Below are 56,004 nucleotides of genomic sequence, written 5' to 3'. Positions count from 1 at the left end.
GCCTCGTGGAGGACGACGACCTTCTCTCCGCGCCGGATGCGGCGGCCGGACAGCTCGGTGTCCGTGGCCGCGGTGCGGCGGGTGGCGAGCAGCGGTGGGTGCCTGCGCAGCAACTCCTCCACGGCCAGGTCGATTTCCGTCGCTCCGTCGCGCAGCCTCCGGTACGCCTCGGGGTGCTCGGCCAGGACCAGCAGGCCGCCCGCCGCCGCGTCCCGCATGGGGGCGAGTCCGGTGGTCAGGAGCAGCTCGACGAGCATCTCCAGCTCTGTGGACGTGAGTTGAGCGTTGTGGGCGAGTGCCGTCGTGAGGTCGTCGTCCGGGTAGCGGCGGCGGTGGACGATGAGCCCGCGGGCGTAACCCGTCATGTCCGCCGGGGTGTGCGGCCGGGTCCACCGGGGCAGGCGGCGCCGGTCCGCGTGCGGGACGCCCAGCAGGTCGGCCAGGTTGAGCGAGGTGTACGGGTCGGACACGGCGGTGGCGAGATCGAGGACGCCGTCGGCCGAGCGGGCCGATTCCAACGCCTGTGCCAGCAGGGTGCGGGCCCGGTCGCGTGCGGTCGCCGTGAACCGCTCGACGCGCTCGGATGCGAGGGCGCGCGCCGCGTGACTTCTGAGACGGGTGTGCTGCGGGGGGTCCTGTCGGTCCAGCATCCGCTTCAGCGGCGGGAGTTCGCCCGCCCGGTGGGACGAGTACGTCGCCGGGTCCTGGAGCACCTCGAGCGCGTCGGCGTGGCGGGTCACCGCCCAGAATCCGGGACCGGCCGGCCGGTCCGCCGTGCCGGGCTCGTCCTGCCAGGACACGGGGCCGGGGACGTGCGGTAATCGGTGCCGGGGAGGCGGGGAGGGGATCATGGCCATACCGTGGCCCCGGTCCGGGGGCCGGGCAAGGGGAGTGACGGCCTCCGGCGGCGGGCTGTCCGGATGTCGTCGGCACAGCCGGAAAACGGCCCCCGGACAGGGGTGTGGCTGGGACGGTCAACGCCACACACCGCGGCGCGAGTTCCCGGTTTCGGCACCGGTTCACGCGATGGTGTGATCATCCCAGTCGTTGCGGATGACCCATTTGCCCGACGGGTAGTGCCCCCGCCATGACGCAGCCGTTCGAACTCCCGCACTTCTACATGCCGTATCCCGCGCGGCTCAACCCGCATCTCGAAGAGGCCCGCACCCACTCCACCGCGTGGGCGCGCGAGATGGGCATGCTGGAGGGTTCCGGGATCTGGGACCAGGCCGACCTGGAGGCGCACGACTACGGCCTGCTGTGCGCCTACACCCACCCCGACTGCGACGGGCCGGCGCTCTCGCTGATCACCGACTGGTACGTGTGGGTGTTCTTCTTCGACGACCACTTCCTGGACATGTTCAAGCGCACGCCGGACCGGGCTGCCGGGAAGGCGCACCTGGACCGCTTGCCGCTTTTCATGCCGCTCGACCCCGCCACCCCCGTCCCGGAGCCGGAGAACCCGGTCGAGGCGGGCCTCGCCGACCTGTGGGCGCGTACCGTCCCGGCGATGTCCGAGGACTGGCGGCGCCGCTTCGCCGTGGCGACCGAGCACCTGCTCAACGAGTCGATGTGGGAGCTGTCCAACATCAACGAGGGGCGCATCGCCAACCCGGTCGAGTACATCGAGATGCGCCGCAAGGTGGGCGGCGCGCCCTGGTCGGCGGGGCTCGTGGAGTACGCGACCGCCGAGGTGCCCGCCTCGGTCGCGCGGACGCGGCCGCTCCGGGTGCTGATGGAGACCTTCTCCGACGGCGTCCACCTGCGCAACGACCTGTTCTCCTACCAGCGGGAGGTGGAGGACGAGGGCGAGAACAGCAACGGCGTGCTCGTGCTGGAGAGGTTCTTCGGCTGCACCACCCAGGAGGCAGCCGAGACCGTCAACGACATCCTCACCTCGCGGCTGCACCAGTTCGAGCACACCGCGCTCACCGAAGTGCCCGCCGTCGCGCTGGAGAACGGGCTGCGTCCCGACGAGGTCGCGGCGGTGGCCGCCTACACCAAGGGACTTCAGGACTGGCAGTCCGGCGGCCACGAGTGGCACCTGCGCTCCAGCCGCTACATGAACCAGGGCGCGCGCAGTGATTCGCCCTGGCGGGTGCCGAGCGGCCCCGGCACCTCGGCGGCCGACATCCGCACCCTGCTGGCCTCGGCGGGCGTCGAACGCATGCGCGCGTACACGCATGTGCCGTACCAGAAGGTCGGGCCGTCGCTGCTGCCCGACTTCCACATGCCGTTCCCGCTGGAGCTGAGCCCGCATCTCGACGCCGCCCGGCAGAACCTCGTCACGTGGTGCCACGGCACGGGCATCCTGAGCGAAGGGGTCTGGGACGAGGACAAACTCGCCGCGTACGACCTCGCGCTGTGCTCCGCCGGACTCGATCCCGACGCCACCCCGGAGGCCCTCGACCTGAGCGCGCGATGGCTCGCCTGGGGGACGTACGGCGACGACTACTACCCGCTCGTCTACGGCCACCGCCGCGATCTGGCCGCCGCCCGGCTGACCACGGCCCGGCTCTCCGAGTGCATGGCCGTGGAGGGCGAACCGGCGGTGGTCCCCGCCAACGCCATGGAACGCGGGCTCATCGACCTCTGGGCGCTGACCACGGCGGCGATGACCGTCGAGCAGCGGCGCACCCTCAAGGCCGCCGTCGACGTGATGACCGAGAGCTGGGTGTGGGAGCTGTCCAACCAGATGCAGAACCGGGTCCCCGACCCGGTCGACTATCTGGAGATGCGCCGCGCCACCTTCGGTTCCGACCTCACCCTGAGCCTGTGCCGGATGGGCCAGGGCCCGGCCGTCCCGCCCGAGGTGTACCGCAGCGGGCCGGTGCGCTCCCTGGAGAACGCGGCCATCGACTACGCGTGCCTGATCAACGACGTGTTCTCGTACCAGAAGGAGATCCAGTACGAGGGCGAGATCCACAACGCGATCCTCGTCGTGCAGAACTTCTTCGGCGTCGACTACCCGGCCGCGCTCGCCGTCGTCCACGACCTGATGACCCAGCGCATGCAGCAGTTCGAGCACGTGGTCGCGCACGAACTGCCCGTCCTCTACGACGACTTCCAGCTCTCCGGCGAGGCACGCGCGGCGATGGGGCACTACGTGCTCGACCTGCAGAACTGGCTCGCCGGCATCCTCAACTGGCACCGCGAGGTGGACCGTTACAAGGCCGAGTGGCTGGCCGGCCGCGCCCACCACTTCGTCCCCGGCCAGGCCCCGGCCCGGCTCGAGCTGACCGGCTGAGCCCCGAGATCAGGCGGGCCGCGCCGCGGTCGCCGCACGCTCGACCGCGGCCCGGCCCAGCGCCCGGATCACCGGGTGGGGGCGGGAGCCGTCGCCGTACAGCTCCGGCTGGAACAGAGAGGCCAGGAAGAAGGGGTGGTCCGGGAGTTCGGCGACCCGGACCTGCCCGTCGGTGTCGTGTCCCGAGAACCGCATGCCGTGGGCGCGCAGCGTGTCCAGGTGACGGGAGGGGCCGTAGGAGCAGAAGTACCGCTCGACCGTGCGCGTCGAGCCGAACACCGACTCGGCCAGGGAGCCCGGCTCCAGGACCACCGCCGCCTCGTGCCCCACCAGGGAGCATGCCAACGGCTCGATCAGGAGGTCCTCGGCGTCGGGGTCGTTCTCGGCGTGCGCGACACCGGTCAGCCCGCACACGTCGCGCGCGAACTCCAGCAGGGTGTGCTGGAAACCGCCGCACGTGCCGAGGAACGGGATGCGCTCCTCCCGCGCGGTGCGGACGGCCGCGAGCACACCCGCCTCACTGCGGTACGGGCTGCCCGGCAGCACCCACACGGCGTCGAAGCCCCGCACGGCCCCCTCGGCCTCGGCGTCCTCTGAGGGGATCCAGTAGGCGTCCAGCACCAGCCGGTCCCGCTCGGCGAGGGCGTCGAGGAGGCGCGGGATCCGGGTGTGCGAGACGACGTTGGGGGAGCGGTCGCCGACCAGGGCGACGGTGGCGGTGCGAAGTGCGGTATCGGTCATGACGGCCATCCTGGGCGCCCGTCGGTGTTCACGTCCAACGATGATTCACGCATGGTCGATAAGCAATTCTGATGGACCGTGGGATGCTGTGCGCCATGGACCCGCATCTCCTGCGCACGTATGTCACCGTGGCGCGACTGGCCTCCTTCTCCGCCGCGGCAAGGGAGTTGGGGTACACGCAGTCGGCGGTCTCCCAGCACATCGCGGCCCTCGAACAGGATCTCGGTGCCCCGCTGCTCACCCGCCGCCCGGTCGCGCCCACCTTGGCGGGCGACCGGTTGCTGGAGCACGCGGGCCCGCTGCTGCTGCGCCTGGACGCGGCCCGCGCCGACGTGGCACGCCTGGCCGCCGCCCCGACGCCGGGCCTGACCCTCGCCACCACACCGACCGCGCTCGGCCCGCGCACCCTCGGCGCCCTCCCCGCCACCGGGACGGCCGTGTCCGTCGTGGGCCGGGACGAAGTGCTCACCGCCGTCGCCACCGGAACCGCCGGCCTCGGTCTGGTCGACGGTCTGGCCGCGCCCAGCGATCCGCTGAGCCTGCCGGACGTGGCCCCGCTGACGGCGCACGGGATCTTCGAGGAACCCGTCGCCGTCCTGCTGCCCACCGGGCACCCGCTCGCGCGCCGCACCGGCCTGCGCCTGGGCGACCTCGCCGACGCGCGCTGGATCGACGCCCCCGACGCCGCCCTGCCGCTGGCCCAGTTGCGCACCGCCAACGGCGGCGGCGCCTTCCGGCCCGCCCTCGACTACGCCGGCACCGACCTGCGCACCCTCACCGCGCTCACCGCCGCCGGACACGGCCTCGCCCTGCTGCCCCTGTCCACCGCCACCGGCATCCCCGGCACTGTCGCCGTGCCGCTCACCACTCCCCGCCTCGTGCACCGCACGGAACTTCTGCACACCGGCACGCCCACCGGAGCGGCCGCGGAGATGGTGCAGTGCCTTCTGGCTGCCTCCCGTCAGCCGACCTCCGCCGCGCGGTAGACGGTTCACTCGTCCGGGGCATGGCGGAGGGCGCTCGGTCGACCCGGGCCCAGAAGTCACCGTCGGCTCCGGAAACCCGGTGGTCGCGGCATGGCCCGCGCGCCATGATGGGCCCATGCCGATCTCCCGCCACCCGTGCCCGCGGGCGGTCCCGCGCGGATCGCAGCCGGTCGGTTCCACGCCCCGCCACCCCATGCACCCCCGGAGGACCGGATGACCGGCAGCGCGCCCGCGATCTTCACCGCCGACGACTACCGCGCCCGTATGGCGCGCGCGGCCGGGGCCGCCGCCGACGCGGGGCTCGCCGGGCTGCTCGTGGCGCCGGGGCCGGATCTGGTGTGGCTGACCGGGTACACACCCCCGGCCGTGACCGAGCGGCTCACCCTGCTCGTCCTCGTCCCCGGCCGCGAGCCCGTGCTCGTCGTACCCGCGCTGGAGGCCCCCGACGCCGGGCGGGCGGTGGGCGCGCCCGCGCTCACCCTGCGGGAGTGGACGGACGGCACGGACCCCTACGCCCTCACCGCCGGCCTCCTCGACCCCAAGGGCGGCCTCGGCGTCAGCGACAACGCGTGGGCGCTGCACCTGCTCGCCCTCCAGCGCGCCCTGCCGGACCTCTCCTACGCCGCGCTCACCGACGCCCTGCCCATGCTGCGCGCAGTCAAGGACCCGGCCGAGCTGGAACTGCTGGCCGCCGCCGGAGCAGCGGCCGACGCCGCCTTCGAGGAGATCCGCGGGCTGCTCTTCACCGGCCGACGCGAGCACGAGGTGGGCCGCGACCTCGCCGAGCTGCTGCGCCGCTTCGGGCACTCCCAGGTCGACTTCACCATCGTCGGTTCCGGACCCAACGGGGCCGACCCGCACCATGAGGTGGGGGACCGGGTCATCCAGCGGGGCGACATGGTCGTCCTCGACTTCGGCGGGCTCAAGGACGGCTACGGCTCCGACACCACGCGCACGGTCCACGTGGGGGAGCCGACCGAGGAGGAGCGCCGGGTCCACGACGTGGTGCGGGCCGCGCAGGAGGCCGGGTTCCGGGCCGTGCGGCCGGGCGCCACCTGCCAGGACGTCGACCGCGCCGCCCGCGCGGTGATCGAGGACGCCGGGTACGGGCCGTACTTCATCCACCGCACCGGGCACGGCATCGGCGTCACCACGCACGAGCCGCCGTACATGATCGAGGGCGAGGAGCAGCCGCTCGTGCCCGGCATGTGCTTCTCCATCGAGCCCGGCATCTACCTGCCCGGCCGGTTCGGGGTGCGGATCGAGGACATCGTGACGGTGACGGAGGACGGCGGACGCCGTCTGAACAACACCACCCGTGAGATGGTCGTGGTGGACTGACGAGACCCGCGCAGAGACCTCCACGACGACCCTCCGGAACGGCGAGACACGACCATGACCCGGCCACCGACCCCCACCCCGGACACCGTGCGCGCGCTGGTCCGCTCGCTGCTCAGGAGCGGTACGGCGGAAGGGGTCCAGGTGCGGCCCGTCGTGGAGGGGCGGCCGTACACCTGGTGGGTCGGGGCCCGGCACGTGCTGCGGCTCGCCCCCGACCGCGAGGCGTCCGTGCGGCTGCGCCGGGAGGCGCGCGTACGTGACCTGGTGCGGCAGCACCTGCCCGTCGCCGTCCCGGCCGGTGTCGCGTACGGCGACTGGTCGCCCGGCCTCGCCTGCACGCTCGACGCGCGGCTGACCGGCGACCTCGGCGGCGGGCACGAGGTGTCCGCGGTGGGCGAGGCCGACCTCGCCGGGCTGCTCACCGGGCTCCGCGCGGTCCCGGTCCGCCAGGCCGAGACGCTCGGCGTGCCGCGCGTGCCGCCGCGGTCCCTGGGGGCGCTGCGCCGTATCGCCGCACACGCGGCCGAACGGCTGGCCGCCGCCGACGAGTTCGATGCCACCGGGCTACGGCAGCTCACCCCGTCCGGGGCCGCGCAGCTCGCCGCGCAGTCCGGTACCGCCGTGCTCACCCACCACCGGCTGACCGAGGACCACGTGCTGATCAGCACCGACGGCAGGGTCCGCGCCGTCCTGGACTGGACCGGCGCGTCCCTGGGCGACCCGGCCGAGGACATCGCCGCGCTCGCCACCTCGGTCGGCGCCCCCGCGGCCGTCCGTGCCGCCACCCTCGCCGGCTACGGCCCCCGGCCCTGCCTGCGCGGCCTCTGGCTCGCCCGCTGCGACACGGTCATCGCCCTGACCGAGCACCTCGACGACCCCACCCCGGCTCTGCGGGCGGCACTGCTCAGGGCGTGGGAGCCGATCATGCTGGAGCGGGTGACGGAGCTGAAGGACGACGAGTAGCGGGCCCCCTCACGGAGGCCCCAGGTCCTCACGGAGGCCCCGGCCCGACGCCTCTCACGGCTGCGACAGCACCACGCAGGACTCGCCCGGCACCTGGAGCAGGCCGTCCGGGCCCGGCGCCTCCACCGGGTCCCACGCGGCCAGGATCTCCAGATGGCCGGTGCCCAGGGGGATCGCGGCCGGCTCCTTGCCGAAGTTGACCGCGACCCGGACGTCACCGCGGCGGAAGGCCAGCCAGCGCGCGGATTCGTCGAAGGCGACCTTGGTGTCGGCGAGGTCGGGGACGGTGAGGTCGGGCCGCTCGTGGCGCAGGGCGATCAGGCGGCGGTACCAGGCGAGGACACGGGCGTGGGGATCGCGTTCCGGTTCCGACCAGTCCAGGCAGGAGCGGTCGCGGGTGGCCGGGTCCTGGGGGTCGGGGACGTCCTCCTCGGCCCAGCCGTGCGCCGCGAACTCCCGGCGCCTGCCCCGCCGTACGGCCTCGGCAAGCTCGGGGTCGGTGTGGTCGGTGAAGTACTGCCAGGGCGTGCCCGCCGCCCACTCCTCGCCCATGAACAGCATCGGGGTGAGCGGGGAGGTCAGGGTCAGCGTGGCCGCGCAGGCCAGCAGGCCGGGGGAGAGGTCGGCGGCGAGCCGGTCGCCCTGGGCCCGGTTGCCGACCTGGTCGTGGGTCTGGCTGTAACCCAGCAGCCGGTGCCCGCTCAGCCGGGCCCGGTCCAGCGGGCGGCCGTGGGCCCGGCCCCGGAAGCTGGAGTACGTGCCGTCGTGGAAGTAGCCGCCGGTCAGGGTCTTGGCGAGCGCGGCCAGCGGGGCGCGGGCGAAGTCGGCGTAGTAGCCCTGGGACTCGCCGGTCAGGGCGGTGTGCAGCGCGTGGTGGAAGTCGTCGTTCCACTGGGCGTGCAGGCCGAGGCCGTGCTCCGCGCGCGGGGTGATCATCCGGGGGTCGTTGAGGTCGGACTCCGCGATCAGGAACAGCGGGCGGCCCACCTCCTCGCCCAGGGCGTCCACGGCCTGCGACAGCTCTTCGAGGAAGTGCCGCGCGCGGGTGTCGACCAGGGCGTGCACCGCGTCCAGGCGGAGTCCGTCCAGCCGGTAGTCCCGCAGCCAGGCCAGCGCGCTGTCCCGGAAGTAGGCGCGCACCTCGTCCGAGCCCGGCGCGTCCAGGTTCACCGCGGCGCCCCACGGGGTCTGGTGCGTGTCCGTGAAGTACGGCCCGAAAGAGGGGAGTCGGTTGCCCGAGGGGCCCAGGTGGTTGTGCACCACGTCCAGGACGACACCGAGCCCCAGTTCATGCGCCCGGTCCACGAACCGCTTCAGCGCCTCCGGCCCGCCGTACGGCTCGTGCACCGCCCACGGCGCGACTCCGTCGTAACCCCAGCCGTGTCGGCCCGGGAACGAGCACAGCGGCATCAACTCGACGTGGGTGATGCCCAGTTCCTTGAGATGGCCGAGCCGGTCGGCCGCCGCGTCCAGCGTGCCCTCGGGGGTGTAGGTGCCGATGTGCAGCTCGTACAGCACCGCGCCCGGCAGCCCGCGCCCCGGCCAGTCGGCACGCCACTCGTAGCTGTCCTGGTCCACGACCGCGCTCAGCCCGTCCGGGCCGTCCGGCAGCCTGCGCGAGCGCGGGTCGGGCAGGACGGGCCCGCCGTCCAGCGCGAAGCCGTAGCGCGCGCCGTCCTCCGCGTCCGCCTCCGCGCTCCACCAGCCCGCTCGCAGCGGATCACGTTCCATCGGGTGCGTGGCGCCCTCGCACTCGAGCGCTACCCGGTCTGCCTGTGGTGCCCACACCTCGAACTTCACGGACGGTACCCCTTCGTCTGCTCACCGTGATGCAGTGGCTCCATCGTGCCGCGAATTCGATCAATCCGCTTTCGAATCCGGGCTTTCCGGCCGGGTGTCGCGCAAGTGGACGCACAGGGGCGCTGGTTGCCGCTTCTGGACACCTCGGGGTGCGCTGCCCGACAATCACGAACGTGACGTCGTCCTTCGAATTCCCCGTGTATCCCGTACGGGTCTCCGACGCGGAACGCGACAAGGCGCTGCGGGTACTGCGGGACGGCGCCGCCATGGGCAGGCTGTCGCACGACACGTTCGTGCACCGTATGGAGCTGGCGCTCGCGGCACGCAGCCCCCGCGAGCTCGCCGTGCTCACCGCCGACCTGCGGGACGGCAACCGGGTCAGCCGCGCGCTGTTCGGCACCGTGGAGGCCGTGTCGGGGTTCACCGTCCGGCTGCGCCGGGCCTGGCACGCCGAGCGGCTGCCCAAGCTGCTGCTGCCCCATCCCACGCACGGCCACCCGCTGCGCATCGGCCGGGACCCGGCCAACGGGCTGCGGCTCAACCACGACACCGTCTCCCGCGTGCACGCGGAACTGCGCCACCAGGGCGGCATGTGGGTGCTCCGGGACCTCGGCTCCACCAACGGCACCACCGTCAACGGCCGCCGTGTGCTGGGCGCCGTGGCGGTGCGGGAGGGCGATCTCGTCGGCTTCGGCAAGGTCGCCTACCGGCTCGCGGCCGACTGAGCACGCACTCTCCCTCGGGACTCGAACTGACGTGCGCGGCGGCGGCCGGCTGCCGTTCGGGTGAGGCGGACTGGCGCGGCCCCGCCGCCGTGCCGATGCAACGGGCATGACCTACCTGACCCGTACGGCCGCGGTCGCCGCCGCCCTGATGACCACCTGCCTCCTCGCCCCCGGCCCGTCCGCCCACGCCGTGTCCCGCGACGCCTTCCCCGGCGACTGGCTCCGCCTCACCGTCACCCACGGCGACTCCGCGTCGGGCGACACCCGAAGCGCCCTGCTCCTGTGCGACCCGCCCCAGGGCCACGCCCACGCCGAGGAGGCATGCGGCGAACTCGCCGCCGTGGACGGTGACATCAGCCGTCTGACGCCCTCCGACACCCTCTGCACGCTGATCTACGCCCCCGTCACCGCGCGGGCCGAGGGCCGCTGGAACGGCCGCCGGGTGGAGCACCGCGAGACCTACGCCAACGACTGCGTGCTCCGCGCGGAGACGGGCGCGGTGTTCGCCCTGGACGACTGACCCCGGCCGTCGGGTGCGGGTGGCCCGGCCGCCACCCGCACCCCGCGCACGGCCCCGCTCACCCCTCCTCGTCGACCCGCTCCAGCAGCGCCACCGGCAGCGAGGCGAAGAGATCCTCCGCGCGCACCTCGTCGGTGAACTCGCGCTCCGGCGTCAGCAGGTCGCGCCAGCGGCCCGGCGGCAGGGGGAGGTGGGTGTCGTGCCAGCCGCCCGCCTCGGCGAGGTGGACGGAGAGCCGGGTCACCGCCGTGATCACCTCACCGGAGCGGGAGAACGCCAGCACATGCTCGGCGGAGGGACCCTCGGCGAGGAGCGGGGCGTACGTCGCCGTCGTGCCGAACGACTCCGGCCGGCGGGCCCGGAGCTGGAGCGCCGCGGTGGTCAGCGCCTCCTTCTCGCCCGGTGCGGGCGGCGGGAAGGGGACCGGACGCCGGTTGTCGGGGTCCACCAGCGCCCGGTACTCGCTCTCGGTGCCCTGGTACACGTCCGGCACGCCCGGCATCGTCAGATGGACCAGTGCCGCGCCCAGCACATTGGCCCGGATGTGCGGCTCCAGCGCCTTGCGGAAGGCGGCCACCCGCTCACCGGGCGGCCCGCACGGCCCGGCGGCGACGAACGAGGCCACCGCGTCCTCGTACGGCGCCTCCTGCTCGGTCCAACTGGTGTACATGCCCGCCTCGCGGACGTGCTTGAGCAGCGCCTCGCGGACCCGCTCCTCCTCGGCCGGGCCGAGCCCGAACACCGTCTGCCAGGCGGCCCAGGCCAGTTGTCCGTCGGGGACCAGGTCCCCGGCCCGGCTCAGCTCGGTGAGCAGCTTCGCCCAGCGGCCGGGGCACTCGGTGAGCACGTTCAGCGCCGCCCGTACGTCCGCGCTGCGCTTGGTGTCGTGCGTGGTGACCACCGTGCCGGTGTCCGGCCAGTCGCGGGCGAGCCGGGCGCAGTAGGCGTGGAACTCCGCCGGGGACACCCCCACCCTGCCCGGATCGCCGCCCACCTCGGTCGCCGACAGCAGCGGCACATAGCGGTAGAACGCCGTGTCCTCCACCGACTTGGCCCGCAGGGCGGACGCGGTCTGGGCGAACCTCGCCCGGAACTCCGTGAGTTCGGGCAGTGTTCCGTCGTCCGGGCCGATCAAGAGCCCGCGCACCAGATCGACCGCCTCGGCCTCCTCGGGCACCGCGAACACGGTGCGTGCCTCGGCGACGGCCGCCTCGGTGACGACCGTGGCGGCGTCCTGCGAGGTGTACGGCCGGTACACGGGCATCCGGACCAGCAGCTCCTCCAGGGCGGTGCGCAGCGCCCAGGGTGCCCGGTCGCGCAGCGCCAGGTCCGGGGAGGCGGCGCACAGCCGGATCGCGGACCGGGTGAGCCGGTCGGCCTCGGCGGCCAGCTCATGGGTGAGCACCTTGTACGCGGCCCGGCGCACGGTGGCGTCCCAGTCGCCGCCGCGGTCGGTCTGCGGGGCCGCGAACGCCCGGTAGTGCGCGTCGAGTTCGGCGGCGCCGGCCGGACCGGTGAACACACCGTCGATGCGGCGCAGGGCGTCGTAGCCGGTGGTGCCCGCGACGGGCCAGGAGTCGGGCAGCCGCTCGTCGTCGGCGAGGATCTTCTCCACCACCGTCCAGCGTCCCCCCGTCGCCTCGTCCAGCCTGGCCAGGTAGGCGTCCGGGTCGGCCAGGCCGTCCGGGTGGTCGATGCGCAGGCCGTCGATCACGTCCTCCGCCAGCAACTGGAGGATCTTGCCGTGGGTGGCGTCGAAGACCTCGGGGTCCTCCACGCGCACCCCGATCAGCTCCGAGATGCTGAAGAAGCGCCGGTAGTTCAGTTCGGTGCGGGCCAGCCGCCACCACACCGGGCGGTACCACTGGGCGTCCAGCAGCTCGGGCAGCGGCAGGCCCTCGGTGCCGGAGCGCAGCGGGAAGAGATGGTCGTGGTAGCGCAGCATCTCGCCCTCGGCGACCAGGTGCTCCCGCTCGGCGCCGACGGGCCCGCCCAGCACCGGCAGCAGCAGTTGGCCGCCGCGCGAGGCCCAGTCGATGTCGAACCAGCGCGCGTACGGTGACTCGGGGCCCTCGCGCAGCACCTCCCACAGGGCGCGGTTGTACCGGGGTGCCATGGCCATGTGGTTCGGCACGATGTCCACCACCAGGCCGAGCCCGTGCTCCCGCGCGGTGCGCGACAGCGCCCTGAGACCGTCCTCACCGCCCAGTTCCGCGCGCACGCGCGCGTGGTCCACGACGTCGTAGCCGTGGGTGGAGCCGGGGACGGCCTCCAGTACGGGGGACAGGTGCAGGTGCGAGACGCCCAGCGACGCCAGATAGGGCACGGCCGCCTCGGCGGCGGCGAAGGGGAAGGAGGGCTGGAGCTGCAGGCGGTAGGTGGCCGTGGGCACCCCTGGTCCGGGTCGCACTGAAGTCATGCAGAGCTACGTACCCCGCCTGCCGGTCTTCGTGTCATCCGCCGGGGCATCCGGCCCACGCGAACCGGACACCGCGGGAGGCCCGGCCGGGGACACGGTGGCTCCCGTGTCCCCGGCCCGGGGCCTACGCCGGGCGCTGGAGCACGGTCAGGCTGCGGTCCGGCAGGGTGAGGCGCTCGCCCGCCGCCACCTTCGGACCGGTGCCGGGCGGCACGCCGTCGGGCCGGGCGGTGTCCACGACCACCTGCCACTGCCTGCCGTGGTCCACCGGCACCAGGAAGTCCAGCGTCTCGTGCGAGGCGTTGAACATCAGCAGGAACGAGTCGTCCGCGATCCGCTCCCCGCGCGGGCCGGGCTCCGAGATGGCGTTGCCGTTCAGGAAGACGGCCAGCGCCGACGCGGGCGCCGAGTCCCAGTCCCCCGGGGTCATCTGCTCGCCCTCCGGCGTGAACCAGGCGATGTCGGACAGCTCGTCCTGGGTGCCCTCCACCGGGCGCCCGTGCAGGAAGCGGCGGCGGCGGAACACCGGGTGCTCGCTGCGCAGCCCCACCATCGCGCGGGTGAACTCCAGCAGTTCACCGCCGTCCTGCTCCGCCTCCGGCCAGTTCACCCAGGACAGCTCGTTGTCCTGGCAGTAGGCGTTGTTGTTGCCCCGCTGGGTGCGGGCCAGCTCGTCGCCGTGGCTGATCATCGGCACGCCCTGGGACAGCATCAGCGTGGCGATGAAGTTCCGCATCTGCCGGGCGCGCAGCTCGCGCACGTCCGGATCGTCGGTGTCGCCCTCCACCCCGCAGTTCCAGGACCGGTTGTGGCTCTCGCCGTCCCGGTTGTCCTCGCCGTTGGCCTGGTTGCGCTTGTCGTTGTACGAGACGAGGTCGCGCAGGGTGAAACCGTCGTGGCAGGTGACGAAGTTGATCGAGGCCAGCGGGCGACGGCCGTCGTCCTGGTAGAGGTCGGAGGACCCGGTGAGCCGGGACGCGAACTCCGCCAGTGCGCGCGGCTCCCCGCGCCACAGGTCCCGCACGGTGTCGCGGTACTTGCCGTTCCACTCGGTCCACAGCGGCGGGAAGTTGCCCACCTGGTACCCGCCCTCGCCCACGTCCCACGGCTCGGCGATCAGCTTCACCTGCGACACCACCGGGTCCTGCTGGACCAGGTCGAAGAACGACGACAGCCGGTCCACCTCGTGGAACTGCCGGGCCAGCGTGGCCGCGAGGTCGAAGCGGAAGCCGTCGACATGCATCTCGGTCACCCAGTACCGCAGCGAGTCCATGATGAGCTGCAGCACGTGCGGCGAGCGCATCAGCAGGCTGTTGCCGGTGCCCGTGGTGTCCATGTAGTAGCGCGGATCGTCGGTCAGCCGGTAGTACGACGGGTTGTCGATGCCCTTGAACGACAGGGTCGGGCCCATGTGGTTGCCCTCGGCGGTGTGGTTGTAGACCACGTCGAGGATGACCTCGATCCCGGCCTCGTGCAGCGCCCGCACGGCCGACTTGAACTCCAGCACCTGCTGGCCCCGGTCGCCCCAGGAGGCGTACGCGTTGTGCGGGGCGAAGAAGCCGATGGTGTTGTAGCCCCAGTAGTTGTTCAGGTCCATGTCGACCAGGCGGTGGTCGTTGACGAACTGGTGGACCGGCATCAGCTCCAGCGCCGTCACCCCGAGCCGGGTCAGGTGCTCGATGACGGCGGGGTGGGCGAGCCCCGCGTAGGTGCCGCGCAGTTCCTCCGGCAGCCCCGGATGGCTCATGGTCAGGCCCTTCACATGGGCCTCGTAGATCACCGTGCGGTGGTAGTCGGTGCGCGGTGGGCGGTCGTCGCCCCAGTCGAAGTAGGGGTTGATCACCACCGAGCTCATGGTGTGCGGCGCGGAGTCCAGGTCGTTGCGCCGCTCGGGGGCGCCGAAGTGGTAGCCGTAGACCTCCTCGCCCCACTGGACCGACCCGCTGACCGCCTTCGCGTACGGGTCGAGCAGCAGCTTCGCCGAGTTGCAGCGCAGCCCCCGCTCGGGTGCGTACGGGCCGTGCACCCGGAACCCGTACCGCTGTCCCGGCATCACGCCGGGCAGGTACGCGTGCCGGACGAACGCGTCGCTCTCGCGTAGTTCCACCGCCGTCTCGGAGCCGTCGTCGTGCAGCAGACACAGCTCCACTCGGTCCGCGGCCTCGGTGAAGACCGCGAAGTTGGTACCGGCACCGTCATAGGTGGCGCCGAGGGGATACGCCTCTCCAGGCCATACCTGCATGCGCTCGACTCTTCCAGGTGCGGGGCCCCGGTGGGGGCGCGTTGGCGGCGAGTCTCCCCGAAAGTGAGGGCACTGACGCCTTCCGCCCTGCGCTGCCGGCCGACCCGTGGTCTCGGATCACCTCTACCCGCACCCGAAGGAGGGAAGCCGCGCGGGCCCCGGCGAGCCGGACCCGGCGCCGCCCCGCCGGGGTGCGTGGGGCGGCGGGCTCAGGTGCGCGGGCCGCTCACCAGCGGCGTGGCGTCCCGGGCGCGGTCCGCGCCGCTATGACTCCGCTCACTCACCGCGCTCCCGGTGGCCCGGAACGGCCACTGAAGGCAGGCAAGTTGGGAAACCGACCTGTCCATCCGGCTGCACCGCCGACCGCTCCCGGAGTACCCTTCCTTGATCGTTGGGACGGGGAAGGTCCGGGGGACGGAAGGCGGTGCAGGGTGGGCTCGGGAGGGCTGGAGTTGCCCCCTGGTGGCGAGGGTCACGAGGGGAGCGGTTCCACGGAGGTCCCGCCCGGCGCGGTGTCCCTGGCACGTCCGATGGGCGCGGGGTCGATCGGACCGGAACTGGACTGGGACGCGGGCGCCTGGCAGGAGGTGCGCACCCGGGCCCAGCGGGCGGGCCGTGCCTACATCTGGCTCAACCTCGTCGAGCAGCGGCTGCGCGCGGTCGTGGCCGCCGTGCTGCGTCCCGTCTACGAACCCGTCCACGGTGACGACTGGGTGGTGGCGGCCGCCGGACCGGCCGGGCAGGAGTGGGTGCAGCGGGCCGTCGCGGTGCGCGAAGTCAGCCGCCGCAAGGGTTACTTGCTCGACCTGGCCGACGACAACGTGCTCAGTTTCCTCACGTTGCCCCAGCTCCGCGAGCTGATGGTGCAGCACTGGCCGTGCTTCGAGCCGTACTTCGACGAGCGCCGGGACCTCGAACTCGCCCTGGACGAGCTGGAGGTGACCCGTAACGTCGTCTCCCGCAACCGGGCCCTGTCCGGGGCGGTGCTGAACCAGGCCGAGCGCGCCTCCGCCCGGCTGCTGGAGCTGCTGGGCGCGGCCGGTGACGTGCCCTCGGCGGGCCGGCTCCCGGTCGACGCGGTCGAGGACCTGGTCGGCGACCGGTACGCGGACGTGGTCGCCGTGCACTCCGACCGGGTGCGGCTCATGGGCCAGTTCCCGGCCGAGGACATGTTCGGCGGGGCCCGCCGGCTGGACGCCATCGGCATCGGTCTCAACCTGCTGGTGCAGAACTTCTCCGGCCGCCGCCTGGTCCGCCTCGCGGAGTCCGGCTGCCGGGTCCGGCTGCTCTTCCTCAACCCCGCCTCCAGCGCGGTCAAGCGCAGGGAGCGGGAACTCGGCATGAAGCGTGGCGAGTTGAGCCGGTCCGTCGAGATGAACATCCTGCACATGCGCCGGGTCCGCTCCCGGCTGCGTGACCCCGGCGCCTTCGAGATCCAGGTGTACGACGAGACGCCGCGCTTCACCGCCTACCTGGTGGACGGCGACGGCGCCGACGGAATCGGCGTGGTGCAGTCCTATCTGCGCGGGGCGCGCGGCATGGAGTCGCCGGTGCTGGTGCTGCGGGGCGGCAGCCGGGTGGTCAAGACGGACCATGCGGGCGAATCGGGACTCTTCCCCACTTACCGGGAGGAGTTCGAGCTGGCGTGGCTCGACTCGCGACCGGTGTCCTGAGGTCGCGGCGGCGGGCGGTCCGGGGCGTTGTCAGTGCCCCGTGTCATGGTGGAGGCCACTGGGGGAACGCACCACCAAGAAGGGGGGCCACCCATGGGCTGGCACCGGGAGCCGCTGATCGGCTTCGACCTGGAGACGACCGGGACCGATCCGCGTCAGTCGCGCATCGTCACGGGCGCCGTGATAGAGGTCAGGGCCGGCGAGCCCATGGGACGCCGGGAGTGGCTGGCCGATCCGGGCGTGGAGATACCCGCCGAGGCGGTCGCCGTGCACGGCATCAGCAATGAGCGCGCCACGGCCGAGGGCCGCCCGGCCGACCAGGTGGCCGACGCCATCGCCGACGTACTGGTCTCCGCCTGGGACTCGGGCATGCCGGTCGTCGCCTACAACGCCGCCTTCGACCTCACCCTGCTCTCCGCCGAGCTGCGCAGGTACGGCCTGCCCTCGCTGGCGGAGCGGCTGGGCGGGAGCGCCCCGGCGCCGGTCATCGACCCGTACACCATCGACCGCAGGGTCGACCGATACCGCCGTGGCAAGCGGAACCTGGAGGCGGTCTGCGCCGAGTACGGGGTGGTGCTCGGCGCGGCCCACGACGCCTCGGCCGACGCCCTGGCCGCCGCCCGGCTCGCCACCGCGATAGCCGAGCGGTACCCGAAGATAGCCGGGCTCGGTACGGCGGAGCTGCACCGCTGCCAGATCGAGTGGTACGCCGAATGGGCCGCCGACTTCGAGGCGTTCCTGCGCCGCAAGGGTGAGGCGGAAGCGGTGATCGACCGGGTCTGGCCGGTGCGCGAGCTGACGGACGTCCCCGTGCCGTAGCCGGTACCGGGCAGGGTCAGAACGGGTACCAGCGCACCGACTCGTCCCCGTCCCGCAGGGACGCCACCCGTCGCTCGAACTCGGCGCGTGCCTTCGGGTTGGCCGGCGCGTGCTGGGCGACCCAGGCGCAACTGGCCGTCTCACGGGCGCCGCGCAGCACCGAGCAGCCCTCCCACTCGCGCACGTCCCAGCCGTAGGCGGAGGTGAAGGCGTCGTACGCCTCGGCGGGCAGTCCGTAGCGGTCGCGGGAGAGGACCATCACCACGAGGTCGTGCTCGCGCAGGTCGGCGGAGAAGGTCTCCAGGTCCACCAGGACCGGGCCGTCCGGGCCGATGTGCACGTTGCGGGGCAGCGCGTCCCCGTGGATCGGGCCCGGCGTCAGACGGGGCGTCAGCGCGGCGGCCGCCGAGGCGAAGCCGTCGCGGCGGGCGCGCAGATAGGCCGCGTCCTCGGGGTCGATCGCCTCGCCCGCGAGCCGCAGCCAGCGCTCCACACCGCCCAGCAGCTCGCGGGGCGGCAGCGGCACCGGGGGAGCGGGCAGGGCGTGCACCAGCCGCAGCAGCTCGGCCAGGTCGCGGGGTTCGGCGGGGCGTACGGCCTCGGGCAGCCGGTGCCACACGGTCACCGGGTGGCCGTCCACCAGCAGCGGTTCGGGCTCGGCCGCGCGTACGGCGGGCACCCCGGACTCGGCCAGCCAGCCGGCCACGGCCAGCTCGCGGCGGGCCCGGTCGAGCAGCTCGGCGTCCCGGCCGACCTTGACCACCAGGTCCCCGGCGGCGAACACGGCGTTCTCGCCGAGGGCGAGGAGGCGGGCGTCCGCCGCCGGCGGCAGCACCTTCGCCCCGGCCAGTACCGCCCTCGCCCGTGCCTCGTCCATCGTGCGCCTCCGTGGCATGTGTCGGTGATCCCTGCCGTGTCGAGGGGCCAGTCTCGCATTCGCACAGGTTGGACAGTGTGTGCGGTGTGTGCGGTCCCTTGACGGGGCGCGCTGGGTTCACGACCATGAACACGCCAACCGAGCCAGGCAAAGGGGCTGATTCCATGACAACACCGGTGAGATCGCCGGTGACCTCACCGGTCGAGGCGCGGCGTCCGCCCAGGCGCACCGGCGGCCGCGACCACGCCGTCTGGTTCCTGGTGCTGCCCGCCCTGATCCCCATCCTCGTGCTCAGCGTGGGCCCGCTGCTCTACGGCATCCTGCTGTCGTTCACCGACGCCCAGTCCGGCCGCACGTCGCCGACCCGCTGGATCGGCGCGCTGAACTTCCAGGACCTGCTGCACGACACCCTGTTCTGGGAGTCGTTCCGGATCGGCCTGGTGTGGGCGGTCGGCGTGACCGTGCCCCAGTTCCTGCTGGCGCTCGGGCTGGCCCTGCTGCTCGATCAGGACCTCAGGCTGCGCTGGCTCGCCCGCGCCCTCGCCATCGTCCCCTGGGCCATGCCCGAGGTCGTCGTCGGCATCATGTGGCGCCTGGTCTACAACCCGGACGCGGGCATCCTCAACGAGACGCTGCGCGACCTCGGCCTCGGCGACGGGCGGGACTGGCTGAGCGGGCTGGCCACCGCGCTGCCCGCCGTCATCGTCGTCGGCGTCTGGGCGGGGATGCCGCAGACCACGGTCGCCCTGCTCGCCGGGCTCCAGAACACCCCGCGCGAACTCCACGAGGCGGCCGCCGTGGACGGCGCCGGCGCCTGGCGGCGGTTCCGCACGGTCACCTGGCCGGCGCTCAGACCCGTGGCCCTCTCCATCACCGCGCTCAACCTGATCTGGAACTTCAACTCCTTCGCCCTGGTGTACGTGCTCACCAGCGGCGGACCCGGCGGAAAGACCCGGCTGCCCATGCTGTTCGCCTACGAAGAGGCTTTCCGCTACGGCCAGTTCGGCTACGCGGCCGCGATGGGCTGCGTGATGGTCGCGGTGATCTCGATCGTGCTCGCGGTGTTCCTCGCGGGACGGCTGAAGGGAGGCGAGGACGCGTGAGGACCCGGCCCGCGGCCCGCGCGGGGCAGTACGCCGCCCTGCTGGCCTACCTGATCTTCCTGGCGTTCCCGTTCCTGTGGCTGCTGTCCACCGCGTTCAAGCCCCCGCGTGAACTCGGCAGCCTCCACCCCACCTGGATACCGCGCCACCCCACCCTCGCCAACTTCCGGCAGGCCTTCGAGGAGCAGCCCCTGCTGCACGCCGCCCTCAACTCCCTGCTGGCGGCGCTCGGCGCGGCCGTCGTGGCCGTACTCGTCGCCACCCCGATGGCGTACGTCATGGCCCGGCACCGCACCCGGCTCGCGCGGGCGGCGAGCGGCTGGGTCGTGGTCAGCCAGGCGTTCCCGTTCGTCCTGATCATCATCCCGCTGTTCCTGGTGCTGAAGCGGCTGCGGCTGATCGACTCCCTGGCCGGGCTGACCCTGGTCTACGTGGTGTGGTCGCTGCCGTTCGCGCTGTGGATGCTCGTCGGCTACGTCCGGGCGGTCCCGGCCGAGCTGGAGGAGGCGGCCGCCGTCGACGGGGCGGGCAGGGTGCGGACCCTCGTGTCGGTGACGGCGCCGCTGCTCGCGCCGGGCATCGCGGCGACGGCGCTGTTCGCGTTCGTCACGGCGTGGAACGAGTTCTTCTTCGCGCTCGTGCTGCTCAAGAGCCCCGGCAACCAGACCCTGCCGGTCGTCCTCACCCATTTCATCGGCGCGGAGGGCGTCGCCGACCTCGGCCCGCTGGCCGCGGCCGCGTTCCTCGCCACCCTGCCCTCCCTCGTGGTGTTCGCCCTTCTCCAGCGGCGGATCACCCAGGGCCTGATCGCCGGAGCGGTGAAGAGCTGATGCGGACACGGATCACCACGGCGGTCGCCGCCCTGCTGCTGCTCCTCGCGGGCTGCTCCACGGGCGGCACCCGTGACGACGGCCGGATCACCCTGCGCTTCCAGTCCCTCGCCTGGCAGCAGGAGTCCGTCGCGGCCAACAAGGAACTGGTGCGGGAGTGGAACGCCGCCCACGAGGACGTCAAGGTCGAGTACGTCCAGGGCAACTGGGACGGTGTGCACGACCAGTTGCTCACCTCCTTCGAGGGCGGCGAGGCGCCCGACGTCATCCACGACGCCTCCGACGACCTCGCCGACTTCGCCTACGGCGGTGACCTCGCCGACCTGAGCGGCCTGCTGCCGGAGCGGCTCAAGTCCGACATCCCGCAGCGCAGTTGGCAGGCCACCACCTTCGGCAAGGGCGTCTACGGCGTGCCCTTCCTCCAGGAACCCCGCGTGCTCGTCGCCAACTCCGCCTGGCTGCGCAAGGCCAGGGTGCGCATCCCGACGCCCGGGCACCCCTGGAGCTGGGACGAGTTCCGCAGGATCACCGCGCAGCTCAGCGGCGAGGGCAGGTACGGGGTCGCCTGGCCGCTGAAGGAGCCCGTCTCCGTCACCCTCAACCTCGGGCTCTCGGCGGGCGGCACGCTCTTCGAGCGGGGGAGCGACGGCAAGGTGACCGTACGCTTCGGGGCCGGTGACGCCGTCGTACCGCGCACCGTGCACGACCAGGTCGCCCGCGACCGCAGCGCGCCCGCCTCGACGCTCGGCAGCGGCGGCTCGGACACGCTGCCCGGCTTCTTCGGCGGCCGGTACGCGATGGTCCCGCTGGGCTTCTCCTACCGCCAGCAGATCGAGCAGCAGGCCCCGAAGGGCTTCGAGTGGCAGGTGCTGCCCGCCCCGGCCGGCGCCGACGGGCTCACCCAGGGCGTCAGCCCGCAGACCCTCTCGATCGCCGAGGACTGCACGCACAAGAAGGAGGCCGCCGCGTTCATCGACTTCCTGCTGCGGCCGAAGAACATGGTCCGCCTCGCCCTCGGCGACTGGATGCTGCCCACCGGCACCCAGGCCCTCGCCGATCCGGCCCTGCACACCGCCGAGCACGGCTGGGCCACCGGCACCGCCCTGGCCGGCCACCTCCGCCCGGCGCCCGCCCAGTCGGTGCGCGGCTACCCGGAATGGAAGGACAAGATCGCCACCCCGGCCTACCAGGAGTACTACAGCGGCGCCATCGGCCTCGGCGAACTGCGCAAGCGGCTGGAGGAGGACGGCAACCTGGTCCTGGCCCGCTACCAGCGCTGACCGGGCGCCGGAGAAATTCGTTCGAGCGGGCCGCCCGGCAGCACCTAGCCTCGGGACCATGACACCTCCGAGCCCCGCCCACATCGCCATGTTCTCCATCGCCCAGCACGGCCATGTGAACCCCAGCCTGGAGGTGATCAGGGAACTCGTCCGACGCGGCCACCGGGTCACGTACGCCGTCCCGCCGGTCTTCGCCGAGAAGGTCGCCGCCACGGGCGCCGTACCCGTGCCCTACACCTCCACCCTGCCCGGTCCCGAGGCCGATCCCTCGGCCTGGGGCACCACGCTGCTGGACAACGTCGAGCCCTTCCTCGCCGACGCGATCCAGGCGCTGCCCCAGCTCGTCGAGGCGTACGAGGGCGACGAACCCGACCTGGTCCTGCACGACATCGCCTCCTACCCCGCCCGCGTCCTGGCCCACCGCTGGGGCGTGCCCGCCGTCTCCCTCTCCCCGAACCTGGTCGCCTGGGAGGGCTACGAGGAGGAGGTGGGGGAGCCCATGTGGGAGGAGCCCCTGAAGACCGAGCGCGGCCGGGCCTATTACGCCCGGTTCGCGGGATGGCTCGCGGAGAACGGCATCACCCAGCACCCGGACCCGTTCGCCGGCCGCCCCGCCCGCTCCCTGGTCCTCATCCCCAAGGCGCTCCAGCCGAACGCCGACCGGGTCGACGAGCGCGTCCACAGCTTCGTCGGCGCCTGCCAGGGCGACCGTGCCGACCAGGGCGACTGGCGGCGGCCGGACGACGCCGAGAAGGTGGTCCTCGTCTCCCTCGGCTCGGCCTTCACCAAGCAGCCCGCCTTCTACGCCGAGTGCGTGCGCGCCTTCGGTGACCTGCCCGGCTGGCACCTCGTCCTCCAGATCGGGCGCCATACGGACCCGGCGGAACTCGGCGACCTGCCCGACAACGTCGAAGTCCATTCCTGGGTACCGCAGTTGGCCGTACTGCGACAGGCCGACCTGTTCGTCACCCACGCGGGTGCGGGCGGCAGCCAGGAGGGGCTGGCCACCGCCACCCCGATGATCGCCGTCCCCCAGGCCGTCGACCAGTTCGGCAACGCCGACATGCTCCGGGCGATCGGCGTGGCCCGGACCCTGGCCACCGAGGAGGCCACCGCCGACCGCCTCCGCGAGACCGCCCTCGCGCTGGTCGACGACCCCGAGGTGGCCCGCCGGCTGAAGGAGGTCCAGGCCGGGATGGCGGAGGAAGGGGGCACGACGCGCGCCGCCGACCTGATCGAGGCGGAGCTGCCCGGACGCTGAACTCCGGTGGAGAAACGTTGTCGAACCAGTCACAAGATCGTGGAGGAGTTGATCCGCACCCGCTGGATCCGCAAGAGTCTCCCGCGACGGGCGTACCGTCCAGTACGGCCGTCGTGCCCGCCCCCACGGGGCACGACGGCCGTTCTATCGTGTGCGGATGACGACGACGTACGCGGCGCTGCTGCGCGGGATCAACGTGGGCGGCAGCAAGAAGCTCCCGATGGCCGATCTGCGAACCCTGCTGACGGGCCTCGGACATGACGACGTGCGCACCCACCTCCAGAGCGGCCAGGCCGTGTTCACGGCCTCCCAGGGTGATGAGGGCATCCTCGCCGGGGAGTTGAGCGCGGCCATCGAGAAGCGGTTCGGCTTCCCGGTCGACGTGATCGTGCGCGACCACGCCTATCTGACGGCGGTCGCCGACGCCTGCCCGTTCCCCGCCGCCGAACTGGAGGCGAAGCAGTTGCACGTCACCTACTTCTCCGCCCCGGTGGACGCCGAGCGCTTCGCCGGGATCGACACCGCCGCCCGCCTCCCCGAGGAGTTCCGCCTCGGCGACCGCTGTCTGTACCTGTACGCCCCCGACGGGCTCGGCCGCTCCAAGCTCGGCGAGGAACTGGCCCGCCCGCGCGTCACCGGGGGCCTGGTCGCCACCACCCGCAACTGGAACACCGTGCGCAGACTGGTGGAGCTGACCGGCTGACGGCGCCCTCTACCGGACAACCGGGGAAAGTCAACCCCCGTTCACTCCAAAGGGTTGATTGCTGGTGCCGTCGGCCGCTCGGTGGGTAACGTCGCGGTCCGAGCCGACCCGGCACGCTCCCCTCGCCGCAGCCCGGCCCCCGTAAGGCCCCCGGATCAGGAGTGAGGACACACGACGTGAACGCGTACAACCACCCCGGCAGCACCTCCGGCCGCCCGGTACCCGGCGGCGACGGTACCGACCTGGAGACCCTGATCCAGCTCGCCGACGGGCTCGTCGCCGCGCTGCACGCGGAGTACCCGGTGCTCCTCGCCCACGGCGAGGTCATCCAGGCCGAGCTGGCCCTCGCCGCCGACGACGGCTTCCCGCCCAACCGCGGGCGCATCCGCCACCAGCTCGACGACCTCTGCATCGGCGCCGCGGCGGGCACCGGCACCCTCGAATACACCCGGCGCCTGACCACCGCGCTCAACCTCTAGAACACGCTCAGACGCTCAGGCGCCCACGGCCACCGGGACCGACCGCAGCGCCTCGGAGTACCGGTCGAGCAGCACCCGCGCCACCTCCGGCGCCGGGCCCAGCACACCGGCGAGGACGTCCGCGCCGGCCGCGCCCCGCGCGATCCGGTCCGGCAGGAAGCCCGGCGCCAGCACATAGGGCGCGACGGCCACCCGCTCGCATCCTCGCGCCCGCAGCTCCCGGACGGCGTCCTCGGTGCGCGGGAGCGAGGCGGAGGCGAACGCGGGTCGCACGGCGCACCAACCGGTACGCCACCACTCCCGCGCGATGTCGGCGATCACCGCGATCGCCTCCGGGTCGGAGGACCCCGCCGAGGCCAGCACGACCCCGGTCGAGGACTTGTCGGCGGGGTCGAGCCCCGCCTCGTACAGGCGCCGCTCCAGCGCCGACACCAGCAGCGGCGAGGGGCCGAGCACCTCCGCCTGCCGGATGCGCATCCCGCGCGGGGCCTCCCGCAGCACGGCCGGGATGTCGGCCTTGGCGTGGAAGGCGCGGGTCAGCAGCAGCGGCTGCGCCACCACCTCCCGCACCCCGTCGGCCGCCAGTGACTGAAGCACCCCGCGCACCGAGGGCACGTTGAAGTCGAGGAAGCCGGTCACCACTCTGAGGTCCGGCCGCATCGACCGGACCCGCGCCACCAGGGCGTGCACGGTCGCGGCATGCCGGGGATCCCGGCTGCCGTGGGCGACGACGAGGAGAACGGGTTTGTGGTGCATGGGATTTCAGCTCTTCACCAGCAGGCCCCGGCTGCGCAGCACCCACCGCTCCAGCGGACTGAAGATCAGCAGGTCGACCGCGATGCCGACGAACAGGATCAGCAGGATGGCCTCGAACACCATCGCCATGTCGAGCGCGTTGCGGCCGTTCTCCAGCAACTGGCCGAGGCCGACGCCCAGATCGGGGAAGGACGCGATGATCTCCGCCGCCATCAGCGAGCGCCAGGCGAACGCCCAGCCCTGCTTCATCCCGGCCACGTAGCCGGGCAGCGCGGCGGGCAGCGTGATGTGCCAGACCCCGCGCAGCCCGCCGGCGCCCATGGTGCGGCCCGCCCGCAGGTACAGCGGGGGCACCTGGTCGATGCCGGACACCAGGCCGTTGGCGATGGAGGGCACCGCGCCGAGCAGGATCACCGCGTACATCATCGAGTTGTTCAGGCCCAGCCAGATCACCGCCGGGGGCACCCACGCCACCGAGGGCAGCGACTGGAGCCCGGAGAGGATCGGACCGATGGCCGCGCGGACGAACCTCACCCGCGCCACCAGCAACCCCAGCGGGGTGCCGATCAGCAGCGCGAGCCCGAAGCCGAGCAGACCGCGCGAGACGCTGGTCCAGATGTAACCGAGGAGCTTGCCCTCCAGCCAGTCCCGCTGGACCGCCTCCCACACCGCCCTCGGCGCGGGCAGCTTGGTGGGGTCGGAGACGACCCCGAAGGACACCAGGGCCTGCCAGACCAGCAGCACCACCAGGACCGCGGTGAGCGGCGGCACGACCTTCGTGACCAGGGTCTGCTTCAGCGGCGCCCGTGTGCCGTGCCGCGTCTCCAGGGCGTCGAGGCCCGCCTCCACGCTCCCCGTGTCGGCGGCCGGTTTCGTGTCAGTGCTGGCCATGGCGGCGGATCTCCCCTCGCAGCGCCTCGGTGATCTCCAGGGACAGTTCCGCCACGGGGGCGTCCTCGATGCGGCGCGGCTGGGGGATGTCCACGGTCCACTCGTGCGCCACCTTGCCCGGCCGGGAGGACAGCAGCACGACCCGCTGGGCCAGCCGTACCGCCTCGCGCACGTTGTGCGTCACGAAGAGCACGGACAGCCCGGTCTCCGCCCAGACGCGGGTCAGCTCGTCGTGCAGCACGTCCCGCGTGATGGCGTCCAGCGCCGCGAACGGCTCGTCCATCAGCAGCAGGCCGCTCTCCTGCGCCAGCGCGCGGGCGAGTGCGACGCGCTGCCGCATACCGCCGGACAGTTCGTGCACCCGCTTGCCGTACGCGCCCTTCAGCCGGACCAGTTCGAGCAGCGACTCGGCCTTGTCGCGGCGGTCGGCCTTGGGCACGCCGCGCAGGCGCAGGGCGAGTTCGATGTTCTTGCCCGCGGTCAGCCACGGGAAGAGGGCGTGCTCCTGGAACATCAGGGCCGGGCGGCCGTCGGTGTCGATGGACCCGGCGCTCGGCCGGTCCAGCCCCGCCACCAGGTTCAGCAGGGTCGACTTGCCGCAGCCCGAGGCCCCCAGGAGGGTGACGAACTCGCCGGGCGCGACATCGAGGCTGATGTCGTCCAGCACGAGCTGCTGCCCGCCCGGAGCCGGGAACGCCTTCGAGACGTGGTCGAGGCGGGCGGCGTACTCGACCGCCGGGCCGGCCTCGGTGAGAGTGGTGGCCATGGTCGTCACCTCCTGGGGACTCATCGGTTGGCGGCGGTCAGTTCGTGCCGAGCCCGGCGGCGTCGACCTTGGGGGCGCCCTCGGCGCCGAGGACCTTGTTGAGCAGGGTCAGGTCGTAGATCCCCTTGAGGTCGGGCTTGGCCAGCAGGCCCGCCTTGACCGCGTGGTCGGCCTCGGTGTCCAGGGTCGCGGCCAGCGGGTCGTCGGTGGTCTGGATCGACTTCCACGCCGGGTCCAGCACGGCCGGGGGCAGCGACTTGCCGGAGTCGGCCTCCAACTGCTTGTTCGCCGACTCCTTGGCCGCGTCCGGGTTGGCCTTGATCCACTTGTTGGTGCGCACCGAGGCCCGCAGGACCGCCTCGACGGCCTTCGGGTGCTCCTTGAGGAACTTCTGCGACACGATCACGTTGGTGATCACGAACTTCTTGTCCGGCCACAGGTCGGACTCGTCCAGCAGCACCTTGCCGCCCTCGGCGACCAGCTTGGACGCGGTCGGCTCCGGCACCCACGCGCCGTCCACGGAACCGGCCTTGAAGGCGTCCGGGGTCACCTTGTTGTCGCTGCGGACCACGGTGACGTCACCCTTGCCGGACTGCGCGTCGACCTTCCAGCCCTGCTCCGCCGCCCAGTTGAGGAAGGCGACGTCCTGGGTGTTGCCCAACTGTGGCGTGGCGATCCGCTTGCCCTTGACGTCCTTGACCGACTTGATCTTCTTCGGGTTCACGACCAGCTTCACCCCGCCGGACGCCGAACCGCCGATGATCTTCAGGCTGCGGCCGCCGGACTTGGTGTAGCCGTTGATCGCGGGGGAGGGGCCGATCCAGCCGATGTCGATGGAGCCGGAGTTGAGCGCCTCGATCTCGGAGGGGCCCGCGTTGAAGGTGGCGTAGTCGGCCTTGGTGGCGCCCAGTTCCTTCTGGAAGAGGCCTTGCTGGCGGCCGACCAGCGCGGTGGCGTGGGTGAGGTTGCCGAAGTAGCCGATCTTGACGGAGTCCAGGCCGTCGATCTTCTTCGCCCCGGCGGCGACCTTCTGGTTGGCGGCGTCGTCCTTGGCCTCGGACCCGTAACCGCAGGCCGCGAGAGCCAGCAGGGGGAGTACGGCGAGGACGGTGAGACCGCGGCGCGGCAGCGGCGAACTGTTGGCAGGCACGGGAGGCGTTTCCTCTCGTCGGCCCGGCGGTCACGGCGGTCAGGCCGTGGCCGGGAGGTCGATGGGTCTTCGTCGTCGCAACCGGGACGTCGTCGGGTGGGAGGAGGGGGTCACGTGGGGGAGCAGGGCGCGCGAGCGGTGCGCGTACGTCAGCGCGCACATCGCGCGACCCCGCCCTGCCCGGAGCCGAGCGCGCCGCTGCCGATGCGGCCGCCCTCCTTGGCGAACGTCGAGAAGACCTCGGTGCGTTGCATGGTCAGAAGTCCCACCCGTCGTCGTCGGCGTCCGTCACCGGCTCGGGCGCGGCGAAGGACTCGCCGACCATGCCCGCGGTGAGGGTGGTGCCGTCGCTCGGGTCGATCAGGATGAAGGAGCCGGTGCGGCGCGAGTCGGCGTAGGAGTCGACCGGCAGCGGCTCGGCGGTACGGATCTTCACCCGGCCGATGTCGTTGGCGGCGAGCGTCCCCGGATGCGGGTGCAGGGACAGGTCGGCCAGGGTGAGCCGGGACGGGATGTCCTTGACGATCGCCTTCACCGTGCGGGTGCCGTGCTTGAGCAGCACCCGGTGGCCCACGGTCAGCGGCTGGTCGGCCACATGGCAGACGGTCGCCTCCACGTCCTGCGTGGTCGCGGGCGCGTCCTTGCTCGGCACGATCAGGTCGCCGCGCGAGACGTCCACGTCGTCCGCGAGCAGCACGGTCACCGACTGGGTGGTCCACGCGACGTCGACCGGCTCGCCCAGCAGGTCGATCCCGGCGATCCGGCTGGTGCGGCCGGACGGCAGCACCGTGACCTCCTCGCCGACCCGGAAGGTGCCGGACGCGATCTGCCCGGCGTAGCCCCGGTAGTCGGGGAGTTCGGCGGTCTGCGGGCGGATCACGTACTGCACCGGCAGGCGGGCGTGGCAGTGCGCCAGGTCGTGGCTGACCGGCACCGTCTCCAGGTGCTCCAGGACCGTCGGGCCGCCGTACCAGTCCATGCGGGCGGAGGCGTCGACCACGTTGTCCCCGGCGAGCGCCGAGATCGGGATCGCGGTGACCTCCGGGACGCCCAGCTCGGTGGCGTACGCCGTGAACTCCTCGGCGATGGACGCGAAGACCGCCTCCTCATAGCCGACCAGGTCCATCTTGTTCACCGCGAGCACCACGTGCGGCACGCGCAGCAGGGCGGCGATGGCCGCGTGGCGCCGGGTCTGCTCGACCACGCCGTTGCGGGCGTCGACCAGGACCACGGTCAGCTCGGCGGTGGAGGCGCCGGTGACCATGTTCCGGGTGTACTGCACATGCCCCGGCGTGTCGGCCAGGATGAAACGGCGGCGCGGGGTGGCGAAGTAGCGGTACGCCACGTCGATGGTGATGCCCTGCTCCCGCTCGGCCCGCAGGCCGTCGGTGAGCAGCGCCAGGTCGGGCGCCTCCTGGCCACGGCTCGCCGACGCGCGTTCCACGGCCTCCAATTGGTCCACCAGGACCGACTTGGAGTCGTGCAGCAGCCGTCCGACCAGGGTGGACTTGCCGTCGTCGACGGAGCCCGCGGTGGCGAACCGGAGCAGGGTGGTGGCCGAGAGCGCCTCGGTGGTGATCGTGCTCATGGTCAGAAGTACCCCTCGCGCTTGCGGTCTTCCATCGCGGCCTCGGAGAGCTTGTCGTCGGCGCGGGTCGCGCCGCGCTCGGTCAGCCGGGACGCGGCGATCTCGGTGATGACCGCCTCCAGGGTGGTCGCGTCGGAGTCGACGGCGCCCGTGCAGGACATGTCGCCCACCGTGCGGTACCGCACCAGCCGCGTCTGGACCGGCTCGGTCTCCTTCGGGCCGCCCCACTCGCCGGCCGTCAGCCACATGCCGCTGCGAGAGAAGACCTCGCGCTCGTGCGCGAAGTAGATCTCCGGCAGCTCGATGCCCTCGCGGGCGATGTACTGCCACACGTCCAGCTCGGTCCAGTTGGACAGCGGGAAGACCCGGACGTGCTCGCCGGGCGCGTGGCGGCCGTTGTACAGGTTCCACAGCTCCGGGCGCTGGCGGCGCGGGTCCCACTGGGAGAACTCGTCGCGCAGCGAGAACACCCGCTCCTTGGCGCGCGCCTTCTCCTCGTCGCGCCGCCCGCCGCCGAACACCGCGTCGAACCGCTCGCTCTGGATCTTCTCCGTCAGCGGCAGCGTCTGGAGCGGGTTACGGGTGCCGTCGGGACGTTCCTTGAGCACACCCCGGTCGATGTAGTCCTGTACGGAGGCCACATGGAGGCGCAGCCCATGTGCGGCCACCACACGGTCCCGGTACTCCAGCACCTCGGGGAAGTTGTGTCCCGTGTCCACATGGAGCAGGGCGAAGGGCACGGCCGCGGGCGCGAATGCCTTCAGCGCCAGATGCAGCATGACGATGGAGTCCTTGCCCCCGGAGAACAGGATCACCGGGTTCTCGAACTCGCCCGCCACCTCGCGGAAGATGTGCACCGCCTCGGACTCCAGCGCGTCCAGGTGGGAGAGGGCGTACGGGCTGTCCGTACCCTCGCCGTCACCCGTGACCTTGGCGACGGTCGTCATGCCAGTCCCCTCTCGCCGAGCAGGGCGTGCACCGCGGCCGCCGACCGCGTGACGCTCTGCCCCTGCGTCTCGATCCTCAGATCCGGCGCCGCCGGCTCCTCGTACGGGTCGTCCACGCCGGTCAGCCCGGTCAGCTCGCCCGCCGCCTGCCGGGCGTACAGCCCCTTCACGTCGCGCTCGCCGCACACCTCGACCGGGGTCGCCACATGGACCTCCAGGTACGGGGTGCCGTTCGCCGCGTGCCGCTTGCGGACCGCCTCGCGGCTGTCCGTGTAGGGCGCGATCACCGGGACCAGCGCCAGCACGCCGTTGCGGGCGAGGAGTTCGGCCACGAAGCCGATGCGCTGGACGTTGGTGTGCCGGTCCTCGCGGGCGAAGCCGAGCCCGGCCGAGAGGAACTCGCGGATCTCGTCGCCGTCGAGCACCTCGACGCGGTGTCCCTCGGCGCGCAGCCGGCCGGCCAGTTCGGTGGCGATGGTGGTCTTGCCGGCGCTCGGCAGACCAGTGAGCCAGACGGTGGCTCCGGTCGTCACGTGTTCTCGCTCCTCGTATCGCTCGGTCGTCATCCGTGCAGCCCGCATTCGGTCTTGCCCCGCCCGGCCCAGCGGCCCGCCCGCGCGTCCTCCCCCTGGAGCACCCGGCGGGTGCACGGGGCGCAGCCCACCGAGGCGTAGCCGTCCATCAGCAACGGGTTGGTCAGCACGCCGTGTTCGGCGACGTAGGCGTCCACGTCGTCCTGGGTCCAGCGGGCGATGGGGGAGACCTTGACCTTGCGGCGCCGGGCGTCCCAGCCGACGACCGGGGTGTTCGCCCGCGTCGGCGACTCGTCCCGGCGCAGCCCGGTCGCCCATGCCTGATATCCCGTCAGGCCCGCTTCCAGCGGCTGGACCTTGCGCAGGGCGCAGCACAGGTCGGGGTCGCGGTCGTGCAGCCGGGGTCCGTGCTCCGCGTCCTGCTCGGCGACGGTCCGCTCGGGGGTGAGCGTGATGACGTTGACGTCCATCACGGCGTCGACGGCGTCACGGGTGCCGATGGTCTCCGGGAAGTGGTAGCCGGTGTCGAGGAACACCACGTCCACGCCCGGCCGCACCCGCGCGGCGAGGTGGGCCACCACGGCGTCCTCCATGGAGGAGGTCACGCAGAACCGCTCGCCGAAGGTCTCCACCGCCCAGCGCAGCACCTCCAGCGCGGGCGCGTCCTCCAGATCCCGGCCCGCCCGCTCGGCCAGGTCCCTCGACTCGTCTTCGGTGCGCTCGTCCTGAGCGGTCGTCATATCCGGTCGTCCCCTCCGTCGTCGCCCCGCTTCAGCCCTCGGGCCAGCAGGCCCAGGAACTTGAGCCGAAAGGCGCGATTGCAGGCTCCGCATTCCCAGGCGCCATGGCCCTCTTCGCTCGGACGCAGGTCCTCGTCACCGCAGTAGGGGCAGTGGAACGGTGCGGCACGCTCGCTCACGACAGCGCCTCCTCACTGGCCCGCGCGGCCCACACGGCGAACCGCTCGCCGTCCGCGCGCTCGGCCTCGTAGCGGCGCAGGACGCGCTCGACGTAGTCGGGCAGCTCCTGCGAAGTCACCTTCAGGCCGCGGACCTTGCGGCCGAAGCCCGCCTCCAGGCCGAGCGCGCCGCCCAGGTGCACCTGGTAGCCCTCGACCTGACGGCCCTCCTCGTCCAGCATCAACTGGCCCTTGAGGCCGATGTCCGCCACCTGGATGCGGGCGCAGGCGTTCGGGCAGCCGTTGAGGTTGATGGTGATCGGCTCCTCGAACTCCGGCAGGCGCCGCTCCAGTTCGTCGATGAGGGCGCTGCCGCGCGCCTTGGTCTCGACGATGGCGAGCTTGCAGAACTCGATGCCGGTGCAGGCCATCGTGCCCCGCCGGAACGGCGAGGGGCTGACCCTCAGGTCCAGCGCCTCGAGACCGGCGACCAGCGACTCGATCCGGTCCGCCTCGACGTCCAGCACGATCATCTTCTGCTCGGTGGTGGTGCGGACCCGGCCGGAGCCGTGCTCCTCGGCGACCCCGGCGATCTTCGCCAGCGTGGCACCGTCGACCCGGCCGACGCGCGGGGCGAACCCGACGTAGAAGCGGCCGTCGCGCTGGCGGTGCACGCCGACGTGGTCACGCCAGCGCTCCACCGGCTGCTCGGGCGCCGGGCCGTCGACCAGCTTGCGGCCCAGATACTCGTCCTCCAGGACCTGGCGGAACTTCTCCGGGCCCCAGTCGGCGACCAGGAACTTCAGCCGGGCGCGGTTGCGCAGCCGTCGGTAGCCGTAGTCGCGGAAGATCGAGATGACGCCCTCGTAGACGTCCGGCACCTCCTCCAGCGGCACCCAGGCGTCCAGCCGCACGCCGAGCTTGGGGTTGGTGGACAGGCCGCCGCCCACCCACAGGTCGAACCCCGGTCCGTGCTCGGGGTGTTCGACGCCGACGAACGCGATGTCGTTGATCTCGTGCGCCACGTCCAGCAGGGGCGAGCCGGAGACCGCGGACTTGAACTTGCGCGGCAGGTTGGAGAAGTCCTTGTTGCCGATGATCCGGCGCTGGATCTCCTCGATGGCCCAGGTGCCGTCGATGATCTCGTCCTCGGCGATGCCCGCGACCGGCGAGCCGAGGATCACGCGCGGGACGTCGCCGCACGCCTCGGTGGTGGACAGGCCCACCTCCTCCAGCCGCCGCCAGATCTCGGGCACGTCCTCGATCCGGATCCAGTGGAGCTGGATGTTCTGCCGGTCGGTGATGTCGGCGGTGCCGCGCGCGAACTCCTGCGAGATCTCGCCGACGACCCGGAGCTGGGCGGTGGTCAGCCGGCCGCCGTCGATCCGCACCCGCAGCATGAAGTACTTGTCGTCCAGCTCCTCCGGCTCGAGGATCGCGGTCTTGCCGCCGTCGATGCCGGGCTTGCGCTGGGTGTACAGACCCCACCAGCGCATGCGTCCGCGCAGGTCGTTGGGGTCGATGGAGTCGAAGCCCCGCTTGGAGTAGATCGTCTCAATGCGTGTCCGCACATTGAGACCGTCGTCGTCCTTCTTGAACTGTTCGTTGCCGTTGAGCGGGGTGTGGTGTCCCGCCGCCCACTGGCCCTCACCACGGTGACGACTCACCTTGCGGCGGGGCGCGGCGGCAGCGGGGTCCTGGGGACTGGGGGCCATGGTTCTACGTCCTTAGGAACAGGCGGCAAATCTGAGACAGGCGGAAAATCGGCTCTGGCCTGCGCGCATGGGCGCACGCGGGCATACGTACGCGGCGCTGCGCTGAACGGAAGATGCGAAAGAGGTCGGCGGTGCTGGGGTGTTCAGCTCGCCCGACACATGGCGCTGGACATGCGGCCGAGGTCGACGTGCCGTCGACTCACCAAGGCGATTCCAGTTCCAGACATGACGGCAGCGTGTCACGCGCGTCTCGGGCCAGTCCACCATTGTCCGTCATCTGGACGGATCTATTCTGAATGGCGAGACGAACGTGCGGCGGTCAGTCGCCCAGGAACGCGCCCGGCCACGGTCCGGGCGTCGGCAGCTCCGGCTCCAGTTCCACCTTCGTGTCGAACAGCGTGAAGCCGCGCCGCAGATAGTTGTCCAGCGCGTGCGGGCCGTCCTTGCTGCACGTGTGCAGCCACACCCGCTTGACCGGGGCGAGATCCGGCCAGCGCGTGGCCAGGTCCCAGGCGCGGGCCGTGCCCACCGACAGCAGATGGCCGCCGATGCGGCGCCCCCGGAACGCGGGCAGCAGCCCGAAGTAGGCGATCTCCACCACGCCCTCCCCGGTCGCCTCCAGCTCGACGTACCCCGCGGGAGTGCCCCGCTCGTACGCCACCCAGGTCTCCACGCCCGGCCGCGCCAGGTACTCCCGCCACCGCGCGTGGGTCCAGCCGAGCCGGTCGATCCAGCGGATGTCGCCGCCGACCGAGGCGTACAGGAACCGGCTGAACTCGGGGGACGGCGCCTCGGCCCGCACGATCCGCACCTCGTCGCCCTCGGGCGCCGCGGCGGGCAGGAGATCGGCCGACGAGGTCTGTTCCAGGGACCAGGTGGTGACAGGAATGCTGCTCATGGGCTCAGGGAACCATCCCGCCCACCGGACTGTCGATCGTCTTCGGCGGCCGCGCCGCTCAGTCCAGTGAGCGTTCGAGCGCGGCCAGCGGGACGGAGAACAGCATGCGGTCCGACAGCGACCACACCTCGCCGGTCTCCTGCCAGTACGACAGCGACACCGCCGACTCCGTCCAGCAGTGGTGCGAGCCGTCCGAACCGCAGCGGGCGCTCTTCGCGCCGTCCGCGTCCTGCCGCCACAGCCCGCCCCGGCCGTCCTGCGCGCCGGGCAACTGGCCGGTGTACCAGGACGCGTCCGCCGCCCCGGCGTGCCGGTACGACAGCACGCCCCGTACGCCCCGCGCCTTCGTCCGGAACACCTCCACGGCGTCGGTGTGCCCGGCGGAGTCGGTGGCGAGCAGGCCGCCGCGCGCCGGGGCGGAGCTGAACGCGTACCGCCACAGCCGGGCGCGGCGCTCGCCGTCCGGGGCGGTGCGCTCGGCCGCGACCAGGCTGTCCGGCGCGGTGCTCCGGTCCAGCGCGAGCGGGCCCGGGCAGGGCGGGCGGCCGGTGGCGCAGCGGCCCTGGGCGTAGCGGTAGGAGCCCACGGCGGGCAGCACGTACCGGTAGCCGGCGGCCGACCAGCCGTGCGGCACCCGGCCGACGGCGGGATCGGCGGTGGTGGTGCGCTGGATGCGGTCGAGGTCGTAGACGTAGAGCGCCTCGGCGCCGCCGTCGGACGCGGTGACCAGCAGCTTTCCGTGGTTCCAGACCATGCCGGAGACGCCCGAGGTCAGGGCGCGGTAGTCGCGGCCGCCGTCGACGGGCACGACCAGCAGGACCCAGCGGTAGACCGGCCGGGCGGGATCGTCGAGGTTGGTGAAGGCGACGCGGGTCAGGCCCCGTTCGGCCGTGCTCCCGGAGTCGGTGGCGTGCGTCCAGCCGGCCAGCACCACCCGGTGCCGGCCCCAGACGCCGTCCTCGTCGGCGTCGCCGGAGGTGGTCACGGCGGCGGGCCGCCAGGAGGTGTCGGCGGTGTCGGCCGGGTCCCAGCAGTAGGAACGGGTGGCCTCGGGGGTGAGGGGGAGGGAGGAGCGGTCGGCGTCGGCGCAGTCGGCGCCCACGCGCATCCGGCGGTCTGCGTCACCGAGCACGGCGTCCACCCCGACCGGGCGGCCCATGGACCCGGAGAGCCGGTTCAGGACGGGGGCGGGCTCCAGGTGCTCCTGGAGCCGCAGCGGAGCGGTGTCGCCGACGGAGGTGAGCGGCCTGAGCGCGCCGGGGTTCCCGGCGACCTCGGCCTGCGAGGTGCTGATCAGCGTGGCCGCCGCGGTGAGCGCCAGCCCGGTCCCGGTGAGGGCCGCGCGCAGGGCGAGGCCCCGTCTGCGCCTGCGGTGTCTGCCGCGTTGCTTCATGTCTCCTCCCGAGGCGGGCCAACTGCGCCAGGCGATCGTCGCGTTGATCACCCGGCACTGGGCGGACCCGCCACGGATGCTACGGCAGCACGCGGTGCGCCGGGGGCAAGTGGACGCAAATACGCGGCGGGTGGCCGGTGTGCGGCAGGAGGCGCCCGGCGTGAAAGGGGGCGCTCAACGCGTCCCCTGTGCCGTACGGCGCCGTGCCACCGCCGGTGCCGTCGAACGCGGCAGCAGGTCACGCGGGTCGTCGGGAAGCAGCACCTCGGCCTCGGCGTCCTCCCGCAGCCGGTACGGCCGATGCAGGAGGAGCGCCCCGAGATATCGGCGTACCCGTGACATCTCGGCCCGGACGGTGACCGTGCGGGACGGGTCGCCGAAGACGTCCTCGGCCAGCCCGCCGCACTGCGCCCGGCGCGCTGTTGTGCGAGCAGGTACAGCAACTCCGCGTGCCGCTCGCTCAGTTCACGGCTCCAGATGCCGCCTGCCTCGGACACCGTGAGCAGCCGGCGCTCCGGCCGGGACAGGTCCAGCACCAGACGCCCGGTACCGCCCGGTGGCTCGGCGGACGCCCGCAGCAGCCAGCCCCCGGCCAGCGGCTCCACCGCGCACGCACCCAGTCCCGGCAGCCGACACCGCCCCGGGGAAAGGGACTTGGGCAGCGCGATCCGGCGTACGTACGGCATCCCCGTCACGGCCGCCGACCAGCCGTCCCGGTCCACCGCGAGCGCCGGGCCGTCCAGTTGGGCCAGCACCGGCGCGGCCACCGCACGCAGCCGCTCCAGGGAGTCCAGGTGCATCTCGCGCAGCCGGGCCTCGGCGAGCCGGGCGACCGACTCCACCCAGGCGAGGGTCGCCGGATGCATGGTCTCCAGCGGCCCGCTGATGTCCACCACGCCGATGAGCCGCCCGTCCCTGGGATCGGTGACCGGCGCGCCCGCACAGGTCCAGGAGTCGTGCGAGCGGACGAAGTGCTCGGCGGCGAACACCTGGACGGGCCGCCCCACCACCGCCGGAGTGCCCACCCCGTTGGTGCCCACGACCTCCTCGCGCCAGTCCGCGCCCACCTCGAAGCCGAGCCCGTCCGCCCGGCGCAGCACCGAGGGCGACCCCTCCCGCCACAGCACCCGGCTCTCGGCGTCCGCGACGACCATGATGTGCCGGGCCACGTCCGCGACCGAAAGCAGCCCCTGGCGCAGTACCGGCAGCACGTGCCGCAGCGGCGACTCCTCCCGGCGGCGGTGCACCTCCTCGGCCGTCAACAGCCCCGATCTGACGTGGCGGTCGGGGTCGACGCCGCCGCGCAGCATGCGCTCCCAGGACTGTCCGATCACCGGCCGGGGTGCCATCGGCGCAGGTCGTCCGGCGAGCGTCGCCTCGCGCACCTGCCTGAGCATCCGCGCCGTGCGCCGGGCGTCCACGGCGGCCAGACGCGCCAGGTCCATCGGCGGGTTCACCACGGGAGTCCTTCCCTGTCCGGACAGCGCGCACGGCCTGTCAAGCCGTCCGGGCGGCGGTTTCCGGTCGGCCGACGTCCCCCATACTGCCGCCGTCACGGGGCCCGGGAACACCCTCCGCGCACTGTCGGCGACAAGTTGCAACCCCCTGCAACCCTGGTGAACCCGGAAAGGGAGCAGGAGACTTGAGCCCCGCGCCGCCTCCGGTGGCTCCCGCCCCGGTCGCGGGCCCGTGCGGCGGGGGTTGTGCCGAGTCGGCGCGGCACCACCCCCGCGGCACCGCGGCGTCCGCCCGGGTCCCTCGGTGCACGCCCCGCGAGGTGAGGGGCGCGCGGTGCGGCGGATACCGTTAGGACGTGCAGTCAGCAAGCGAATCCCCCCAGCGGCCCCACGGTCGCCTCCACCGGGCCAAGGCCCTCTACCAGAACGTCTCCAAGCGGAGGACGGCCTGGTTGCTGCTGACGGACACCGTCAATTCCTGCATGGAGTACCGCATCCTGGGCCTGGCCGCCGAGGCCGCGTTCTTCACGCTGCTGTCCGTGCCCCCGCTGCTGCTCAGCCTCATCGGCCTGCTCGGCTACGTCGACGACTGGACCGGCGCCGACACCATCCACAGCCTGGAGACCAACCTCCTAGAAGCCTCCCGCACCGTCCTGTCCGACAAGGGCGTCAAGGAGATCGCCGAGCCGATCCTGGACGACGTGATGAAGGGCGGCCGGCCCGACGTCATCTCCATCGGCTTCCTCTTCGCCCTCTGGTCGGGCTCGCGCGCGGTGAACGTCTTCATCGACACCATCACCGTCATGTACGGCCTCGACGGTGTCCGGGGCATCGTCAAGACCCGGATCATGGCGTTCCTGCTGTTCGTGGTGGCCCTGCTCATCGGCTCCGTGGCGCTGCCGCTGATGGTGGCCGGGCCGGACGCGGTGGTCGGGGTGCTGCCCTGGTCGGAGACGGTCGTCCAGGTGCTGTACTGGCCGGTCGTCATCGTGCTGTCCATCGTCTTCCTGACGACGCTCTACCACGTCTCCGTCCCGGTCCGCTCGCCGTGGATCGAGGACGTGCCCGGCGCGTTGGTCGCGCTCGCCATGTGGGTGCTGGGCAGCCTCCTGCTGCGCGTCTACCTCACCCACACCATCGAGGGCGCCACCATCTACGGCTCCCTCGCCGCCGCCGTCGCCGTACTGCTGTGGATCGGTGTGTCCGCGTTCGCCGTGCTCGTCGGCGCCGCCGTCAACGCCGCGATCGACCGGGTCTGGCCCGCCGCCGCCACGGCCGCCGCCCGTGAGGCCAACGAGCGCCAGCGCGAGGCCCAGGTCGCCGAGTACGTCGCCTGGGCGGCCGCGCTGCGCGAGTCCGACCCGGACGACCCCGACATGCCGTCCGAGTTCCCCGAGCGCTGGTCCCGCTTCCTGCCCCCGGAGGACATCACCGGCCGGCTGCGGGGCCACACCAGGAACGGCCACCAGCCGCCCAAGCGCTCCGAGGACGACTGACCGTACGGACGGTCGGTGTGCCGGAATACATCCACCGGCCGCGACGCTCTGAGAGGCAGATGTGGTGCGCGCCGCCACGGCGGGCGCGCCGGCGACGAAGGGCTGGTGTGCGATGACGGCAGACCGGACGGACCCGGTGGTCCGAACCCCGCACGGCGAGGTGCGCGGCCGCCGCGAGCACGGGATCGCGGTGTTCCGGGGCATCCCGTACGCGGCACCCCCCTTCGGTGCCCGCCGCTTCCGGGCGCCCGCGCCGCCCGAGCCCTGGGACGGTGTCCGGGACGCCGGCGCCTTCGGGCCGACCCCGCCGAAACCGCCGTACTCCGAGGCGTTCGCCCAGTACCTGTCCGACCCCTCCGTCCCCGGCGACGACTGCCTGAACCTCAACGTCTGGACCCCCGAGCCGGGCCCCGGCGCCCGGCTGCCGGTGCTGGTCTGGCTGCACGGCGGCGCGCTGACCAGGGGTTCCTCGGCGGTGCCGGTGTACGACGGACGGGCCTTCGCCCGCGACGGCGTCGTCCTCGTCTCGGTCAACTACCGGCTCGGTGTCGAGGGCTACGGGCTCTTCCCGGACGCCCCCGCCAACCTGGGCCTGCGCGACCAGCTCGCCGCGCTGCGCTGGGTGCACGAGTCCATCGCGGCCTTCGGCGGCGACCCCGGCAACGTCACCCTGGCCGGGCAGTCGGCCGGTGCGATCAGCACGGGCGTCCTGATCGCGGCCCCGCAGGCGCGGGGACTGGTCCGGCGGGCCGTGCTGCAGAGCGGTGCGCCGGAGGTCTCGGACCGGGAGAAGGTACGGCGCATGGTGCGCCGGATGGCCACCCGGCTGAAGATCCCCGCCACCGCCGCCGCCTTCTCGGACGTCGACCGCGACCTGCTGCTGCGCACCCAGGCCGAGGTGAGCCGGCGCAGCAGCCCGATCCTGGGCGGGCCCGGCTTCGGCCTCGTCGTGGACGGCGACCTCGTACCGACCGACCCGCTGCGGGCCCTCGTCGACGGGGACGCCGCACCCGGTATCGACCTGCTGATGGGCTGGACGCGCGACGAGTACCGGCTGTGGCTGGTGCCGGGCGGCCTGGTCGAGCACGTCGACCGGCTCGGCGCGGTCGCGCTGGCCGGGGCGATGGCCCGCTGCCGCGTCGGCCATGACGTGCCGCGCGGGTACCGCGCCCTGCGCCCCACGGCGGGCGCGGCCGAGCTGGTCGGCCAGATGGTCACCGACCACATGCTCCGCCTCCCCCTGCACCGCCTCGCCGACGCCCGCCCGTCCACTTCCCACGTGTACGAGTTCGCCTGGCCGTCCCTGCGCCCCGGCCTCGGCGCCTGCCACTCCCTGGAACTCGGCTTCGTCTTCGACACGGGCGAGGTCGAGGAGGCCGTCAGACTGGCGGGCAACGGCGGACCCCAGTCCCTGGCGGACTCGATGCACGCGTCCTGGGTCGCCTTCGCCACCACCGGCGACCCCGGCTGGCCCTCCTGGGACGCCACCCACCCCACCCGGATCTTCGACGGAACCGCCCCGCACCTCTCGCACGGCCCCCGTGACGCCGAACTCGCCCTCTGGACCGCCCGCCCCCTCGTTCCGTCCCAGGCCCCGGCCCCGACGGCGGACCGCCTCGCGGCGGTGAGACGGCTGCGGAGGTCGGCGGCGCTCCGGCGACGGTGAGGGGCCGCCACCCGGTCAGGCGCGGCCCAGCGCCCGGGCGATCGCGGTGATCGTCTCCGGGCCCACGCGGCAGCAGCCGCCCAGCAGGCGGGCGCCCGCCGCCGACCAGGCGGGGTTCAGGGTGGGGGTGTTGTCCCAGGTGCGAGTGGTCGCGTCCCACGTCTCGCCGCTGTTCGGGTAGGCGACCACCGGCTTGCCCGTCATGCGTGCCGCCGTCTCCACCGCTCGGGGGACGTCCTCGGGGGCGCAGCAGTTCACGCCCACCGCCAGGATCTCGTCGGCGTCCGCCGCCAGGGCGAACGCCTCTTCCAGGGGCTGGCCGGCGCGGGTGTGGTCGCCGTCGATGCTGTAGGAGAGCCAGGCGGGGATCCCCAGGCCGCGTACCGCGTGCAGCAGGGCCGCAGCCTCGTCGGTGTCCGGGATGGTCTCCAGGGCCAGGACGTCGGGGGACGCCTCGGCCAGGACCTCCAGGCGGGGGCGGTGGAAACGCTCCAGCTCGGCGCCGCTCAGGCCGTACCGGCCCCGGTACTCGGAGCCGTCCGCGAGCATCGCGCCGTACGGGCCCACCGAGGCCGCCACCCACAGGGGGCGGGTGACCTCGGCGCGCCGGGCGGCCTCTCGGGCCAGCTCCACGCTGGACCTCAGCAGGCGTGCGGCTTCCGCACGGTCGATGCCGCGCCCCGCGAAGCCCTCGAAGGTGGCCTGGTAGCTGGCGGTGATCGCCACGTCGGCGCCGGCCGTGTAGTAGGCGAGGTGGGCTTCGGTGATCGCGCCCGGGTCCTCCGCGAGCAGCCGCGCCGACCACAGCTCGTCGCTCAGGTCGTGTCCGGCTGCCGCGAGCTGGTTGGAGAGCCCGCCGTCCAGGACGAGCGGCGGACCCTCGGTCAGTGCGGTGGCCAGGTCGGTGCTCATCCCTCGACGCTAGACGACTCCAGGGCCTCGGTGAGCCGGTCCGCGAACTCCACCGGGTGCTCCAGCGTGCCCAGATGGCCACCGGGGAGTTCCAGCAAAGACCCGTCCGCCAGGAACTCGGCCACGCGGTGCGGGAGTTGGCCGCGTGCATCCGTACCCGCGGCCAGCGTCAGCCGGGGCGGCCGAGGCGGCCGGGGCGCGGGGACGTACGCGGTGAACGGACGCAGGACATGCGCGAGGAAGACCCCCATCGGGGTCGCCTCCGGCCCCTCCGCGGGCGGCCGGTCCGGCCCGTCCAGCGCGGCGATCAGCTCCCGCCGCCGCTCGGCCCCGTCCGGCAGCACCAGCGCGCACGGCGGCTCGTGCGCGACCACGTGCGCCAGCCGCTCCGGATGCCGCGCGGCCAGCGCGAGCGCCGCGACACCGCCCGAGCTGGTCCCGAAGACGTACCCCCGCCCACCGGGCGGCAGCACCGCCGCCAGCACCCGGTCGGCGCCGTCGGCCCAGTCCTGCGGCCGCTGGTCCGCCACCGGCTGTCCGAGGCGGCCGTGGGCCAGGCCCAGCGGGTCGTACGTCACCACGGTGAACCGGTGTGCCAGCCGCGCGGTCAGCGGACCCAGGCCCATCGGGTGCCCGGCGCCGCCCGGCAGGAGCAGCAGCACGGGTCCCGTACCCGTGATGTCGAAGTCCGGTGTCATCCCTGGTCCTCCCGCGGCCAGTTCTCGAGTGCCCGGTGCAGTGCCTCGACCCCCTTGTCCCAGGAGGCGTCCACATCGCGGTCGGCGCCGAAGCCGCCCGCCGACTCCAGCACGCAGTAGCCGTGGAAGGTGCTGCGCAGCAGGCGTACCGCGTCCGTGAGGTCGGGCTCGGCGAGGCCGTAGGCGCGCAGCATGCCGTAGGTGATCTCGGCGGTGCGGCGCAGGGCGGCCGAGTCCGCGATCAGGGACTGGTCGACGCGGATCTGGGTGGCCGCGTACCGGCCGGGGTGCTCATGGGCGTAGGCCCGGTAGGCGTCCGCGAACGCGGTCAGCGCGTCCCGGCCCGCGCGTCCGGCGACCGCCGCCGCGATGCGGTCGATCAGCTCGCCGCCCGCGTACAGCGCCAGCCGGGCGCGCAGGTCGTTGAGGTTCCGGACGTGCGAGTAGAGGCTCGCGTCCCTCACCCCGAAGCGCCGGGCCAGGGCGGAGAGGGTGACGTGCTCGAAGCCGGCCTCGTCCGCGAGCTCGGCGGCGGCCGCGACCAGCCGGTCGGCCGTGATCCCCGCGCGTGCCATGGACCCACCTCCTTGGATGCTTAGCTCATATCCTAGAGGGTCTAGGAAAGAACCTCCCGCACGAATTCGTTGGCGAACTTCCCGGCCGGGTCCAGCTCGGCGGCCAGCGCGCGGAAGTCGGCCAGCCTCGGGAACCGCTCCCGCACCACCGCCGACGGCATCTCGAACACCTTGCCCCAGTGCGGCCGGGCGTCGAGGACACCGAGCGCCGCCTCCACCGCGCGCACGGCGGGCAGCACGGCTGCCGTGTCCTCGATCCAGGTGAAGTGCAGCGCCACCGAGTCCCGGCCGTGGGCGGGGCTGAGCCACTGCGCGTCGGCCGCGACCGTCCGCACCTCGCAGGTCAGCACCACCCCGGCGAGCGTCGCCCGGATCGCGTCCAGGGCGTGCAGCGCGGCCGACGCGTCCGACCTCGGCAGCAGGTACTCCGACTGGAGCTCCGACCCGCTGCTCGGCGTGAACTCGGCCCGGAAGTGCGGCAGCCGCTCGTGCCAGGGGCCGGGCACCCCGCCCTGCTCGGTGCAGTTGACCGCGGGCATCCCCGGCACCGGATGCATCGGCCCGGACGCGGGCTGCGCCCACGGGAAGTCCACCGGGGCCTGATCGGTGCGCCGCTTCAGCCACACCTGCCGGAACCCCGGTGCCCGCCAGTCGGTGAACAGGCTCACGCTGTACGCCGAGGCCGCGACCTTCTCGTAGTCGAGCCCGTCCAGGGGCAGTTCGGCGAAGACGTGCTGCTCGACCTCGTACGACGGCTCCAGGTCGAGGGTGAGCGCGGTGACCACGCCGAGCGCGCCCAGCGAGGTCACGGCACCGTCGAAGCGGGCGTCCCCGCGCGCGATCCGCAGCGTGCCGCCGTCCGCCGTGATCAGCTCCACCTCACGCACCGCCGAGGCGAGCGGACCGTTGCCCACACCGGAGCCGTGGGTGCCCGTCGCCACCGATCCGGCGACCGAAATGTGCGGCAGGGACGCCATGTTGGCGAGCGCCAGCCCGTGCGCGTGCACGGTGCGGGCCAGCTCCGCGTACCGGACCCCGCCCCCGACGCGCACCGTCCGGGCCGTCGTGTCCACGTCGATCACGGCGGGCAGCCCGGCCACCGACAGCAGCAGGCCGCCGGCGCCGGGGTCCGCGATCCGGTTGAAGGAGTGCCCGCTGCCCAGCACCCGGACCCGCGCGGCGCCCGCCACGAGGGCCCGCAGCGCGTCCGGCGAGGTGGGCCGGTGGAACTCGTCGGCCGTGTAGGTGATGTTCCGCGCCCAGTTGGTGACCGCCCGCGCCGACTTGGTCATCCCTGCCGTCCCTCCCCGAGAGTGTCTGTGCCCAGACCCTCTCATCACTCCCGTGACCTGGGGAGACCCGGACCGCGGGAGATCGTCCGGGACAACACGTCGCACGCCTCACAGCCCCCCGGGAGGGCTTGCCGGTAAGTGGGGGCATACGGTGTGAGATGTACGTGTGAGCCGGGAGGAGACAGGGATGGGCAGCCGCACCGCGCTGGTCGAAGATCTGATGGAGCGGTTCCCGCATGTGCCACGGGAGGCCGTCTTCAAGGAGGACCTGCTCCGGGGCGGAGTCGCCTTCGACGCCTCGGCCCTCAGCGACAACGAGGGCGGCGAGGTCAAGCCGAAGTCGTACTTCATCTTCTCCTTCGACCACGGCACCCTCCCCGAGCTGGGCGAGGCCGCGCTCCGCAGGCCCCCGGAGGAGATCATCCTCACCGGCGGCCCCTACGACCTGCGCCGCACGGTCGTCTCCGTACGGGTGAACCCCGCATCCCCCTACCGGGTCGCCGCCGACGAGCACGGCCAGCTCGGCCTCTACCTCGACGGCAAGCGGATCTCCGACGTCGGCGTGCCGCCGATGCCCGAGTACTACCGGCACAAGCTCTCCAACGGGAAGTCGGTCATGGAGGTGGCCCCCACCATCCAGTGGGGCTACCTGATCTACCTGACCGCGTTCCGCGTCTGCCAGTACTTCGGCGCCAAGGAGGAGTGCCAGTACTGCGACATCAACCACAACTGGCGCCAGCACAAGGCGGCGGGACGGCCGTACACGGGCGTGAAGGACGTCGACGAGGTCCTCGAGGCGCTGGAGATCATCGACAAGTACGACACCGCCAAGATCTCCACCGCCTACACGCTCACGGGCGGCGCGATCACCACGAAGGTCCAGGGGCTGGACGAGGCCGACTTCTACGGGCGGTACGCCAAGGCCATCGAGGAGCACTTCCCGGGCCGCTGGATCGGCAAGGTCGTCGCGCAGGCGCTGCCCAAGGCGGACGTGCAGCGCTTCAAGGACTACGGCGTGCAGATCTACCACCCCAACTTCGAGGTGTGGGACGAGTACCTGTTCAAGATGTTCTGCCCCGGCAAGGAGCGGTACGTCGGCCGCGACGAGTGGCACAAGCGCATCCTGGACTCCGCCGACGTGTTCGGCGCGCGCAACGTGATCCCCAACTTCGTGGCGGGCGTGGAGATGGCCGAGCCCTTCGGCTTCACCACCGTCGACGAGGCCATCGCCTCCACCACGGAGGGACTGCGCTTCTTCATGTCCCAGGGCATCACGCCCCGCTTCACCACCTGGTGCCCCGAGCCCACCACCCCGCTCGGCAAGGCCAACCCCCAGGGCGCGCCGCTGGAGTACCACATCCGGCTGCTGGAGGCGTACCGCAACACCATGGACGACTTCGGTCTCTCCTACCCGCCCGGCTACGGCCCGCCCGGCCCCGGCAACGCGGTGTTCTCCGTCAGCTCCTTCATGGACAGCCTCTCCGCCGAGGAGCCGGTGGAGGTCTGACCCCGCGCGTTGAACCGCCCGGCGCCCGCCTCCGTACCCCTGTACGGAGTGGCGGGCGCGCGGCGGTGGCCACGGTCACGCCGAGCGACGAGTGGCTCACCCGATCCACCTGAGCCGCTTGTCAGCCCGGCGGCGGCGTGAAAGGCTCCTGCCTCCGCGAGGCCCCTCAACTCCATCACCGCTCGGATGAGTTGCCCCTCGCTCGTGGATGCTGGAGACCGATGTCCGATCTGCCGCCCCCTCAGGACGCCGCCGAGGCGGCGTTGTTCGCCGAGTGCTGGGACGCGGTCCTCTCCTATGCGGACCTGTGTACGGCGGGTGCGGGAACGGCACATCAACTGGCCGACGAAGCCTTCACCTTGGGGATGCGGGATCTGCGCGCCGCGCAGAGCGCCGTACGCGGCCGCACCGCCCGGCTGCCGGTCATCCCCCAACTCCTCACCGCCGTACGGGAGACGGTGGCCGGCTGGGAGAGCGCGGGCAAGGGGCACCAGCTCGACCCCGACCTCCGCCTCTGGCTCAACTCCGAGGTGGCCGCCCGCTACACCGGCCCGCCGCTGGGCCGCCCCATCGCGCTGCGCGGCCTCAGGGACATGCCGGAGGCCGACGCCACGCTGCTCTGGCTCGCCGACGTGGAGGCGCTCCCGCTGCCCACGGTCGCCCGCCGCCTGGGTCTGGACCCGCTGACCACGGCCGCCGAACTCGACCAGGTCCGGGTCCTGTTCCACGACCGCTGCCACCGCGCCCACCGTGACACCCCGCTCGACGCCGAGTGCCGTAGCTACGCCCGCCTGCTGGACGCCGTCACCCGCTCGCCCGGCGCGGAGACCCCCGAGGACCTCTCCCGCCACCTCGCCACCTGCGTCCCGTGCGCCGAGGCTGCCGCCTGCCTCCGTCTGCACGGCGGCGGAGTCCCCGCCGCACTCGCCGGGGGCGTCATCGGCTGGGGCGCCCTCGCCTACCTGGAGCGCCGCCGCCGCGCCGCCGAGGTCCGCCTCGGCGTGGGCGGGCCCGCCGGCCCGGGAACCGGACCGGGCGACGAGGCGGCCCGCGGCCGCGTACTGCGCGGCAGCCTCCTGGCGGCGGCCGGCCTGCTCTCCGCGGTCGCGCTGGGCGTCTCCCTGATGCCCTTCGGCACGTCCGACGACGACGCCCCCGGCCGGGACGACCAGAAGCCGATCGCCGCCCCCGACGTCCCGCACCCGACCCCGGCCCCCTCGCGCTCCTCCCGCTCGGCGGCCCCGGCCACGACCCGCACCCTCCCGGTCAGCCCCGCCCCGAAGCCGACCCCCACCCGGCGGAAGTCCCCGCCCCCCTCCCGCAAGCCCTCCGCGACCCCCTCCCAGGCCCCCGAGCCCAGCGCTCCGCCCACCTGCCAGGTCTCCTACCACCTGGACGACGAGTGGAGCGACGGCTTCCAGGCGAGCCTCCGCATCACCACCGACGAGCCGCTCTCCGGCTGGCAGGTCGCCTGGACCTTCCCCGACGGCCAGCGGATCGGCCAGACCTGGGACGCCACCCCGCACCAGAACGGCGCGAAGGTCACGGCGGACGCCAAGGACTACAACCGCGCCGTCCCCGCCCACGGCACGGTCGCGTTCGGCTTCATCGGCGCCTCGCACGACGGCAACGGCACGCCGAGGACGTTCACCCTCAACGGGGCGCCTTGCGCGACGAGCTGACTGGTGCCCAGCAGCTCCGCACGCCCACGGTTCCCGCCACGCCATACGGGACGACGCGTTGTCGGTGCCCGCAGCTAAGTTCGGCTCCGTGGCCAACTCCTACACCGTGCTGTGGACCAACGATCTCTGCCGTGAACTGATACACGGAGGCTTCACGGGGCAGCGTCCGACGACGTTCTTCGGCGGACCCCATCAGTCGCGTCCGAGCTTCCGGCAGGCCGGTGTCACGCCGGGCGACCGTATCTTCGCCGTTCGCGCCTGGAGGACCGGGCTGTACCCGGTGTGCTCGATGGAAGTCCAACGCATCGTCGACTACGACAAGGCGGGTGCGGAGCTCGCCGACGAGGACTATCCCAAACTGGTCCACTGGCGCCCGTTGAAGAGCGGCTGCCTCTCAGAAGTCGTGCTGGGGCCGCCTGGCAGCCCGCTCAGGTTCGACCGGCCGCTGCCCGGACACCACCTTGGACACCTCATCTTCGTCTCGCGACGGGGCGAGCGGAAGCTCAAGTACGTCGAGAACGGTCGGCTCCTGCGGGCGGTGAGCCTGCAAGGGATCTACCGGCTCGCACCTGAGTCCGCAGAGGTCATCGACCGGCATCTCACCAGCGAAGAGGCAGTCGCGTGAACAACCCGTCCGAGCTCCTGCGGCGCGTGCGTGACCGGGCCGAGCAGCAGACAGGGGGCCTTGCCCCGTGCGTCGGTGAACAGGACGTCGCCGATGCCGAGCGGATACTCGGCTTCAGCCTGCCGCCGCTGCTGCGCCTTTTGTACCTCCAGGTCGCCAACGGCGGATTCGGACCCGACTACACCCTGCTGCCGCTGGTCGGCGGCGGGCGGACCGCCGTGGCCGAGTACGGGCCGCTCCGCGACTCCCGCCCGGCGTACTGGCCACGGGGGGTGCTGCCCATCCTGGACTGGGGCTGCGGCATGTACGCCGCTGTCGACTGCCTCGCCCCCGACGCGCCCGTCCTCCTCTTCGAGCCCAACGCCGGCCCGGACGACTGGGCCGACGCGTGGTTCCTGGACTCCCCGTCCGTGGCCCGGTGGCTGACCTCCTGGCTCGACGGGACCGGCTGGTGGGAGGAGGAGGTCATGATGGCCGAGGACGGGCCGGAACCCACGCCCTGGCCCGATGCCGCGCGCCGCCTGGCAGCGGGTGCCGGCCGGTGACGGCCACACGACTGCGGCTGTTCGCTGACTACTTCCAGTTGCACGTGATGGACGAGGACGCCGAAGACGATCTGGGGGAGGCGTGGACGCAGGAGGCGGTGTCGGACGGCATCGCCGTATCGCGGCGGACGCTCGGCATCGGCACCGCGGTCGACATGGACGTCACGGTGACGGTCGAACTGCTCGACCGTCCGCCGGGTGACGACAGCGACGCCTTCGACCATGTGGTGGAAGCGAGCATCGAGGTGCCTACCGGCCGCATCGCGGTTCTGGGCTGCACGGACTACCTACCGGACGCCGCGCGCTTCGAGGTCCCCAAGGGCTCCGTACGGGTCCGTGCGTCGCGGACGAACCTGGCGAACGTCCGCCTGCCGGACGAGGAGGGGTACGACGACCCCGAGGGCATGGAGCAGGTACACCTCCGGATCTGGCCGGCCCCCTGCAGCGCCCCCGTCGTGATCAAGCGCTGGGTGGCGACCGGTACGACAAATCCGGTGGGGGATTAATTCGGTGGTGTCCGCCGACCGTTGCCTCTAGTGTCGTCCGTGTTCGCGTGGCGGCCCGTCGGGTCGTCGTGGTGGTTCGGTGTGGTCCAGGAGGTGTGACCGATGGCTGTCTCTGTGGTGGGTGCTGTGCGCATCCGGACGTTCATCCTTGTCACCTCCGTGGCTTCCGGCTGACCTCTCTCCTTCCGCGCCGACGCGCGTGTGCCGGGGCCACCCTTCGAAGGGTCACCCCTTGTCTTTCTCCACCCCCATGAGTCCGTCGTCCTCCTCGCATCCGCTCGTGCCGTACGGCTGGGATGCCGACTGGGAGACGGCGTTCGCCCCCTATGCCGGCCAGGGCCTCGTACCCGGCCGCGTCGTACGCGTCGACCGCGGCCTGTGCGATGTCGTCACGCCGGGCGGCACCGTCCGTGCCGACACCGAGTTCGTCGTCCCGCGTGACCCGATGAAGGTCGTGTGCACGGGGGACTGGGCCGCGGTCGACCCCGAAGGCAGCGATCCGCGGTTCGTGCGGACGCTGCTGCCCCGCCGCACCGCGTTCGTACGGTCCGCCTCCTCCAAGCGGTCCGACGGGCAGATCCTGGCCGCCAACGTCGACCACGCCGTCGTCGCCGTGTCGCTCGCCGTGGAGCTCGACCTCGGCCGGGTCGAGCGGTTCCTCGCGCTGGCGTGGGAGTCCGGGGCGCAGCCGGTGGTCGTCCTGTCCAAGGCCGACCTCGTGCCGGACCCCGTGACGCTCGCGCACCTCGTGCAGGACGTCGAGACCGCCGCGCCCGGTGTGCCCGTGCTGACGGTCAGCGCGCTGCACGGCGACGGGCTCGACGTGCTGCGGGCCCTGATCGGCACCGGTACCGCCGTGCTGCTCGGGCAGTCCGGCGCGGGCAAGTCCACCCTGGCCAACGCGCTCGTCGGCGCGGACGTGATGGACGTCCGGGCCGCGCGGGACGTGGACGGCAAGGGCCGGCACACCACGACCACCCGCAACCTGCTGCCCCTGACCGGCGGTGGCGTGCTCATCGACACGCCCGGACTGCGCGGCGTCGGCCTGTTCGACGCCGAGGGCGGGGTCGGGCAGGTGTTCGCCGAGATCGAGGAGCTGGCGGCGCGCTGCCGGTTCCACGACTGCTCCCACGAGTCCGAGCCCGGCTGCGCCGTCGCCGCCGCCGTGGACTCCGGCGAGCTGTCCGTCCGCAGGCTGGAGAGCTACCGCAAGCTGGTGCGCGAGAACCAGTGGATCGTCGCCAAGACCGACGCCCGCCTGCGCGCCGAGATCCGCAAGGACTGGAAGCGCAAGGGAGCCGAGGGCCGGGCCGCCATGCAGGCCAAGCGGGGGCACTGGTCCTAGCGACCCCTGAGGGAGGGGGCCGGGCTGCATGTCCGTTTTCCGCTGGCCCGGCCCCCTCCCGACGTCCGACACTGGACGCATGACGGACGATGACAGCAGGTACGAGGCGGTGCGCAGCCGCGACGGGCGGTTCGACGGCGTCTTCTTCTTCGCCGTCCGGACCACCGGCATCTACTGCCGCCCGAGCTGCCCGGCGGTGACACCGAAGCGGTGCAACGTCCGGTTCTTCCGCACGGCCGCCGCCGCCCAGGGCTCCGGCTTCAGGGCCTGCCGCCGCTGCCGTCCGGACGCCGTGCCGGGCTCGGCGGAGTGGAACGTCCGCGCGGACGTCGTCGGCCGGGCCATGCGGCTCATCGCCGACGGCGTCGTCGACCGCGAAGGCGTCACCGGCCTCGCCGCCCGCCTCGGCTACAGCCCCCGGCAGGTGCAGCGCCAGCTCACCGGCGAGGTCGGCGCCGGACCCGTCGCCCTCGCCCGCGCCCAGCGCGCCCACACCGCGCGGACCCTGCTGCGGACGACGGAACTCCCGGTCACCGAGATCGCGTTCGCGTCCGGATTCCGCAGCATCCGCCAGTTCAACGACACCATCCGCGAGGTCTACGCCCACACCCCCACCGAGGTACGGAACGCCGCCCCGCGCTCCCGCCGGGCCACCCCCGGCACCGGCATCCCGCTGCGCCTGGCCCACCGGGGCCCCTATCAGGCGGCCGCCGTCTTCGACCTGCTCACGCGCGAGGCCGTACCCGGCGTCGAGGAGGTGACCGGCACCCCCGGCAGCCGCGTCCACCGGCGCACCCTGCGGCTGCCGTACGGCACCGGCGTCGCCGTCGTCCACGAGCGCGCCCACGTCTCCGAGCCGCGCGGCGGCACCCGGCCGGGCGGCTGGCTCGACGCCCGTCTGCTGCTCACCGACCCCCGCGACCTCACCACCGCCGTGCACCGGCTGCGCCTGCTGTACGACCTCGACGCCGACCCCTACGCCGTCGACGCCCGCCTCGGTGCCGACCCCCGGCTCGCCCCGCTGGTCGCCGCCCGGCCCGGCCTGCGCTCACCCGGCGCCGTGGACCCGCTGGAGATCGCCGCCCGCGTCCTGACCGGGTCGCCGGAGGCCCTGGAACGGCTCGTACTCCGCTACGGCAAGGCGCTCGACGCGCCCAGTGGCGCCCTCACCCACCTCTTTCCCGAGCCCGCCGTCCTCGCCGAGGCGGAGGCCGGGACCCCGCTCGGCACGCTCGCCGCCGCCCTCGCGGACGGCCGGCTGCGCCTCGACGCCGGCGCCGACCGGGACGAGGCCCGGCGCGCTCTGAGCGAGCTGCCCGGCATCACCCCGGACACCGTCGCCGCCCTGAGGGCGCGTGTCCTGGGTGACCCGGACGTCACCCCACCCGGTACGGACCTGCCCGAAGCCTGGCGGCCCTGGCGGTCCTACGCCGTCCGACATCTACGGGTCGCCGAGGAGCTGAACGAGTGATGGCGATCATGGACAACCCTTACTGGACCGAACTGGCCTCCCCGGTCGGCCCCCTGCTGCTCACCGCTGACGCCGACGGCGTGCTGACCTCGGTCTCCGTGCCCGGCCAGAAGGGTGGCCGGACCGTCCAGGAAGGCTGGCGGCACGACGCCGGCCCCTTCCGGGATGCCACCGACCAGCTCACCGCCTACTTCGCCGGAGACCTGGAGAAGTTCGACCTGCCGACCCGCACACAGGGCACCGACTTCCGCGAACGCGTGTGGACCGCCCTGGACGCCGTCCCCTACGGCGCCACCACCACGTACGGCGCGATCGCCGCCGAGGTCGGCGCCCCGCGCGCCGCGATCCGCGCGGTCGGCGGCGCGCTGGGCGCCAACCCCCTGCTGATCGTCCGCGCCTGCCACCGCGTCATCGGGGCCGACGGCACGATGACGGGGTACGCGGGCGGACTGGAGCGCAAGATGTGGCTGCTGCGGCTGGAGGGGGTCCTGGGCGACGCGTGACCGGCTGGGCCGAGCGGGTGCGCCCCCGGCGATGGCGCCCGGGCACCGGCCGCCGGGTGTGGCACCGTCGCCTCCGGCGGGCCCGCACGCGGGCGGGCCCGGTGCGGAAGGGCGGACATGGGCTACGTCGCACGGTTCCTCACGGTCCTGCTGCTCGTACTGACACCCACTCCCGCCTGGGCCACGGCGGGACATCAGTCCTGGACCGGCACCTGGGAGGCCGCGCCCTCCGGCGCCGCCCCCGCCCTGCCCGGCGCCGCCATCCGCAACGTCGTCCACCTCAGCGTCGGCGGGCAGGCCCTGCGCGTCCACATCAGCAACCGGCTCGGCACCGCCCCGCTCCGCCTCGGCGCGGTGACCGTCGCCCTCCGGCACGGCCAGGGCCCGGACGCCGCCCCCGGCACCCTGCGCACCGCCACCTTCCACCACGCGCCGACCGCCGTGATCCCGCCCGGCCGGGACCTGCTCACCGACCCCGTCCAGCTCACCGTCCCGGCCGCCGCCGACCTCCTGGTCACCGTCCTCACCCCGGACGACTCCGGCCCCGCCACCCAGCACGGCACCGCCCTCCAGACCAGCTACGTCGCCCTCGTCGGCGCCGGTCACGCGGCCGACGAGGACGGTTCGGCGTACCGGACCCCGGTCAGCAACTGGTACTACGTCACCGGGGTCGACGTACGCTCCACCGCCACCGGCAGTGTCGTCGCCTTCGGGGACTCCCTCACCGACGGCCACGGCTCCACCCCCGACACCAACCACCGCTGGCCCGACCTGCTCGCCGGACGCCACCACCGTCTCGGCGTCCTCAACGCGGGCGTCGGCGGCAACCGCCTCCTGCGCGACGGCACCGGACCGAGCGCCCTCGCCCGGCTGGACCCCGACGCCCTCGACCGCGCCGGGGTCCGCGTCCTCGTCGTGTTCGAGGGGGTCAACGACATCAACGGAACCCCGGCCGCGACAGACCCGGGCGCCTACGCCGACGCCTACCGCACCCTCGTCAGCCGCGCCCACGCCCGAGGCATCCGGGTCGTCGGCGTCACCCTCACCCCGTACGGCGGCCACCCGGCGCACACGGCGGCCCGCGAGACGGTACGGCAGCGGGTCAACGACTTCATCCGCACCGGCGGCGCCTTCGACGCGGTCGCCGACGCGGACGCCGCGCTGCGCGACCCCGCCGACCCCGAACGCCTGCTGCCGCGCTACGACCCCGGCGACCATCTGCACTTCAGCGACGACGGCATGCGAGCGGTCGCCGACTGCGTGAGCCGCGTCCTGCTGTGAGCGGTCAGCCCCAGAGCACCGCGCCCAGCCACGCGCCCGCGATCAGCAGGCAGGCGAACAGCTCCGTGAACACGCTGGAGCCGCCCGAACGCATCGCGGTGCGCAGCGCGGTCATCGCCTCGCCGTGCCGGCCGAGCCGGAGCCGCTCGCAGAGGTAGATCCCGCCCATGAAGCCGGGCAGCGCGCCCACCACCGGCAGCAGGACGAACCCGAGGACCGCGCCGACACCCGCGTACACCGCCATCCGGGGCGTGGCGCCGCTCGCCCGCAGCCGGCGCGCGGGCAGCGCCCAGCGCACGACCTGCGCCAGCAGCAGGACGACGGTGGCACCGACCAGGACCGCCCAGGCCAGGGGAGCCGGGTTCGTCAGCGCCCACCACAGGACTCCGGCCCACACCAGCCACGGCCCCGGCACACCGGGCACCAGCACTCCGCACAGGCCGAGCGCGATCACCAGGCCGACCAGCAGGAGTTCCCACGCTCCCATCTGCCCAGCGTGCCCGAGCCCGGCAGGAACCGCAGATCTCGTACGGCCGTTCGCCCTGTCCCCCGATGCGCTGTGCGAGGAGGGTGAGGGCGCCCGATTTTCCCGATGCCCCGTTTCCGAGAGGCCCGCGCGGTGACAATTACCGGCATGAGTCAGCAGGGGGGCGGGCCCACTCGCCAGGACGACGACTGGTGGGGGCAGCTCTACGACGAAGCGGCCGACGACACGGGCCCCACACCGGTCCCGGATTCCCTGGACGACCGTTACGCCTCGGTGAAGCGGGCGACGACACGGGAGACCAGACCGCCGGACCGCACGGAGGACGGCGGGGCCGGGACCGGGGAGCCACCCGGCGCGCCGCCCCACCCGGACCGGCGGGCCGGGGACCAGGCCCGGCTTCCCGAGGAGCCGCCACGCGAGGAACAGCCGCACTTCCCCGCCCAGCGCACCGGTGAACAGCCGCCCGCCCTGCCTCCCGGACCGGCGGCGCCTCCGGCCCCGCCCGCCGACACGGCCGCCCCCGAAGCGCCGACAGGCCGCCCGCCGGCCGTCCCGCCCATGCCCGGCTGGCCCGCCCAGATGCCCGCGCCGGACGAGCCGTCCGAAGCCCCGCGCCCCGCTCCACCGTCCGGTGTCCCCGCCCCTCAGGGCCCCGTCGTCACCGGTGTCGCCCGGTTCACGCCGGGACACCCGGCCGCGCCCCCCACCCCCGACTACGTCGGCTCCCGGCCGCCCACCTACGCCCCCGAGCCCACCGCGCTCCCCGCCGCCGACCCCGATCAGCTCGGCGAGCTGGTGCCCGACACGGTGCTGGACGGCGCCCGGTACGGGGCGTGCACCCTGCGGGCGGTGTCGCTGCGCGGGGACTCCGCGCGGTACCGCGGAGAGGCACGGCGGGACGCCCTGCTCACCGCGCGGTTCGGCACGGGGGAGCAGGCCCTCGTGCTCGTGGCCATGGCCACCGGCGTGCGGGCCGCGCCCGGTGCGCACCGGGCGGCCGCCGAGGCGTGCCGGTGGATCGGGCAGGCGGTGGGGCGCAGCCATGAGCGGCTGGCCGAGGATCTGCGGGCCGGCCGCCGCGGCGACCTCAAGTCCGGGCTGAACCGTCTCACCGACCGCACTCTGGGCAAGCTCCGCGCCGCCTCCGAGGAGCCCACCGCGAGCCTGCGCTGTCTGCTGCTGCCCGCCGACCCCGACTGCCGCACCCGGATCTTCTTCGGCGCCGGGGAGGGCGGACTGTTCCGGCTGCGGGACGGGGAGTGGCTGGACATCGAACCGGGGGCGCCCGGTGGAACACCGCCCGCCCCGGGCGCGCTGCCCGCGGAGACCCCGGACGGCGACCGCCTCACCCTGGACCTCGGCATCCCGGTCCCGCCGAGCCCGTACGAGCCGGTCGTCGCCCCGGCCGAGCCGCCGCCCATGCCGTTCCGGTTCCGGGCCGCCGTAGCCCGGCCGGGTGATGTGCTGATGATGTGCACCTCCGGACTCGCGGACCCGCTGCGCGGGGAGGCGGCGCTGCGCGCTTTCCTCGGCCGTCGCTGGTCGCGTGCCGCAGCGCCCGGCCTCGCGGGGTTCCTCGCGGACGCCCGGACGCGGGTGAAGGGGTACGCCGACGACCGTACGGCGGCCGCCGTTTGGGAGGCGTGACCGGGCCCCCTGTGACTTGATGGGACGGCAGGGCGTATCCCGGGACCGCGAAGGGGCGGACGAGCGTCATGGCCAGACAGAACGTCGCCGAGCAGTTTGTCGACATCCTCGCCCGCGCCGGGGTGCGCCGAATGTACGGCGTCGTCGGGGACAGCCTGAACCCGGTCGTGGACGCCGTGCGCCGCAACGCCGCCATCGACTGGGTGCATGTGCGCCACGAGGAGGTCGCCGCCTTCGCGGCCGGTGCCGAGGCGCAGGTCACCGGCAAGCTGACCGCCTGCGCGGGCTCCTGCGGCCCCGGCAACCTCCACCTCATCAACGGCCTGTACGACGCCCACCGCTCCATGGCGCCCGTCCTGGCCCTCGCCTCGCACATCCCGTCCAGCGAGATCGGCCTCTCCTACTTCCAGGAGACGCACCCCGAGCGGCTGTTCCAGGAGTGCAGCCACTACAGCGAGATGATCTCCAACCCGCAGCAGATGCCCCGGCTGCTCCAGACCGCCATCCAGCACGCGATCGGGCAGCGCGGCGTCAGCGTCGTCACCCTGCCCGGCGACGTGGCCGACCAGCCCGCGCCGGAGCAGACCTTCGAGAGCGCCCTGGTCACCTCCCGGCCCACGATCCGCCCCGGCGACGCCGAGATCGACCGCCTGGTGGAGATGATCGACGAGGCCGGCAAGGTCACCCTGTTCTGCGGCGCGGGCACGGCGGGCGCCCACGCCGAGGTGATGGAGTTCGCCGGCCGCGTCAAGTCCCCGGTGGGCC

At 73.1% G+C, this 56,004-nt stretch carries 51 protein-coding genes and 1 pseudogene (2 of these 52 only partly in view); 27 read left to right on the top strand and 25 right to left on the bottom strand.

Annotated elements, in window-relative coordinates; translation table 11 throughout:
* Positions 1-851: the 5' portion of a cytochrome P450 gene (locus tag HEK131_RS20885; RefSeq protein ID WP_244336537.1), read on the bottom strand. The gene continues 250 nt to the left of window position 1, outside the view; only the first 851 of its 1,101 coding nucleotides appear in the window; the start codon lies at positions 849-851; its stop codon lies beyond the left edge, outside the window.
* 236 nt (positions 852-1,087) lie between these two features.
* Between HEK131_RS20885 and cyc2 the strand changes: the two genes are divergently transcribed.
* Positions 1,088-3,247, top strand: coding sequence for a germacradienol/geosmin synthase Cyc2 (gene cyc2, locus HEK131_RS20880; protein ID WP_244336536.1), 2,160 nt, complete (start codon positions 1,088-1,090; stop codon positions 3,245-3,247).
* Between the two features lie 9 nt (positions 3,248-3,256).
* Here the strand turns inward: cyc2 and HEK131_RS20875 are convergent, their stop codons facing one another.
* A complete protein-coding gene (locus HEK131_RS20875) occupies positions 3,257-3,988 on the bottom strand; it encodes a CTP synthase C-terminal region-related (seleno)protein (protein ID WP_244336535.1) in 732 nt (243 codons plus the stop codon).
* Positions 3,989-4,083: 95 nt separating this feature from the next.
* Between HEK131_RS20875 and HEK131_RS20870 the strand changes: the two genes are divergently transcribed.
* The 3 genes from HEK131_RS20870 to HEK131_RS20860 all read left to right on the top strand — a co-directional run bounded on the left by HEK131_RS20870 (position 4,084) and on the right by HEK131_RS20860 (position 7,278).
* The gene (locus HEK131_RS20870; protein ID WP_244336534.1) at positions 4,084-4,974 is read left to right on the top strand and encodes a LysR family transcriptional regulator; all 891 of its coding nucleotides are present in this window, start codon (positions 4,084-4,086) and stop codon (positions 4,972-4,974) included.
* 213 nt (positions 4,975-5,187) lie between these two features.
* Positions 5,188-6,315 (top strand): aminopeptidase P family protein, encoded by a 1,128-nt coding sequence (locus HEK131_RS20865; protein WP_244336533.1) that lies wholly within the window; start codon positions 5,188-5,190, stop codon positions 6,313-6,315.
* A gap of 54 nt (positions 6,316-6,369) precedes the next feature.
* Entirely contained in the window at positions 6,370-7,278 is a 909-nt protein-coding gene (locus HEK131_RS20860; RefSeq protein WP_244336532.1) for an aminoglycoside phosphotransferase family protein, read from the top strand.
* 54 nt (positions 7,279-7,332) lie between these two features.
* On the opposite strand, the gene treZ is transcribed toward HEK131_RS20860, so the two are convergent.
* On the bottom strand, positions 7,333-9,078 hold the full coding sequence (gene treZ / locus HEK131_RS20855; RefSeq protein ID WP_244336531.1) for a malto-oligosyltrehalose trehalohydrolase: 1,746 nt from the start codon (positions 9,076-9,078) through the stop codon (positions 7,333-7,335).
* Positions 9,079-9,251: 173 nt separating this feature from the next.
* Here treZ and HEK131_RS20850 point away from each other — a divergent pair, with 173 nt between their 5' ends.
* Together HEK131_RS20850 and HEK131_RS20845 are read left to right on the top strand one after the other, a co-directional pair.
* Complete coding sequence (locus tag HEK131_RS20850; protein ID WP_244336530.1) at positions 9,252-9,803, top strand: DUF1707 and FHA domain-containing protein; 552 nt, start codon at positions 9,252-9,254, stop codon at positions 9,801-9,803.
* Between the two features lie 106 nt (positions 9,804-9,909).
* Positions 9,910-10,323, top strand: coding sequence for an SSI family serine proteinase inhibitor (locus tag HEK131_RS20845; RefSeq protein WP_244336529.1), 414 nt, complete (start codon positions 9,910-9,912; stop codon positions 10,321-10,323).
* Between the two features lie 58 nt (positions 10,324-10,381).
* Here the strand turns inward: HEK131_RS20845 and treY are convergent, their stop codons facing one another.
* Both treY and glgX read right to left on the bottom strand, forming a co-directional pair.
* A complete protein-coding gene (treY, locus tag HEK131_RS20840; RefSeq protein ID WP_244336528.1) occupies positions 10,382-12,742 on the bottom strand; it encodes a malto-oligosyltrehalose synthase in 2,361 nt (786 codons plus the stop codon).
* A 124-nt stretch (positions 12,743-12,866) separates the two neighbouring features.
* Positions 12,867-14,984 carry a glycogen debranching protein GlgX gene (gene glgX / locus HEK131_RS20835; protein ID WP_244336527.1) on the bottom strand — a complete coding sequence of 706 codons (2,118 nt, stop codon included), beginning with the start codon at positions 14,982-14,984 and terminating at the stop codon, positions 12,867-12,869.
* 431 nt (positions 14,985-15,415) lie between these two features.
* On the opposite strand from glgX, the gene HEK131_RS20830 reads away from it, so the two are divergent.
* Entirely contained in the window at positions 15,416-16,657 is a 1,242-nt protein-coding gene (locus HEK131_RS20830) for an SAV2148 family HEPN domain-containing protein (RefSeq protein ID WP_217463260.1), read from the top strand.
* A 93-nt stretch (positions 16,658-16,750) separates the two neighbouring features.
* Complete coding sequence (locus HEK131_RS20825) at positions 16,751-17,476, top strand: 3'-5' exonuclease (protein WP_244336526.1); 726 nt, start codon at positions 16,751-16,753, stop codon at positions 17,474-17,476.
* 16 nt (positions 17,477-17,492) lie between these two features.
* Here the strand turns inward: HEK131_RS20825 and HEK131_RS20820 are convergent, their stop codons facing one another.
* A complete protein-coding gene (locus HEK131_RS20820) occupies positions 17,493-18,353 on the bottom strand; it encodes a phosphotransferase enzyme family protein (RefSeq protein ID WP_244336525.1) in 861 nt (286 codons plus the stop codon).
* A 164-nt stretch (positions 18,354-18,517) separates the two neighbouring features.
* Here HEK131_RS20820 and HEK131_RS20815 point away from each other — a divergent pair, with 164 nt between their 5' ends.
* From HEK131_RS20815 to HEK131_RS20790, 6 genes are all read left to right on the top strand, one after another.
* Positions 18,518-19,456 carry a carbohydrate ABC transporter permease gene (locus tag HEK131_RS20815; protein WP_432215655.1) on the top strand — a complete coding sequence of 313 codons (939 nt, stop codon included), beginning with the start codon at positions 18,518-18,520 and terminating at the stop codon, positions 19,454-19,456.
* Positions 19,453-20,286 carry a carbohydrate ABC transporter permease gene (locus HEK131_RS20810; RefSeq protein WP_244336523.1) on the top strand — a complete coding sequence of 278 codons (834 nt, stop codon included), beginning with the start codon at positions 19,453-19,455 and terminating at the stop codon, positions 20,284-20,286. Before HEK131_RS20815 ends, HEK131_RS20810 begins: the two co-directional genes overlap by 4 nt.
* Positions 20,286-21,566: an ABC transporter substrate-binding protein gene (locus HEK131_RS20805; protein ID WP_244336522.1), complete on the top strand. Its 1,281-nt coding sequence runs from the start codon at positions 20,286-20,288 to the stop codon at positions 21,564-21,566. Before HEK131_RS20810 ends, HEK131_RS20805 begins: the two co-directional genes overlap by 1 nt.
* Positions 21,567-21,624: 58 nt before the next feature.
* The gene (gene mgt / locus HEK131_RS20800; RefSeq protein ID WP_244336521.1) at positions 21,625-22,827 is read left to right on the top strand and encodes a macrolide-inactivating glycosyltransferase; all 1,203 of its coding nucleotides are present in this window, start codon (positions 21,625-21,627) and stop codon (positions 22,825-22,827) included.
* A 157-nt stretch (positions 22,828-22,984) separates the two neighbouring features.
* Positions 22,985-23,530, top strand: coding sequence for a DUF1697 domain-containing protein (locus tag HEK131_RS20795; protein ID WP_244336520.1), 546 nt, complete (start codon positions 22,985-22,987; stop codon positions 23,528-23,530).
* Positions 23,531-23,706: 176 nt separating this feature from the next.
* The gene (locus HEK131_RS20790) at positions 23,707-24,009 is read left to right on the top strand and encodes a hypothetical protein (protein ID WP_217463253.1); all 303 of its coding nucleotides are present in this window, start codon (positions 23,707-23,709) and stop codon (positions 24,007-24,009) included.
* A 15-nt stretch (positions 24,010-24,024) separates the two neighbouring features.
* Here HEK131_RS20790 and HEK131_RS20785 read toward each other — a convergent pair whose 3' ends face one another.
* From HEK131_RS20785 to HEK131_RS20725, 14 genes and pseudogenes are all read right to left on the bottom strand, one after another.
* A complete protein-coding gene (locus HEK131_RS20785; protein ID WP_217463252.1) occupies positions 24,025-24,765 on the bottom strand; it encodes a sirohydrochlorin chelatase in 741 nt (246 codons plus the stop codon).
* 6 nt (positions 24,766-24,771) lie between these two features.
* A complete protein-coding gene (locus HEK131_RS20780; RefSeq protein ID WP_217463251.1) occupies positions 24,772-25,656 on the bottom strand; it encodes an ABC transporter permease in 885 nt (294 codons plus the stop codon).
* Positions 25,643-26,422 carry an ABC transporter ATP-binding protein gene (locus HEK131_RS20775; RefSeq protein ID WP_244336519.1) on the bottom strand — a complete coding sequence of 260 codons (780 nt, stop codon included), beginning with the start codon at positions 26,420-26,422 and terminating at the stop codon, positions 25,643-25,645. The genes HEK131_RS20780 and HEK131_RS20775 overlap by 14 nt, the downstream gene beginning before the upstream one ends.
* A 37-nt stretch (positions 26,423-26,459) precedes the next feature.
* On the bottom strand, positions 26,460-27,572 hold the full coding sequence (locus HEK131_RS20770; RefSeq protein ID WP_244336518.1) for an aliphatic sulfonate ABC transporter substrate-binding protein: 1,113 nt from the start codon (positions 27,570-27,572) through the stop codon (positions 26,460-26,462).
* A gap of 256 nt (positions 27,573-27,828) precedes the next feature.
* Positions 27,829-29,160: a sulfate adenylyltransferase subunit 1 gene (locus tag HEK131_RS20765; RefSeq protein ID WP_217463248.1), complete on the bottom strand. Its 1,332-nt coding sequence runs from the start codon at positions 29,158-29,160 to the stop codon at positions 27,829-27,831.
* A 2-nt stretch (positions 29,161-29,162) separates the two neighbouring features.
* Positions 29,163-30,107: a sulfate adenylyltransferase subunit CysD gene (gene cysD / locus HEK131_RS20760; RefSeq protein WP_161149783.1), complete on the bottom strand. Its 945-nt coding sequence runs from the start codon at positions 30,105-30,107 to the stop codon at positions 29,163-29,165.
* Positions 30,104-30,688: an adenylyl-sulfate kinase gene (cysC, locus tag HEK131_RS20755; RefSeq protein WP_432215654.1), complete on the bottom strand. Its 585-nt coding sequence runs from the start codon at positions 30,686-30,688 to the stop codon at positions 30,104-30,106. Before cysC ends, cysD begins: the two co-directional genes overlap by 4 nt.
* The gene (locus HEK131_RS20750) at positions 30,670-31,380 is read right to left on the bottom strand and encodes a phosphoadenylyl-sulfate reductase (RefSeq protein ID WP_244336516.1); all 711 of its coding nucleotides are present in this window, start codon (positions 31,378-31,380) and stop codon (positions 30,670-30,672) included. Before HEK131_RS20750 ends, cysC begins: the two co-directional genes overlap by 19 nt.
* Entirely contained in the window at positions 31,377-31,559 is a 183-nt protein-coding gene (locus HEK131_RS20745) for a hypothetical protein (protein ID WP_130336901.1), read from the bottom strand. The genes HEK131_RS20750 and HEK131_RS20745 overlap by 4 nt, the downstream gene beginning before the upstream one ends.
* The gene (locus tag HEK131_RS20740) at positions 31,556-33,253 is read right to left on the bottom strand and encodes a nitrite/sulfite reductase (RefSeq protein ID WP_244336515.1); all 1,698 of its coding nucleotides are present in this window, start codon (positions 33,251-33,253) and stop codon (positions 31,556-31,558) included. The genes HEK131_RS20745 and HEK131_RS20740 overlap by 4 nt, the downstream gene beginning before the upstream one ends.
* Positions 33,254-33,396: 143 nt before the next feature.
* Entirely contained in the window at positions 33,397-33,480 is an 84-nt protein-coding gene (locus tag HEK131_RS30345; RefSeq protein ID WP_350748019.1) for a putative leader peptide, read from the bottom strand.
* A 92-nt stretch (positions 33,481-33,572) separates the two neighbouring features.
* Positions 33,573-34,151, bottom strand: coding sequence for a GNAT family N-acetyltransferase (locus tag HEK131_RS20735; protein ID WP_244336514.1), 579 nt, complete (start codon positions 34,149-34,151; stop codon positions 33,573-33,575).
* 58 nt (positions 34,152-34,209) lie between these two features.
* Positions 34,210-35,544 carry a hypothetical protein gene (locus tag HEK131_RS20730; protein ID WP_244336513.1) on the bottom strand — a complete coding sequence of 445 codons (1,335 nt, stop codon included), beginning with the start codon at positions 35,542-35,544 and terminating at the stop codon, positions 34,210-34,212.
* 174 nt (positions 35,545-35,718) lie between these two features.
* Positions 35,719-36,989 (bottom strand): annotated as a pseudogene (locus HEK131_RS20725) (GAF domain-containing protein).
* 368 nt (positions 36,990-37,357) lie between these two features.
* Here HEK131_RS20725 and HEK131_RS20720 point away from each other — a divergent pair.
* Together HEK131_RS20720 and HEK131_RS20715 are read left to right on the top strand one after the other, a co-directional pair.
* Positions 37,358-38,497 carry a YihY/virulence factor BrkB family protein gene (locus HEK131_RS20720; protein WP_217463241.1) on the top strand — a complete coding sequence of 380 codons (1,140 nt, stop codon included), beginning with the start codon at positions 37,358-37,360 and terminating at the stop codon, positions 38,495-38,497.
* Between the two features lie 112 nt (positions 38,498-38,609).
* Entirely contained in the window at positions 38,610-40,163 is a 1,554-nt protein-coding gene (locus tag HEK131_RS20715; protein ID WP_244336512.1) for a carboxylesterase/lipase family protein, read from the top strand.
* A gap of 15 nt (positions 40,164-40,178) precedes the next feature.
* Here HEK131_RS20715 and mmuM read toward each other — a convergent pair whose 3' ends face one another.
* Genes mmuM through HEK131_RS20695 form a run of 4 tightly spaced genes read right to left on the bottom strand, consistent with a single transcriptional unit; the run spans position 40,179 to position 43,640 of the window.
* The gene (gene mmuM, locus HEK131_RS20710; RefSeq protein WP_244336511.1) at positions 40,179-41,075 is read right to left on the bottom strand and encodes a homocysteine S-methyltransferase; all 897 of its coding nucleotides are present in this window, start codon (positions 41,073-41,075) and stop codon (positions 40,179-40,181) included.
* Positions 41,072-41,773 (bottom strand): alpha/beta fold hydrolase, encoded by a 702-nt coding sequence (locus tag HEK131_RS20705; protein WP_244336510.1) that lies wholly within the window; start codon positions 41,771-41,773, stop codon positions 41,072-41,074. Before HEK131_RS20705 ends, mmuM begins: the two co-directional genes overlap by 4 nt.
* A complete protein-coding gene (locus HEK131_RS20700; protein WP_244336509.1) occupies positions 41,770-42,348 on the bottom strand; it encodes a TetR/AcrR family transcriptional regulator in 579 nt (192 codons plus the stop codon). The genes HEK131_RS20705 and HEK131_RS20700 overlap by 4 nt, the downstream gene beginning before the upstream one ends.
* Before the next feature lie 41 nt (positions 42,349-42,389).
* Positions 42,390-43,640 (bottom strand): FAD-binding protein, encoded by a 1,251-nt coding sequence (locus tag HEK131_RS20695; RefSeq protein WP_244336508.1) that lies wholly within the window; start codon positions 43,638-43,640, stop codon positions 42,390-42,392.
* A 187-nt stretch (positions 43,641-43,827) separates the two neighbouring features.
* Between HEK131_RS20695 and HEK131_RS20690 the strand changes: the two genes are divergently transcribed.
* The 9 genes from HEK131_RS20690 to HEK131_RS20650 all read left to right on the top strand — a co-directional run bounded on the left by HEK131_RS20690 (position 43,828) and on the right by HEK131_RS20650 (position 53,105).
* The gene (locus HEK131_RS20690; protein WP_217463233.1) at positions 43,828-45,147 is read left to right on the top strand and encodes a radical SAM protein; all 1,320 of its coding nucleotides are present in this window, start codon (positions 43,828-43,830) and stop codon (positions 45,145-45,147) included.
* Between the two features lie 221 nt (positions 45,148-45,368).
* Positions 45,369-46,829: a cellulose-binding domain-containing protein gene (locus HEK131_RS20685; protein ID WP_244336507.1), complete on the top strand. Its 1,461-nt coding sequence runs from the start codon at positions 45,369-45,371 to the stop codon at positions 46,827-46,829.
* Positions 46,830-46,917: 88 nt separating this feature from the next.
* Positions 46,918-47,454, top strand: coding sequence for a hypothetical protein (locus HEK131_RS20680; RefSeq protein WP_244336506.1), 537 nt, complete (start codon positions 46,918-46,920; stop codon positions 47,452-47,454).
* Positions 47,451-47,999, top strand: a complete 549-nt coding sequence (locus tag HEK131_RS20675; RefSeq protein ID WP_217465329.1) for an SMI1/KNR4 family protein — start codon at positions 47,451-47,453, stop codon at positions 47,997-47,999. The genes HEK131_RS20680 and HEK131_RS20675 overlap by 4 nt, the downstream gene beginning before the upstream one ends.
* Positions 47,996-48,505 carry a hypothetical protein gene (locus HEK131_RS20670; protein ID WP_244336505.1) on the top strand — a complete coding sequence of 170 codons (510 nt, stop codon included), beginning with the start codon at positions 47,996-47,998 and terminating at the stop codon, positions 48,503-48,505. Before HEK131_RS20675 ends, HEK131_RS20670 begins: the two co-directional genes overlap by 4 nt.
* Before the next feature lie 250 nt (positions 48,506-48,755).
* Complete coding sequence (gene rsgA, locus HEK131_RS20665; RefSeq protein ID WP_244336504.1) at positions 48,756-49,850, top strand: ribosome small subunit-dependent GTPase A; 1,095 nt, start codon at positions 48,756-48,758, stop codon at positions 49,848-49,850.
* 79 nt (positions 49,851-49,929) lie between these two features.
* Positions 49,930-51,321, top strand: coding sequence for a DNA-3-methyladenine glycosylase 2 family protein (locus HEK131_RS20660; RefSeq protein WP_244336503.1), 1,392 nt, complete (start codon positions 49,930-49,932; stop codon positions 51,319-51,321).
* Between the two features lie 8 nt (positions 51,322-51,329).
* The gene (locus HEK131_RS20655) at positions 51,330-51,824 is read left to right on the top strand and encodes a methylated-DNA--[protein]-cysteine S-methyltransferase (RefSeq protein ID WP_244452090.1); all 495 of its coding nucleotides are present in this window, start codon (positions 51,330-51,332) and stop codon (positions 51,822-51,824) included.
* Between the two features lie 117 nt (positions 51,825-51,941).
* Entirely contained in the window at positions 51,942-53,105 is a 1,164-nt protein-coding gene (locus HEK131_RS20650) for a GDSL-type esterase/lipase family protein (RefSeq protein ID WP_244336502.1), read from the top strand.
* Between the two features lie 4 nt (positions 53,106-53,109).
* Here HEK131_RS20650 and HEK131_RS20645 read toward each other — a convergent pair whose 3' ends face one another.
* A complete protein-coding gene (locus HEK131_RS20645; RefSeq protein WP_217465326.1) occupies positions 53,110-53,592 on the bottom strand; it encodes a DUF456 domain-containing protein in 483 nt (160 codons plus the stop codon).
* A gap of 147 nt (positions 53,593-53,739) precedes the next feature.
* On the opposite strand from HEK131_RS20645, the gene HEK131_RS20640 reads away from it, so the two are divergent.
* Together HEK131_RS20640 and HEK131_RS20635 are read left to right on the top strand one after the other, a co-directional pair.
* Positions 53,740-55,239: a protein phosphatase 2C domain-containing protein gene (locus tag HEK131_RS20640; RefSeq protein WP_244336501.1), complete on the top strand. Its 1,500-nt coding sequence runs from the start codon at positions 53,740-53,742 to the stop codon at positions 55,237-55,239.
* 68 nt (positions 55,240-55,307) lie between these two features.
* Positions 55,308-56,004 carry the 5' portion of a pyruvate dehydrogenase gene (locus HEK131_RS20635; RefSeq protein ID WP_244336500.1) on the top strand. Its footprint extends 1,046 nt past the window's final position, so the window shows 697 of its 1,743 coding nt (coding positions 1-697); the start codon lies at positions 55,308-55,310; the stop codon falls past the right edge of the window.

This window comes from Streptomyces seoulensis (assembly GCF_022846655.1).
Classification (GTDB): domain Bacteria; phylum Actinomycetota; class Actinomycetes; order Streptomycetales; family Streptomycetaceae; genus Streptomyces.
The sequence above is the reverse complement of the archived record's forward strand: the minus strand, read 5'-3'. Positions and strand labels throughout refer to the sequence as shown.

Excerpts from the sequence above, each read along its gene's own strand:
- HEK131_RS20775 (WP_244336519.1), bottom strand. The coding sequence starts at position 26,422 with ATGGCCACCACTCTCACCGAGGCCGGCCCGGCGGTCGAGTACGCCGCC.
- HEK131_RS20705 (WP_244336510.1), bottom strand. The coding sequence starts at position 41,773 with ATGACACCGGACTTCGACATCACGGGTACGGGACCCGTGCTGCTGCTC.
- HEK131_RS20685 (WP_244336507.1), top strand. The coding sequence starts at position 45,369 with ATGTCCGATCTGCCGCCCCCTCAGGACGCCGCCGAGGCGGCGTTGTTC.
- HEK131_RS20765 (WP_217463248.1), bottom strand. The coding sequence starts at position 29,160 with ATGAGCACGATCACCACCGAGGCGCTCTCGGCCACCACCCTGCTCCGG.
- HEK131_RS20650 (WP_244336502.1), top strand. The coding sequence starts at position 51,942 with ATGGGCTACGTCGCACGGTTCCTCACGGTCCTGCTGCTCGTACTGACA.
- mgt (WP_244336521.1), top strand. The coding sequence starts at position 21,625 with ATGACACCTCCGAGCCCCGCCCACATCGCCATGTTCTCCATCGCCCAG.
- HEK131_RS20700 (WP_244336509.1), bottom strand. The coding sequence starts at position 42,348 with ATGGCACGCGCGGGGATCACGGCCGACCGGCTGGTCGCGGCCGCCGCC.
- HEK131_RS20820 (WP_244336525.1), bottom strand. The coding sequence starts at position 18,353 with ATGGACGAGGCACGGGCGAGGGCGGTACTGGCCGGGGCGAAGGTGCTG.
- HEK131_RS20875 (WP_244336535.1), bottom strand. The coding sequence starts at position 3,988 with ATGACCGATACCGCACTTCGCACCGCCACCGTCGCCCTGGTCGGCGAC.
- HEK131_RS20795 (WP_244336520.1), top strand. The coding sequence starts at position 22,985 with ATGACGACGACGTACGCGGCGCTGCTGCGCGGGATCAACGTGGGCGGC.
- HEK131_RS20805 (WP_244336522.1), top strand. The coding sequence starts at position 20,286 with ATGCGGACACGGATCACCACGGCGGTCGCCGCCCTGCTGCTGCTCCTC.
- HEK131_RS20865 (WP_244336533.1), top strand. The coding sequence starts at position 5,188 with ATGACCGGCAGCGCGCCCGCGATCTTCACCGCCGACGACTACCGCGCC.
- glgX (WP_244336527.1), bottom strand. The coding sequence starts at position 14,984 with ATGCAGGTATGGCCTGGAGAGGCGTATCCCCTCGGCGCCACCTATGAC.
- mmuM (WP_244336511.1), bottom strand. The coding sequence starts at position 41,075 with ATGAGCACCGACCTGGCCACCGCACTGACCGAGGGTCCGCCGCTCGTC.
- HEK131_RS20785 (WP_217463252.1), bottom strand. The coding sequence starts at position 24,765 with ATGCACCACAAACCCGTTCTCCTCGTCGTCGCCCACGGCAGCCGGGAT.
- HEK131_RS20815 (WP_432215655.1), top strand. The coding sequence starts at position 18,518 with ATGACAACACCGGTGAGATCGCCGGTGACCTCACCGGTCGAGGCGCGG.
- HEK131_RS20860 (WP_244336532.1), top strand. The coding sequence starts at position 6,370 with ATGACCCGGCCACCGACCCCCACCCCGGACACCGTGCGCGCGCTGGTC.
- HEK131_RS20825 (WP_244336526.1), top strand. The coding sequence starts at position 16,751 with ATGGGCTGGCACCGGGAGCCGCTGATCGGCTTCGACCTGGAGACGACC.
- HEK131_RS20845 (WP_244336529.1), top strand. The coding sequence starts at position 9,910 with ATGACCTACCTGACCCGTACGGCCGCGGTCGCCGCCGCCCTGATGACC.
- HEK131_RS20660 (WP_244336503.1), top strand. The coding sequence starts at position 49,930 with ATGACGGACGATGACAGCAGGTACGAGGCGGTGCGCAGCCGCGACGGG.
- HEK131_RS20740 (WP_244336515.1), bottom strand. The coding sequence starts at position 33,253 with ATGGCCCCCAGTCCCCAGGACCCCGCTGCCGCCGCGCCCCGCCGCAAG.
- HEK131_RS20655 (WP_244452090.1), top strand. The coding sequence starts at position 51,330 with ATGGACAACCCTTACTGGACCGAACTGGCCTCCCCGGTCGGCCCCCTG.
- HEK131_RS20780 (WP_217463251.1), bottom strand. The coding sequence starts at position 25,656 with ATGGCCAGCACTGACACGAAACCGGCCGCCGACACGGGGAGCGTGGAG.
- HEK131_RS20690 (WP_217463233.1), top strand. The coding sequence starts at position 43,828 with ATGGGCAGCCGCACCGCGCTGGTCGAAGATCTGATGGAGCGGTTCCCG.
- HEK131_RS30345 (WP_350748019.1), bottom strand. The coding sequence starts at position 33,480 with ATGTCTGGAACTGGAATCGCCTTGGTGAGTCGACGGCACGTCGACCTC.
- treY (WP_244336528.1), bottom strand. The coding sequence starts at position 12,742 with ATGACTTCAGTGCGACCCGGACCAGGGGTGCCCACGGCCACCTACCGC.
- HEK131_RS20750 (WP_244336516.1), bottom strand. The coding sequence starts at position 31,380 with ATGACGACCGCTCAGGACGAGCGCACCGAAGACGAGTCGAGGGACCTG.
- HEK131_RS20730 (WP_244336513.1), bottom strand. The coding sequence starts at position 35,544 with ATGAAGCAACGCGGCAGACACCGCAGGCGCAGACGGGGCCTCGCCCTG.
- HEK131_RS20640 (WP_244336501.1), top strand. The coding sequence starts at position 53,740 with ATGAGTCAGCAGGGGGGCGGGCCCACTCGCCAGGACGACGACTGGTGG.
- cyc2 (WP_244336536.1), top strand. The coding sequence starts at position 1,088 with ATGACGCAGCCGTTCGAACTCCCGCACTTCTACATGCCGTATCCCGCG.
- cysC (WP_432215654.1), bottom strand. The coding sequence starts at position 30,688 with ATGCGGGCTGCACGGATGACGACCGAGCGATACGAGGAGCGAGAACAC.
- HEK131_RS20645 (WP_217465326.1), bottom strand. The coding sequence starts at position 53,592 with ATGGGAGCGTGGGAACTCCTGCTGGTCGGCCTGGTGATCGCGCTCGGC.
- HEK131_RS20870 (WP_244336534.1), top strand. The coding sequence starts at position 4,084 with ATGGACCCGCATCTCCTGCGCACGTATGTCACCGTGGCGCGACTGGCC.
- HEK131_RS20715 (WP_244336512.1), top strand. The coding sequence starts at position 38,610 with ATGACGGCAGACCGGACGGACCCGGTGGTCCGAACCCCGCACGGCGAG.
- HEK131_RS20695 (WP_244336508.1), bottom strand. The coding sequence starts at position 43,640 with ATGACCAAGTCGGCGCGGGCGGTCACCAACTGGGCGCGGAACATCACC.
- HEK131_RS20735 (WP_244336514.1), bottom strand. The coding sequence starts at position 34,151 with ATGAGCAGCATTCCTGTCACCACCTGGTCCCTGGAACAGACCTCGTCG.
- rsgA (WP_244336504.1), top strand. The coding sequence starts at position 48,756 with ATGAGTCCGTCGTCCTCCTCGCATCCGCTCGTGCCGTACGGCTGGGAT.
- cysD (WP_161149783.1), bottom strand. The coding sequence starts at position 30,107 with ATGACGACCGTCGCCAAGGTCACGGGTGACGGCGAGGGTACGGACAGC.